This is a genomic window from Micrococcus sp. GPGPB33 (assembly GCF_037853785.1).
Classification (GTDB): Bacteria; Actinomycetota; Actinomycetes; order Actinomycetales; family Micrococcaceae; genus Micrococcus; species Micrococcus luteus.
Genome location: NZ_JAQMWO010000002.1, coordinates 961,409 through 1,017,298 on the forward strand (window position 1 = coordinate 961,409; position 55,890 = coordinate 1,017,298).

Sequence of the window (55,890 nt, forward strand, 5' to 3'; positions counted from 1 at the left end):
CGGTTCTCCTCGCCCGCGCCGTTGGCGTTGCCGAGGATGACGTCGTCCACGACCGACGGGTCGATGCCGGCGTCCTCGATCACGGCCTTGATGGTCAGGGCGGCGAGGTCGTCGGGGCGGACGGAGGAGAGGGCGCCGCCGTACTTGCCGACGGGCGTGCGGCGACCGCCGACGAGCAGGGCCTGGGACTGTGCGGACATGGAGACTCCTTGAGTGACCGACAACGGGGCGGGCGCGGCGAATTACCGACCGTGCGTTCAGGTTCAGTATCCCGGGCCGGTGTGACGGGGGTCAACTGCGGGGCGGGTGTGACGGGACAGGGACGAGCCCGCGCGGAGGCCCGCAGACGCGCCGTTACGTCCCCGAGATAGCGGCGTGTCTGCGGGCCTCGGCGCCGGTCCGGTCGCCCACGACGACGGCGCGCCCTTCCGGAGGAGGACGCGACGTCGTCGTGGGGTGGGGACGGGCGAAGCCCGTCAGGCGGGCCGGATCAGGCCGGGACCACCGGGTGGGAGCGGGTGGCGACGACCTGCTCGTCGTGCAGCTCGCGGTCCTGGATGCCCTTGGGGACGAACAGGACGGCGATGAGCGAGATCGCGGAGATCACGATGATGTACCAGGCCACGTTCTCCCAGCCGGTCTTCACGAGCTGGTCGGCGAGCAGCGGGGCGAAGGCGCCGCCGATGATGGTGCCGAGCGCGTAGCCGATGGAGACGCCGGAGAAGCGGACGCGGGCCGGGAACATCTCGGCGTACATCGCCGACTGCGGACCGTAGGACGGACCCAGGCCGAGGGTCAGGACGAACAGGCCCAGTGAGAACATCGGCAGAGACGCGGTGTTGAGCAGCCCGAACAGCGGGAAGGCCCAGACGATCAGGAAGCCGTAGCCGAGGACGAAGGTCAGCTTGCGGCCGATCTTGTCCGAGATCCAGCCGCCGAGCAGGGTGAAGATGAACCAGCCGACGCCGCCGATGAGGCTCGCGATGAGCACCTCGGAGGAGGTCATGCCCAGACCCTTCGGACCGCCGTACTTCGAGAACCACGCGATGAGCAGGTAGCCGACGCCATTGTTCGCGGCGAAGATCACGGCGGCGAGGATGACCTCCTTGGTGTGGTGCCGGAAGAGCTCGCCCAGCGGGGCAGACTCGTCCACCTTGAGCTGCTGCATCTCCTTGAAGACCGGGGACTCCTCCACGGCCTTGCGGATCAGGTAGCCGACGACGATCAGCACCACGGAGATCAGGAACGGGATGCGCCAGCCCCAGGTGAGGAACTGCTCCTCGGACATGGTGGAACGCACGATGAACAGCACGCCGGTGGCCAGGATCATGCCCAGCGGCACGCCGATCTGCGGGGCGGAGCCGAACAGGCCGCGCTTGCCGTGGGGGGCGTGCTCCACGGACAGCAGCGCCGCGCCGCCCCACTCGCCGCCGGCGGACAGGCCCTGCAGCAGGCGCAGCGCGACGAGCAGGATCGGGGCCCACACGCCGATCTGGGCGTAGGTGGGCAGCAGGCCGATGAGGGTGGTGGCCAGGCCCATGCCGATCAGCGTGAGGGACAGGACGAACTTGCGGCCGAAGCGGTCACCGAGATGGCCGGCGACGATCGCGCCAAGCGGGCGGATGAGGAAGGAGATGCCGAGGGTGGCCCACGCGGCGATCTGGGAGCCGCTCTCACCCATCGGCTGGAAGAAGAGGGCGGCGAAGACGAGCGCGGTGGCCTGGGCGAAGATGAAGAAGTCGTACCACTCGATGGTGGTGCCGACGACGGTGCCGGCGATGACCTTGCGCTCCTCGCGGCGATCGCGCGCGGGGGCGGGCGCCGCGGGGGATGCGACGGTGTGGCTCATGGATGCTCCTGGGATGCGGGGCGGCGGCCGCCCGTGAGGCGGCGGCAGGACGGTGTGGTTCCCGACCGATCGGTCGGGAAGTGACACCCGTCACCGTATACGATCCCCTGTGACTCACGCCACGATCCGGGCTGATGACGGGAATGTGACGCGCCCACGACGCGGACGACGACGGCGCCGCGCCCCTCGCGCGAAGGGTGCGGCGCCGTCGCCGGTGGCGGGGTGCGGCGGCTCAGCCGCGGCCGGTGAACTCCGGCTTCCGCTTCTCCTGGAAGGCCTGGAAGCCCTCGGCGTAGTCGGCGGTGCCGCAGAGCTCGCCCTGGGCGATGTTCTCCGCGTCGAGGGACTCCCACAGGCCCACGCGCCGGTCGCGGACCTGGGCCACGAGCTCCTTCGACGCGCGGAACGCGAGGGTCGCGCCGGAGGCCACCTGGGCGACCTTCGCGCGGGTGAACTCGAGCAGCTCGTCCGCGGGCAGGGCCCGGGAGAACAGCCCGGCCTGGACGGCCTCGGCGCCCGAGAGGAGCTCGGCCGTGTAGATCAGGTCCAGGGTGCGGTGCGCGCCCAGGCGCTCGGTGAACAGCCAGTGGCCGCCCGAGTCCAGGGTGGCCCCGAGGTTCGCGAACGGCGAGCCGATCTTCGCGTCCTCGGCCACGTACACCACGTCCGTGGCGATCGCGAGGCCCAGGCCCACGCCCAGGCAGGCGCCCTGCACCGCGGCGAAGGTGGGGACCGGGATCTTGGACATGGCCCGCAGCACCGGGGTGACCCTGTCCCGCAGGTAGGCGGTGGCGTCGTCCTCGGCCGGGACCACGGCGGAGATGTCGCGGCCCGCGCAGAAGCCGCGGCCCTCGCCGCGCAGCAGCACGGCCCGGACCTCGCCGGACTCGACGCCGGCGGCGGCCCGCTCGTAGGCGGCCTGGAGTTCGGCCAGCGCGGCCTCGTCCAGGGCGTTCATCCTCTGGGGGGCGTCCAGCACGATCTCGGCGACGCCGTTCTCGACGGTGATCTCGATCATCGGGGGCTCCTTCGGTCTCGTGGGCGGGCGCTCAGGCGTCGAAGTCCAGCGTGATCGAGTCGGAGGTCGGGCGGGTCTGGCACGTGAGCACGTAGCCCTTCTCCACCTCGTCCTTCTCGAGCGCGTAGTTCTCGTCCATCTCGTAGGCGCCGTCGACGACCTTGGCGCGGCAGGTGCCGCACACGCCGCCGGCGCACGCGAAGGGCACGTCCGAGCGGACGCGCAGCGCCGCGTTGAGGACCGTCTCGTGGGCGGACTTGGGGGACTCGACCTTGGCGGTGAGGCCGTCGAGGTTGAACTCGATGGTCACGTTGTCGCCCTTCGGGTCCACCTCCACCACACGGCCGGAGTGGCCCTGCGGGTTCTCCGGGCGGCCGGTGGTGAACAGCTCGAAGCGCACGTCGTCCTCGGACACACCGCGGGCGGCGAGCGTCTCACGGGTGAGCTGCACGAGCTCGAACGGGCCGCAGAGGAACCATTCGTCGGTGCCCTGCACGTCGATCACGCGGTCCAGGAGGGTGGTGAGCTTGTCCTCGTCGATGCGGCCGGAGAGCAGCGGGGACACGCGCTGCTCGCGGGAGAGCACGTGGTGCACCGTGAACCGGGCCGGGTACTTGTCCTTGAGGTCGCCGATCTCCTCGGCGAACATCACGTCCATGGCGGAGCGGTTCGCGTAGACCAGGTCGAAGCGCGAGGTCTCGGAGGCCGCGAGCACGGCCTTGGCGATCGCCATGATCGGGGTGATGCCCGAGCCGGCCGCGAACGCCACCAGGTGCGTGTCCTTCTTCTCCGCGACCTTCTCCGCCGCCACCTTCTGGGCGTCGTTGAGGGAGGTGACGTGCGTGCGGGACGTGAACGCGCCCTGCGGGTTCATCACGTCGATCTTCTCGCCGACCTCGAGGCTCTCGTTGGCCCACGTGGAGAACTTGCCGCCGATGTCCTTCTTCACGGCCACGCGGATCTCACCGCGCTTCGGGACGGCGCAGATCGAGTAGGACCGGCGCACCTCGGCGCCGTCGAGCTCCTTGCGCAGGGCCACGTACTGGCCCGGCACGTAGTCGTAGTCGTCGGCGAGCTCCTCGGGCACTGCGAAGGTGACCTCCACGGAGTCGTCGGTCAGGCGGCGCAGCTCGGACACCTCGAGGGTGTTGAACGTGGCGCGGCGCTTGCCGGTGGTGGGGGCGTCGGTGGTCTCGGTCATCAGTGCACCTTGAAGTAGTCGAAGGGCTCGAGGCACTCCCGGCAGGTGTAGAGGGCCTTGCAGGAGGTGGAGCCGAAGCGGGTGATCTCGCGGGTGTTCAGGGAGTGGCAGCGCGGGCACTTCACGGCCATGCCGATCCTGATCGGGCCGTCCGTGGTGCGCGCGACGGGCGCGGCGATGCCGTACTCGTTGAGCTTGGCCTTGCCCTCGTCCGTCATCCAGTCCGTGGTCCACGCCGGCTGGAGCACCAGGCGCACCTCGGCGTCGGGGAACCCGGCGCGCTCGAGCGCGCGGCTGACGTCCGTGGTGATGGTGTCCATGGCGGGGCAGCCGGAGTAGGTGGGCGTGATGACGACGACGGCCCTCTCGCCCTCGACCCGTGCCTCCCGGAGGATCCCCAGGTCCGCGATGGACAGCACGGGGATCTCCGGGTCGTGCACGGTGGAGGCCGCATCCCAGACCCGCGCATCGGCGGGATCGGCGGGGCGCAGCTCGCTGGCGGTGGTCACCAGGTCGCTCCCGGGTGACGGCGCGCCAGGGACTGCATCTCCGCGAGGATGTACCCGCGGTACTCGCTCATGGCGCCGGAGCGGTCGCCGCCGCGGGCGGTGCCCGTCGTCGGCACGGTCAGGCCGGCCTCCTCGATGGCCGCGCGGATGCGGGTCATCGTCGGCTCCTCGAGCGAGGACGGCAGCACGGCCACGCCCTGCTCGGCGAGGGCGCGGACGACGTCGTCGTCGTGGAAGAGCTCGGCCACGTAGGGCCACAGCTCGTCCAGGCCGCGCTGCATGCGGCGCTTCGACTCCTCGGTGCCCAGGCCCAGGCGCTGCAGCCACAGGGCGGCGTGGTCCTGGTGGTACAGGACCTCCTTGAGGGCCTTGTCCGCGATGGCAGCGAGCGTGGGGTCCGTGGACTCACGCAGGCGGGTGTACAGCCCGTACGAGTAGAACGAGTAGTACAGCTGGCGGGCGATCGTCTTGGCGAAGTCGCCGTTCTCGGCCTCCACGAGGCGGACGGAGCGGAACTCCTCCTCGTCGCGGAAGTACGCGAGCTCGTCCTCGGTCCTGCCCCACGCCGTGCCGGCGTAGGAGAGGAGGAAGCGGGCGTGGCCCACGAGGTCCAGGGCGATGTTGCCCAGGGCGATGTCCTCCTCGAGCTCCGGGGCGCGCGAGATCCACCAGGACAGGCGCTGGCCGAGCATCAGGGCGTCGTCACCGAGGGCGAGGGCGTAGCGGGCGACGTCGTCGCTCGCCTTCTGCTCGCCCGCCGCGATCTCCTCGGCGGTGATGGCCACGCCCGCGGAGTGCTTCGTGGCCGAGTCGTTGGTCGCGAAGCTCACAGGTGCGGCACCCCCTCGGACTGCTGGTAGTAGGTGGCGTGACGGTAGGACTTGCCCTGCGCGGACTCGAAGAAGCCGCCCTTGGAGTCCGGGTCGGAGGCCGCGATGGCCTCGGCCGGGACGACCCACACGGAGGTGCCCTCGTTGCGGCGGGTGTACAGGTCACGCGCGTTGCGCAGCGCCAGGGTGGCGTCCGGGGCGTGCAGCGAGCCGGCGTGCACGTGGGAGAGGCCGCGGTTGGCGCGGACGAAGACCTCCCACAGGGGCCAGGCGTTGGAGGCGGCGGTGGTCTCGCTCATGGGTCAGGCTCCGATCAGGTGGGTCTCGGCCGGCGCGTTCTGCTCGGCCTGGCGGCGGGCGTAGGCGGCGGCGGCCTCGCGGACCCAGGCGCCCTCCTCGTGGGCCTGGATGCGACGGGCCATGCGCTGGGTGTTCATGGGGCCGTCGCCCTTGATCACGGACATGAACTCGTCCCAGTCCAGCTCGCCGAAGTCGTAGTGGCCGCGCTCCTCGTTCCACTTCAGGTCCGGGTCCGGCAGGGTGAGGCCGAGGGCCTCGGCCTGCGGGACGATCATGTCCACGAAGCGCTGGCGCAGGTCGTCGTTGGAGAAGCGCTTGACCTTCCAGGCCATGGACTGGCGGGAGTTGGGGGAGTCCTCGTCCGGCGGGCCGAACATCTGCAGGGCCGGGCCGTAGAAGCGGTTCACGGCGTCCTGGGCCATCTGCTTCTGCTCCGGGGTGCCGTGCGAGAGCTCGTAGAGGATCTCCCAGCCCTGGCGCTGGTGGAACGACTCCTCCTTGCAGATGCGCACCATCGCGCGACCGTACGGGCCGTAGGAGGCGCGGCACAGCGGCACCTGGTTGCAGATCGCCGCGCCGTCGACGAGCCAGCCGATCGCGCCCATGTCCGCCCAGGTGCGGGCCGGGTAGTTGAAGATCGAGGAGTACTTCGCGCGGCCGGAGAGCAGCTGCGCGTTCAGCTCGTCCCGCGGGGTGCCGAGGGTCTCGGCGGCGGAGTACAGGTACAGGCCGTGGCCGGCCTCGTCCTGGACCTTGGCCATGAGGATCGCCTTGCGCTTCAGGGAGGGGGCGCGGGTGATCCAGTTGGCCTCCGGCTGCATGCCGATGATCTCGGAGTGCGCGTGCTGGGAGACCTGGCGGGTCAGGGACTTGCGGTACGCCTCGGGCATCCAGTCGCGGGGCTCGATGCGCGAGTCCTCCGCGATCAGGCGATCGAAGTTCTCCTGGCCGGCCGCATCCTCGGGGGACGGGACGGAGGCCAGGTGCTGGGGGGAGCTGGTCTGCGTCATGGGGATCACCTCACGCTGAGTGCGGGCTGGTTCCGTGGTCAGGGCACGCCGGGGCGCATCGAATTACTGACCGCTCGTTCAGGATAGGCCAGGGTGTGACCTCGGTCAACACGCCGGAGCCGGCACGACCCGGGTGCGACGCGGCCGCCGGGACGGTGCGGGACGGTTCGCTCCTGCACAGGCGTCCCGACGGCGTCCCCCATCCCCGGATCGTCCCTCGCCGCGGTCGCCGGACCCGGGCCCTCCCTACGGTGGCCGCATGTCACCCCTCATCGGACCTCAGCAGATCGCCACGGCCCTGCGGGCCGTCGGACTCGACGACGACGCCGCCCGCCTGGCCGCGTGGGCCGACCCCGCCCGGCGCGAGCGGGAGGCCGCCGAGCAGGCCCTCGCCGACCTCGCCGTGGCCCAGACGCAGCTGCGCACGGCGCTGGGCGGGCTGGTCAGCGCCGCCACGGACGTGCGCTCGGCGATGCACACGGCATGGCGCGGGGAGGCCGCCGGCGCCTATGGGGAGGCCGTGCGCCGCGCGGTGACCCTGGCGGCGGAGCTCGAACGGGAGGCCGGGGAGTGGCTCGCCCTGCGGGCCACCGCCGAGCGGGACGCCGAGGACGCGCGCCGGGACGCGGAGGCCCGGCAGCGGGCGGCCGAGGAGACGGCGCTGGCCGTCCTGCGCTCGCTGGCGGTGGCGGCGTGACCGGCGGGCGGGGTGCCGGTCCGGGGGCGGTGGCCTTCAGCACGCACGGCGGACCGGGCTCGATCTACGCGGAGGCCGAGGAGATGCGCGTCGTGGCCGGGCGGCACGAACACGCCGCCGACGAGGCGGCCGGAGCCTCGTGGCAGGTCGACGCGGCCGCCTTCGGGCTGGGCCGGACGGCCACGTGGCTCGCCTCCGCCGCCCTGCTGCAGGACCGGCTGGCGGAGGCGGTCGGCCGGGTGCGGAGCCTGTCGGAGCAGTGTGCCGAGCTGCACCGTGACCTGCTCTCGGCGGCGGCCCGCTACGAGGAGGCCGAGCGCGCGGCGGCCGGCATCATGGCCGCCGAGGACGCCTCCCTGGAGGAGCTGCCGGCGCTGCTCTGGCGGGACGGCCATGACGGCCTCACCACCCGCGAGGCGGAACGGCTCGTGCAGGACCTCGTCCAGGCGGTGCCCGAGGCCATCGTGGCCGCCCTGCTCGCGGCCGCCGGCTTCCCCCTGCTCGCGGCCCTGGCGCGGATCGACGTGAAGATGCTGACGAGGGCGCAGAGGCGCGTGCTGAAGCGGCCCGTCTCCTCCGCGGCGAAGAAGGGGACGGATGCCGCGTCGGACCTCACCGAGGCGCTGCGGGTCTCCCCGGACGAGGCGTGGACCGTGGCGGCGGACGCCCTGACCCTCGCCGGCGCGGCGCCCCGGGGCGCGGTGACCCTGCACGGGGCGCCGCAGGACCGGCCGACGGCGCCCGCCCTGCTGGACGGCTCGGCCACGGGGCTGGCCTCTCTCATCCCGCGCGAGAAGGGGGACGGCGACCTCACGGTCACGGAGGTGGTGCGAGAGAACGGGAGCCGCGCCTGGGTGGTGGGCCTGCCGGGCACCCGCGGCGGCCTGATCCCGGATCCCGAGTCGACCGACCCGTGGGACGCCGGCGGACTGCTGGACGCCCTCGGCTCCGGGTCCGAGGTCACGGCCCCGGCGGTGCGGGCGGCGCTCGAGGCGGCCGGCGTCCCGCACGGCGCCCCGCTCGTCCTGGCCGGCTACTCCCAGGGCGGGGTGCACGCCGTCAACCTGGCCGGGCGCGAGGACTTCACGTCCGTGTATCCCGTGGCCGGCGTCATGACGGTCGCGGCACCGTCCGGCAACGCGGTGGAGACCGGGCGGACCGCGGTGCTGGAGTTCTCCTCGGACGGGGACCTGGCCGTCGCCGCGGACGGGGCGCCCACCCCCGTCTCGTCGCGCCGGGCCGAGGTGGTCTTCCACCCGGCCGGCCACGGATGGGATGCGCCCGGGGGCGGCTTCCGGACCACCTCTCCGCTGGCGGCCGAGGACGCCCTGGGCGCCGCCCACGACTTCGACGCCCAGGTGGACCTGATCCGGCAGTTCGAGGCCGCCGAGCCCGCGTCCCGGGCGGAGGTCGCCGGGCTCTCCGCCGCGTTGGCCGGGCTGACCGCCGGCACCGTGGCCTCGAGCCGGGCGGTGCGCCTGCGCCGCACGCCGCCCGAGCGGGGCCACCTGCCCCCGGGATCCCGGTGAGCGCGCCGGCGGCGGGGCGCCCGCCGCTGCCCGCTCAGTTCGCGTCGAGCAGCACACCCGCGAAGAACGCGTTCAGGCGGTCGACCTCGTCCAGGCCGAAGACGCCGGAGACGTACTGGTCCGGGCGGACCACGACGACGGCGCCGTCACGGCTGATGCCGCGGGCCTCGAAGATGTCCTCACCGTGCGTGGGCCGGCACGTGGCGAAGATGTTGTTCAGGTCGTGCAGGCCGAGGGAGCCGGTGGTCGGCCGGAAGACCGACGGCACGTCCGGGTGGGCGAATTCGGTCTGCTTCTGCTGGTACACGACCTTGATGTCGAAGCGGGCGTCCTCCGGCCCGTCCGACGGGGTGTGGCGGTTGCGGAAGGACCGCGGGTCCTCCTCGATCGCCTTCGCCCACGCCGCCACCTTCGAATCCTCGGCGCGCGGGGAGGCGGCGTCGGCGAACACGTACACGCGCCAACGGCCGTCCGCGCGGTGCAGGTGGCCCAGGTGCTTGACGTTGGTGTCGCACGAGCGCTCCACCAGCGCCGACTTGAAGCGCTTGCCGATGGGGTAGCCCCGCGCCAGGGCCTGGCCGGTGGTGTCCGTGGTGAGGAGGGAGGGCTGGTACTCCGTCATGAAGCCGGCCGGGAACTCGGCGGTCTTCGTGTAGAACTCGGCCACCTCGTTCGGGTCGCCCAGCTCGGAGGTGGGCTTGGCCATGAGCGTCGACCACTCCTTGTCGAAGTCGATCAGGTTCTTGGCGATCTCCTTGCGCTCCTCCGAGTAGGTCGGCACGAGCTCGACCGGGGCCATCCCGGAGAGCACCTGGCCCAGCTTCCAGCCGAGGTTCCAGCCGTCCTGCATGGACACGTTCATGCCCTGGCCGGCCTTCGCGGAGTGGGTGTGGCAGGCGTCGCCGAGCAGGAACACGTTGGGGTGGGCCACGCGCTCGCGGTTGTCGAAGCCCGAGGTGAGGCGGTGGCCCACCTCGTACACCGAATGCCAGGCGACCTCCTTCACATCCAGCGTGTAGGGGCGCAGGATCTGCTGGGCCCGGCGGATGATCGCCTCGAGCGGGGTCTGGCGCACCTGGTGGTTGTCGTCCGCCGGGACCTCGCCGAGGTCCACATACATGCGGAACAGGTGGCCGCCCTCGCGGGGGATCAGGAGGATCGAGCCGCTGGACGAGTGGATCGCGCACTTGGTGCGGATGTCCGGGAAGTCCGTGTCGGCCAGCGCGTCCATGACGCCCCACGCGTGGTTCGCGGCGTCGCCGGTCAGGGTGTGGCCGATCGCCTTGCGGACGCGGGAGCCCGCGCCGTCCGCGCCCACCACGTACTTGGCGCGCACCTGGCGGGTCGGTCCCGAGGCGGGGTCCTCGAGGGCGTTGCCCTGGGCGTCCACGGTGCGGCGCAGGGTCACGAGCACGGGGTGCTCGCCGTCGTTCGTGTCCTCGAGGGTCTCGAACGCCCAGCCGTAGTCCGGCCGCGCACGGGTGGGGGAGTTCTTCATGTACTCGGCGAACCAGTCCAGGATGCGGGCCTGGTTCACGATCAGGTGCGGGAACTCGGAGACGCCCTCCGGGTCGTCCTCGGCCAGCGAGGTGCGCACGATCGTGTCCGCGTCGTCCTCGGCCGGGTTCCAGAACGCCATGGAGGTCAGGTCGAAGGCCTCGTCGATGATCTCGCTTGCGAAGCCGAAGGCCTGGAAGGTCTCCACGGAGCGGGCCTGGATGCCGTCAGCCTGGCCGATCTCGAGGCGGTGGGGGCGGCGCTCGATGATGCGGGTGTGGACGTCCGGGAACATCGCGAGCTGGGCGGCGGCGATCATGCCGGCCGGGCCCGAGCCGACGATCAGCACGTCCATCTCGTCCGGCAGCTCGGCGGGGCGGTCCAGGCCGATGCCGGCCGCCACCTGGACGCGCGGGTTCGTGGAGACGTAGCCGTGGTGGTGGAAGAGCATGGGGGTCCTTTCGCTGCGGGGGATGTCGCTGCGCGGTGCGCGTGCCACCCGACGGCGTGTTCTCTCAGAGAACACGGTGTTCTCCCTGGGAACACATGTGTGCCAGACTGTACGCGGACGTGACCGGGTTCACAACCAGCGCGCGGGCCGACCACGCCCCGGGCGCGTCACGTCCGGCACCCGAGGCGAGGAGCACAGATGGCGGAGCACGACGGCGGCCCGGTCCGGGAGGGCGCACCCTCCCAGACGCTCTCCCGCGCGCTCACCCTGCTCGAGACCGTCGTGGAGGCGCCCGAGCCGCCCACCATCGCCGACCTCGCCGACGGCCTGGGCGTCCATCGCTCGGTCGCCTACCGCATGCTGCGCACCTTCGAGGCCCACGGCCTGCTGCGCCGCGACGGCCTCGGCCGCGTCCACGCCGCCCCCGGCCTGGCCGTCCTCGCCCGCCGGGTGGAGCAGGATCTGCGCGCGGCGGCCATGCCGCACCTGACCGCCGTCTCCACCGACCTGGGCATGACCGCGTTCCTGGTGGTGTGGGACGGGGCCCACTGCCTCACCCTGGCCACGGCCGAGCCGCCCAGCGGCAACCTCGTCACGCAGCGGCCGGGGACCCGGCACCCCCTCGGGGTCGGTGCGCCGGGGATGGCGATCGCCGTCGCCCTGACCGGACAGGAGTGGGCGCGGCTGCCCGGCGAGGCCCCGCCCGAGCGACCCGAGCTCGACGACGTGCGGGAGCGCGGCTGGGCCGTCAGCTCCGACGAGGTCATCACCGGCGTCTCCTCGGTGGCCGTGCCGCTGCGGGTCCCGGGCCAGCTGCCCGCCGCCCTCGCCGTGGTCTACGCGACGCGGCCGGAGGACCCGGCGCGCCTCGGGGACCGGCTCGGTGAGGCGGCCCGGGCCGTCGCCGTCGCCTTCGGCGCAGCCTGAGCCCGGGTCCCGTGGTGCCGCTCACGGCGTCCGCAGCCCGCATTACCCTGGTGGCCATGACTGATGACGCACAGCAGACGCCCGCCGTGGTCGCGCCCCACAAGAAGGTCGGCATGCTGCCGCCGTACGCCGCCGGCAAGCCGCCGGTCGCCGTCCCGGGCCTGCACCCCTACAAGCTCTCCTCGAACGAGAACCCCTACGCGCCCGTGCCCGGCGTGATCGACCGGGTGCGTCAGGTCGTGACCGGCCCGGAGGGCGCGCCCAGCACCCTCTGCCGCTACCCGGACACCCTCTCCACCGGCCTGCGCCAGGCCCTGGCCGCGCACCTGGACGTCCCGGCGGACGACGTCGTGACCGGCGCCGGCTCCCTCGGCGCCCTGGCCCAGGTCATCACCGCCTTCGCCGGCCACGGCGAGGCCGGGGAGGGCGACGAGGTGATCTTCGCGTGGCGCTCCTTCGAGGCCTACCCGATCGTGGTCCGCACCGCCGGTGCCGTGGACGTGCAGGTGCCGCTCACCGCGGACCACCGCCACGACCTGCCGGCCATGCTGGAGGCGATCACGGAGCGCACCCGCGTGATCCTGCTCTGCACCCCCAACAACCCGACCGGCCCCGTGCTCACCACCGCCGAGGTCGAGGACTTCCTGGCGCGCGTGCCCGCCCACATCCTCGTGGTCATCGACGAGGCCTACGTGGAGTTCGTCCGCGACGAGGACGCGGTCAAGGGCCTGGAGATGTACCGCAAGCACGCGAACGTCGTCGTGCTGCGCACCTTCTCGAAGGCGCACGGCCTGGCCAACCTGCGCGTGGGCTACTCGGTCTCGCAGCCGGAGATCACCAAGGCCCTGCGCACCGTGGCCACCCCGTTCGCGGTGTCCACGGTGGCCGAGGAGGCCGCGATCGCCTCGCTCGAGCACCTGGACGAGGTCCTCGAGCGCGTGCAGATCGTCGTCGACGAGCGCGAGCGCGTCGCCGCTGCCCTGGCCGAGGCCGGCTGGGACCTGCCCTCATCGCAGGCCAACTTCGTGTGGCTGCCGCTCGGCGAGCGCACGCAGGCGTTCGCCGAGGCCGCCCAGGACCGGGCCCTGTCCGTCCGGGCGTTCGCGGGCGAGGGTGTGCGCGTGAGCATCGGCGAGAAGGAGGCCAACGACCGCTTCCTCGAGGTCGCGCGCGACTTCCTGACGTGAGCGGGTCGGCGCGAGCGGCACGTTGGACCGGCTGATCCGGGTCCTCTTCGCGTTCGACGCGGAGCGTCCGGTGTTGACCGTGGCGGCCCTGGCCCGGCGCACCGAGCTGCCCCTGGCCACCGCCTATCGGTGGGTGGACCGGCTGGTGCGCGCCGAGCTGCTGCAGAAGGACGAGGACGGCGTGGTCCGGCCCGGCCTGCGGCTGTGGGAGATGGCCTCCCGGAGCGCGCCGAGCATGTCCCTGGCCCGGACGGCCATGCCGTTCCTCGTGGACGTGCAGTCGGTCCTGCGGCAGCACACGCAGCTCGCGGTCCTCGACGACGACGGCGTCCTCGTGCTCGCCCGGCTCTCCTCCCAGGGGGCCGTGGTGAACCAGGCGGACGTCGCGGGTCGGCTGCCGCCGTTCACCACCGCCCTGGGACTCGTGCTGCTCGCCCACGCCCCGGTCGAGACGGCGGAGCGGTTCATCGCCCGGCACCGGGACCGGCTCGGCGCCGTCGTGGATCACCATCCCCTCGAGTCGGGGCGTGCGGTGCCCGCGGGCGTGCGGGCGCGGGTGGCCACGCCCAGCGAGCCGCGGCTGCGAGCGCTTCTGGCGGATGTGCGGCGGGAGGGGTACGCGGCCGTGGACGGCGCGTTGGACGAGGAGTCCCGGGGGTCGCCGTGCCGGTCCGCGGGGCCGACGGCGTGGCGGCGGCCGCGCTCGGGGTCGTCGTCCCCCGCGAGGCGCCGTACACCCCGGGGGTGCCGCCCCTGCTGATGACGGCCGCCCGGGGGATCGCCCGCGGACTCGGCGGCCATTCTCACTGAGTGAGAACGGCCGGGCGCGGGCCGTGTCCTGCGCCACAGGATGGTCGGGACCTCCGCCGCCGGCCCCGGCCGCGCGGCCCGACCCGCCCGGCCCGACCGGTGACGTCCCCCGGAAAGGACGCCATGACCCAGCCCCCCGTGACCCGCACCCGCGTCGGCATCGTCGGCGGCGGGCCCGCCGGCCTGATGCTCTCCCACCTGCTCGCGCGGCAGGGGATCGACAACGTCGTCCTCGAGTCCCGTGACCCCGAGACCATTGCGCACACCCACCGCGCGGGCATCCTCGAGCAGCCCAGCGTGGAGATGCTGACGGACATGGGCGTCGACGGCCGGGTGAGGACGGTGGGCGACGAGCACCGCGGCATCATCCTGCGCTTCGACGGCGAGTCGCATGCCCTGGACTTCCCGGAGCTCGTGGGTGCCACGGTCACCCTGTACGCGCAGAACGAGGTCTTCGTCGACCTCGCCGCGGCGCGGCGGCGCGACGGCGGCGACGTCCGCTTCGAGACCGAGGTGCTCGAGGTGCTCGACGTCGACTCGGACACCCCCGGCGTCCGGTTCCGCTCCGTGGCCGCTGGCGAGGAGGGGCCGGTCGAGGAACTGCGCTGCGACATCCTCGTGGGCGCGGACGGCTCGCGTTCCACCGTCCGCAAGGCCCTCCAGCGCGACACCGAGGGCGAGGACCACTTCCACGCGTACCCCTTCGCCTGGTTCGGCATCCTCGCCGAGGCGCCCAAGTCCTCGCCTGAGCTGATCTACGCCCGCTCCGAGCATGGCTTCGGCCTGATCTCGCAGCGCTCGGAGACCGTGCAGCGCATGTACTTCCAGTGCGACCCCTCGACCCGCGTGGAGGACTGGTCCGACGACCGGATCTGGGACCGGCTGCAGCGCATCGTGGCCGGCCCGGACGGCTTCACCCTCAAGACCGGCCCCATCATCGACAAGACGGTGCTCGGCTTCCGCTCCTATGTGCGCACACCGCTGAGTCACCGCAACGTCTTCCTCGCCGGCGACGCCGGACACACCGTCCCGCCCACCGGGGCGAAGGGCCTGAACCTCGCCTTCGCGGACGTGCGCGTCCTGGCCGAGGCGCTCGAGTCGTGGGCCGCCACGGGCTCGCGCGACCTGCTCGACGCCTACTCGGAGACGGCGCTGACCCGCGTGTGGAAGGACCAGAACTTCTCCTACTGGATGACCACCATGCTCCACGCCCGCCCGGACGCCTCGGAGTTCGAGGACATGCGCGTGCGCGGTGAGCTCCGCAACGTGGTCCAGTCCCGTTACGGACGGCAGTTCCTCGCCGAGCAGTACACCGGCTGGCCCTCCGCCTGAGCCCGACCGATCCCCGACCCCGCAGAGAAAGGAGCCGACGTGAGCATCGCCGCCCAGGCCAAGGACGACGACACGTTCGACAGCGCCCACGTGCTCGATCCAGCCGCCACCCGCGACTCGCAGGGGCAGATCAGTGAAGAGATCGCGGCCGTCCATGCCCAGGCCCAGGGCGAGACCCAGCCGCGGCTCGACTTCCCGCCCTATCGCTCGTCGGTGTTCCGCCACCCCACCAAGTCGCTCGTGCACGCCGACCCCGAGACCGTGGAGCTGTGGTCCCCGGCCTTCGGCCACCGCGACGTGCACCCGCTCGAGGCGGACCTGGCCGTCGGCCAGAACGGCGAGCCGATCGGCGAGCGCATCAAGGTGCGCGGCCGCGTGCTCGACGACGACGGCCGCCCCGTGCGCCACCAGCTGGTGGAGATCTGGCAGGCCAACGCGGCCGGCCGCTACGTGCACAAGCGGGACCAGCACCCCGCGCCGCTGGACCCGAACTTCACGGGCATCGGCCGCACACTGACCGGCGCGGACGGGACCTACGAGTTCACCACCATCAAGCCCGCCCCGTACCCGTGGAAGAACCACCGCAACGCGTGGCGCCCGGCGCACATCCACTTCTCCCTGTTCGGCACGGACTTCACGCAGCGCATGATCACCCAGATGTACTTCCCGGGCGATCCGCTGTTCCCGCTGGACCCGATCTACCAGGGCATCACGGACCAGGCCGCCCGCGACCGGCTCGTGGCCACCTACGACCACTCGGTGACCAGCCACGAGTGGAACACCGGCTACTGGTGGGACATCGTGCTCACGGGCAGCCACCGCACCTGGATGGAAGACGAGGAGGGCGATCACTGATGCGGATCGACGAGACCACCGAGCGCACCGCCGACGGGAGGCTGGTCCCCACCCCGGGCCAGACCATCGGCCCGTTCTTCGGCTACGCGAACGGCTACGAGCAGGTCCACCTGCCGTGGCGCGACGGCCACCAGCTGGTCCCCGCGGGCCGCGCGGACGCGATGCGCCTGTTCGGCACCGTCTACGACGGCAACGGCGATCCGATCCCGGACGCCATGATCGAGATCTGGCAGGCCGACGCCGAGGGCGTCATCTCGCAGGAGGACGGCTCCCTCGTCCAGGACGGCTTCACCTTCACCGGCTGGGGCCGCTGCGCCGTGGACAACGCGGGCCGCTACACCTTCTCCACCGTGGAGCCCGGCGTGGTGAACGAGGACCGCGCCCGGTTCATCCACGTCGTCGTGTTCGCCCGCGGCCTGCTGAACAAGCTGCACACCCGCGTGTACCTGCCCGAGGACGCCGAGGCGATCGTGCAGGACGCGTTCCTGACCTCCCTCGACGAGGACCGCCGTCGCACCCTGATCGGCACCCGGAACGACGACGGCTCGCTCGAGTTCGACATCTGGATCCAGGGCCCCGGGGAGCACGCACCGAAGGAGACCGTGTTCCTGCAGTTCCCCGGCATCGAGTACCCCGAGCTCGACTGACGCCGGCCTCGGCCGCAGGCCCGGCCCCTCCCACACGCGGGACGGGTCGGGCCTGACGCCGCCTCCGGAGCCCGATCCCACCCCTCCGACCCCAGGAGCCCGCCATGACCTCAGCCGCCGCCGACCTCGCCGCCGTCGCCGACGTCGGCCTCCTGGATCCGGCCTGGGCCGGCAGTCGGGCGGAGGCCGCCACCGCGGACCGCACCTTCCTGGGGCACCTGCTCGACGTCGAGGCGGCCTGGGTGCGCGTGCTCGCCCGGCACGGGCTCGCCACGGAGGCGGAGGCGGCGGCCGCCGCGGCGGCGGGCGACCCGGACGCCTACGACCTCGCCGCGCTCGCCCGCGCGGCCCAGGGCGGCGGCACCCCCTGATCCCGGCGCTGAAGGCGCTGCGCGCGCAGCTGCCGGCCGGCTCCCGCGCCGTGCACCTGGGCGCCACGAGCCAGGACGTCGTGGACTCCGCGCTGATGGTCATGGTGGGCCGGGTGGGCGCGATCCTGGCCGAGGACCTCGCCGCCGCGCAGGACGCGCTTGCGGAGCTGGCCCGCGCCCACCGCTCGACGCCGATGGTCGCCCGATCCCTCGCCCAGCACTCCCTGCCCTCCACCTTCGGGCTGCGCGCCGCGAACTGGCTCGACGGCCTCGGCCAGGCCGCGGATCGGCTCGCCGCCGCCGTCGCGGACCTGCCCGTCCAGTGGGGCGGCGCCGCCGGCACCCTGGCCTCCCTGTCCGGGCACGTCGACCGCGCGCACCGCGCGGGGACCCTCGGCCCCGAGGTCACCGCGTTCACCCTGGTCGAGGACCTCGCCGCCGAGCTGGGCCTCGCCGCCCCCGCCGGGCCCTGGGACACGAACCACATGGCCGTCACGGGCGTGGCCGCGGCCCTGGCCGACGTCGTGGCCGCGTGCGGGAAGATCGCCAACGACGTGCTGACATCGGCGCGGATCGAGAACGGCGAGCTCGGTGAGCCGCTTGCGGCCGGCCGCGGCGGCTCCTCCCCGATGCCGCACAAGCAGAACCCCGTGCTCTCCGTGCTGATCCGCTCCGCCGCGCTGTCCGCCCCCGGGCTCGCGGCGCGGGTGTACACGGCGGCCGGCGCCGCGGACGACGAGCGCCCGGACGGGGCCTGGCACGCCGAGTGGCCCGCGCTGCGCCGCCTGCTGCGGGTGGCCGGCGGGACCGCGGCCCTGACCCGCGAGCTCGTCTCCGGCCTGCGCGTCCACGAGGACCGCATGCGGCGCAACCTGGAGCTCACCGGCCCGCTGCTCGTCTCCGAGCGGATCATGGCCGAGCTGGCTCCGGAGCTGGACGAGGCCTCCGGCGAGCCGGGCTCCGGGAAGCGGCTGATCCAGGACGTCGTGGACCGCTCCCTGGCGTGCGAGGGGAACTTCCGCGCCCTGCTGCGCGCGGCGGTCCCGGAGTCCGTTCCGGACGCCCGCCTCGACGACCTCCTCGACCCCGCCGCCTACACGGGGGAGGCCGAGGCCCTCGTGGACCGCCTCCTCGCCGCCCGCCGGGGCACGACGACGCCGCCCCGCACCTGAGACCATCTCCGTCAGAACCGGCCGCGCCCCTCGGGGTGCGGCGCCGCCGCAGAGGAAGGACCGCCCATGAGCACCCCCCGTGTCACCACCACCCTCCTGAAGCCCGCCCAGGACCCCGCCCGCGTGCTCGTGGTCGGCGCCGGCCTCGGCACCGGCGTCCAGGCCCTGTGGAGCCTCGCCGCGCAGCAGCTCCCTGAGGACACCGTGGTGGTCGGCTACGACCTGCCCGGCCACGGCGCCTCCGAGCCCCACGCCGAGCCGTTCTCGATGGCGGAGCTGGCGGACGCCGTCGTCGCCGCCGTGCAGGCGCTGCAGGAGGACGGCACCGTTCCCGCGGACCTGCCCGTGCACTTCGCGGGCGTCTCCCTCAACGGGTGCGTGGCGCTGCAGCTGGCCCTGGACCACGCGGACACCGTCTCCGGTGTGGCCGTGATCTGCTCCGCCGCGAAGATCGGCGAGGCGGGGTCCTGGCGCGAGCGCGCCGAGCTCGTGGAGCGTGCCGGCACCCCGACCCTCGTCGAGGGCTCGGCGCAGCGCTGGTTCGCCGACGGGTTCATCGCGGCCCACCCGGAGCGGACGACGGGCCTGCTGCACACCCTGCAGGAGGCGGACCGCCATTCCTACGCGCGCCTGTGCGAGGCGCTGGCCGACTTCGACGTGCGCGGGCGCCTCGGGGAGATCGCCGTCCCCGTCCTCACGATCCACGGCGTGGCGGACCAGGTCACCCCGCCCTCGGCGTGCGAGGAGATCGCCGCCGCGGTGCCGGGCACCGTGACCCACGTGTTCGACGAGACCGCCCATCAGGCCCCCCTCGAGCAGCCCGAGCGCACCGCCGCGGCCCTGGCCGCCTTCCCGGCGCGCTGAGCCGCCCGCCCCCTCCCGCCCTGCCCCGCACGACGACGCCCCCACCACGAGGAGAGACTGCGCATGAGCGCCGAGCAGCCCATCGGGCACGACATGGACCGCACCTCCCAGGAGGTGCTCGACGCGGGCATGGCCGTGCGCCGCGAGGTCCTGGGCGACGCCCACGTGGACCGCGCCGAGGCGAGGAAGGACGCCACCACCGAGGACTTCCAGAACCTGATCACCCGCTACGCATGGGGGACGATCTGGACGCGGCCCGGTCTGGACCGGCGGATGCGCTCAGCCGTGACCATCTCCGCCATGGTGGCCGGCGGCTACTGGGACGAGTGCGCCATGCACCCGCGCGCCGCCCTGCGCAACGGCCTGACCCGGGAGGAGATCCAGGAGATCCTCCTGCAGACCGCGGTCTACGCCTCCGTGCCGGCGGCGAACATCGCGTTCAAGCTCGCCCAGGAGGACGCCGACCTCGCCGAGGGCAGGCCGCTCTGAGCGCAACGTTCACAGCGCGCACGAGGCCCCATGCCCGGGAAGGACATGGGGCCTCGTCTGCGCGCTGATCAGTCGAGCTCGACGACCACCGGCTGATCGAGGGAGAGGCCGCCCCCGGAGACCTTGACCTGGGTGATCTCGGTCCCTGCCGGAACGTCGAACCACAGGTAGCCGCTGGCCACGTTGCCCGGGTTGGTCGGCTCGATGTTCATGCCGTTCTCGGTGCCGTAGATCGATGCGTCCGTGCTGTAGCTGTACTCGGCCCCGTCTGCGCTGACGAGCTTCACGCTGTCGGCGAAGAACGTCCGCTCCTCCTTGGCGTTGTTCTTCGCGCTGATCTGCACGGGCACGAACTCGCCCTGGGCCTCCGTGGAGAAGCCGGACGGGCCGACGCTCGCGACGGGCGTATCGACCGACTCAACGGTCGTGGCCCAGTCGCCCACGGTGAACTCCTGGCCGAGGCCGACCTTGGCTGCCTCGTCGCTGGAGCTGGTCTCGCCCTGGGAGGCGGCCTCTCCGCCCCCTCCGAGGTGCTGTTCGAACCGCCGCCCATCATGGAGGCGAGGACGGCGATCACGATCAGGGCGAGCAGGCCGATCAGGGCGTACTTGAGACACCCCCTTTCTTCTTCGCGGGGGGCTGCACGACATTGCCGTTGGCGTCGTAATACACAGGATTGCTCTTGCGGGCCACGATGCTCCTTCGGGAGGGCGCAGTGATGTCACATGCCGTTGTGGCCAACGGCTGCCATGCACGGCGCGTGAATTGAGTAATGAATGATGGGAGTATCGCATGCCGTAGAGGAAGCTGGGAGTACTCCCCGGAGCATCGCGTTCCAGCTGGCCCAGGAGGTCTTCGCCCGGCACGATGCCGACCTTGCCGACGCCGGGTCCGGCGTCGTGCTGGGCATGTGGGACCCGGCCGGCCTCCTCTACGGCCTCGGACTCATGGCCGTGGCGGCCGTGACCCTTGTCCGCCGCGCCCCGTTCGGCGGGTCGATCATGGTGCGGGTGGCCCGCTGCACTTGTGACCCTTCTGGCGGCCGTTCCACCCCGGAGAAGGGTCAGAACCGCAGTCGATTCGCGGGGGCCGGTGCTACGGTCGGGCCGAGCCGCCCCACCCCCACTCTCGGAAGGACACCCATGCGTGAGCGCGTCGCCCTGATCGGAGCCGGCCCGTCCGGCATGGCCCTGCTGAGGAGCCTCGCCCTGGCCGAGGACGCGGGGGCGGCGGTCCCGGAGGTCGTGGCGTTCGAGCGCCAGGACGACTGGGGCGGCCAGTGGAACCTGGACTGGCGCACCGGCGCGGACCGCCACGGCGAGCCCGTGCACTCCGCCATGTACCGGGACCTGTGGATCAACGGGCCCAAGGAGTGCATGGAGTACCCGGACTACCCGTTCGATGCGCATTTCGGCCGCGCCGTGTCCTCGTACCTCCCGCGGGAGGCCATGCGGGACTACATCGTGGGCCGGGTGGCCGAGGTGGCCGGGCGCATCCGCCCGCAGATCCGGTTCGCCACGGCCGTCCGCTGGGTGCAGCCGCTCGACGACGGCGGGTTCGGGGTGACCTCGGAGGACCTGGTCACGCGCGAGGCCGTCACCGAGCGGTTCGACCGCGTCGTGGTGGCCACCGGGCACTTCCACACCCCGCACCTGCCGTCCTGGCCCGGCGTGGAGACCTTCCCCGGGCAGGTCCAGCACGCCCACGACTACCGAAGCCCGGAGCCGTACACGGGCCGTCGCGTGCTCGTGGTGGGCTCCTCCTACTCCGGGCAGGACCTGGCCCTGCAGCTGCACCGCGCCGGCGCCGCCCACGTGACCACCGCCTACCGTGCCCGCCCGCAGGACATCGCGTGGCCGGCCGGCATGGACGAGGCCCCCGAGGTGCAGGGGTTCGACGGTGCGGAGGTCACCTTCGCGGACGGCTCCACCGCCGAGTACGACGCCGTGCTGCTGTGCACCGGCTACCGCCACCACTACCCCTTCCTGCCGGGCGAGCTGGCGCTGGCCGGCCCGAACCTGCTGGCCCCGTTCGGGCTGTGGAAGGGCGTGGTCTGGCACGCCGACCCGCGCGTGCTCTACCTGGGTGCCACCCAGCAGCTGTTCACCCTGACGCTCCTGGACGCGCAGGCCTTCTTCGCCCGCGACGTGCTGCTCGGCCGCGTCCCGGTGCCCGGCGATGAGGAGCGTCGGGCCGACATGGACGCCTGGTTCGAGCGGATGACGCGGATCGACGGGCCGCCGGCCGCGCTGGCCTACCAGGGCGCGTACATCCAGGACCTGTCCTCCCACACGGACTGCCCGGAGGTGGACGTCGAGGCGGTGGCCCGCACCTTCCTCGAGATGCGCGACGCCCGGATCGAGGACGTCCGGACGTTCCGCGACCGGCGGCACCGCTCGACCGTGACCGGCACGCTGGCCGCGGCGCACCCGGTGCCGTGGATGGACCGCCCGGACGACTCCCTCGAGGAGTACCTCCGCCGCTTCCCGGCCTGACCCCCCACCCTGCCCTTCCCGTTCCGAATCCACTGCACTTCCGACCCTTCTGGCGGCCGTTCCGGGCCTCAGAAGGGTCAGAACCGCAGTCGATTCGCGGGGGCGGGTGCTGGTGCTGGTGCGGATGCGGGTGCGGGGAGTGCTGAAGGGGGTGGGCGCTCAGCGCTGGAGCGCGGCCAGGGCGGCCTCGGCGTCGTCCGCGGCGGCGCGCAGCACCGGCAGGGCCTGCACGACGGCGGCCGCCACCTCCGGCGTGCGCGGCGCCGGGACGCGGGCCCCGGTCCGCAGGGCCGCCCGGCGCGCGCCCGGGTCGCGATGGTCCGGCCCGAGGGACAGCGCCGTGTTGATCGCCACGGCCACTCGCCCCTCGGCGTCGCGCACGGGCACGGCGACGCTGCTCAGATGGGCGTCCAGCTCCGCGGTCACCACGGCGTGGCCCTGCTCCCGCACGCGCGCCAGCTCGGCCATCAGCGCGTCCACGTCCGTGAGGGTGTGCTCCGTGGCGGGGGTGCGCGGGGCGCCTGCGAGCAGGGCACAGGCCTCGTCCTCGGGCAGGTCGGCCAGCAGCACGCGGCCCATGGACGTGGTGAACGCGGGCAGGCGCGTGCCGACGTCGAGGTTCACCCGCAGGATCCGCTCGGTGTGCACACGCGCGATGTACATCAGGTGCGCCCCGTGGAGCACGCCCGCGGAGCAGGACTGGTGCAGGCGCTGCGAGGCCTGGGTGAGGATCGGCCGGAGGATCTCGGAGACGGACCGGCCGGACCAGTAGCCGTGGCCGAGCTCCAGCACGCGCGGGGTCAGCGCGAACCGCCGCCCGTCCTGCACGGCGTAGCCGAGCTCCGTGAGCGTCAGCAGCATGCGCCGCGCCGTGGCCCGGGTGACCCCCGCGGCGGTCGCGGCCTCGCTCACCGAGAGCGTGGGGGTGTCCGGGGTGAACGCGCGCAGCACCGCCAGACCGGACGCCAGGGCGCGCACCACGTCCCCGCCCGACGCGGGACGTGCGCCGGGGGCGTCGACGTCGTCGGTCATGTCCGCCAGCGTAGTCCGCTATGCGCACAGCGCACGCCCGTGCGCGTCACGCACACACCCTTCCCCGCCCGCCGAGGCGGTCCTACGGTGAGGCCATGAGCCTCACCGATGCCTACGTGTTCGACGCCGTCCGCACCCCCTTCGGCAAGGTCGGCGGCGCGCTGTCGGGGGTGCGCCCCGACGACATGGCCGCCCACGTGGTCCGCACCCTCGTGGACCGCGCCCCGGGCCTGGAGGGCCTGCGCGCCGCGTCCGCCCAGGCCGTGGCCGACGCCGCCGCCGGCCGCCCGATCGAGGCCGGCACGGACGCCGCCGCCCCGCAGCGGATCGACGAGGTCGTCTTCGGCAACGCCAACGGCGCGGGCGAGGAGAACCGCAACGTGGCCCGCATGGCCACCCTCCTGGCCGGCCTGCCGCTGTCCATCCCCGGCACCACCGTGAACCGCCTCTGCGGCTCCTCCCTGGACGCGGCGATCATCGCCTCCCGCCAGATCAACACCGGCGAGGCGGACGTGGTCCTCGTGGGCGGCGTGGAGTCGATGTCCCGTGCCCCGTGGGTGCTGCCCAAGACCACCCGCCCGTTCCCCATGCACGACCTGGCGGCGGCGAACACCACGCTCGGCTGGCGCCTGATCAATGACGCGATGCCGCCGGAGTGGACCGTCTCGCTCGGCGAGGCCACGGAGCTGCTGCGCGAGCGCTTCGGCATCTCCCGCGAGCGCCAGGACGAGTTCGCCGCGCGCTCGCACCGCCTTACCGCGCGGGCGTGGGACGAGGGGCGGTATGACTCCCTCGTGGCCGCCGTGCCCGGCACGGACCTGGAGCGGGACGAGACCGTCCGCCCGGACTCCACCCCCGAGACCCTCGCCGGCCTGCGCACCGTGTTCCGCCGGGAGAACGGCACCGTCACGGCGGGCAACGCCTCGCCCATGAACGACGGCGCCTCGGCCGCCCTCCTGGGCTCGTCGACGGGCGCCGATGTGCTCGGCCTGGAGCCCCTGGCCCGCATCGCCGGCCGCGCCACCGCCGCCAACGAGCCCGACTTCTTCGGCTACGCGCCGGTGGAGGCGGTGAACCGGGCCCTGTCCCGCGCCGGGATCGGCTGGAAGGACGTGGCCGCCGTCGAGCTCAACGAGGCCTTCGCCGCCCAGTCCCTGGCCTGCACGGACGCCTGGGGCGTGGACCCGGAGATCGTGAACGCCTGGGGCGGCGCGATCGCGATCGGCCACCCCCTCGGGGCCTCCGGCACCCGCGTGCTCGGCACGCTGGCCCGCCGCCTCGAGGCCTCCGGTGAGCGGTGGGGCGTGGCCGCGCTGTGCATCGGCGTGGGCCAGGGCATCGCCGTCGTCCTCGAGAACGTGGCCGCGCGCTGACGCGTCCGGCCGAGCACCCACCCGACCCCCTCATCCAAGGAGTCCCCATGCTGGAGTTCGTGGACACGGCCGCGCAGGCCGTCTCCCGCATCACCGACGGCGCCACGGTGCTGATCGGCGGGTTCGGCAACGCCGGCCAGCCGATGGAGCTGATCGACGCGCTGCTCGAGTCCGGGGCCACCGGCCTCACGGTGGTCAACAACAACGCGGGCCAGGCGGACGCGGGCCTGGCGCTGCTGATCAAGGAGCGGCGGGTCGCCAAGATCATCTGCTCGTTCCCGCGCCAGTCCGACTCGTGGCATTTCGACGAGGCCTACCGTGCCGGGGAGATCGAGCTGGAGCTCGTCCCGCAGGGCAACCTGGCCGAGCGCCTGCGCGCCGGCGGCGCCGGCATCGGCGGCTTCTTCACGCCCACCGGCTACGGCACGCAGCTGGCCGAGGGCAAGGAGGTCCGCGAGATCGACGGCACGCACTACGTGCTGGAGGCCCCGATCCGCGGCGATGTCGCGCTCATCAAGGCGTACGCGGCGGACCGCCACGGCAACCTCGTGTACCGCAAGACCGCCCGCAACTTCGGACCCGTCATGGCCGCGGCCGCCGCCACCACGATCGTCCAGGTGGACGAGGTCCGCGAGGAGCCGATCGACCCGGAGCACGTGGTGACCCCCGGCATCTACACGGACACCGTGGTGCGGATCGACACCGAGTCCGGGGAGAAGGAGCGCGCCGAGCGGGCTGCCCTGGCGGAGGGCCGGCCGAAGCCGTGCGCGGCCACGACGACCGCGGCCGAGCCGGCCGCCGAGGGGAAGTGAGGAGAGCGATGAGCATCACCCAGACCGACACCCCGCTGACCCAGGACGAACTGGCCCGTACGATCGCGGCGGACATCGCCCCCGGCTCCTTCGTGAACCTGGGCATCGGCCAGCCCACCACGGTGTCCAACTACCTGGAGGCGGAGAAGAACGTCACCCTGCACACCGAGAACGGCATGCTGGGCTTCGGCCCGCAGGCCGAGGGCGAGCAGATCGATGAAGACCTCATCAACGCCGGCAAGATCCCCGTCACCGAGCTGCCCGGGGCCGCGTACTTCCACCACGCCGACTCGTTCGCCATGATGCGCGGCGGCCACCTGGACGTGTGCGTCCTCGGCGCCTACCAGGTCTCCGCGACCGGCGACCTCGCCAACTGGTCCACGGGCAAGCCCGGGGCGATCCCCGCCGTCGGGGGTGCGATGGACCTGGCGATCGGCGCCAAGGACACCTACGTGATGATGGATCTCTTCACCAAGAAGGGCGATCCGAAGCTGCTGGCCGAGTGCACGTTCCCCCTCACCGGCGTCGGCTGCGTCTCCCGCATCTACGCGGATCGGGGCGTCTTCCTGCTGGACGCCTCCGGGGTCGTGCGGGTCCGCGAGCTGCACGGCATCACGTGGGAGGAGCTGGAGGCGGCGCACCCCGGCGTGCGGTTCGAGAAGCTCGAGGACTGAGCCGCGGCGCCGCAGCCACCGGCCCCACGGGCTCTCGGAGGCCTGCGCCCTCGTCGACTTCTCGTGGGGAGCAACGTCGGTTGACTTATCCCGGGTGCAGCGGCCTGCGACCGGTGATAACTCAACCGACGACGGCGGCCCGCACCTTCACGCGCAGGTGCGGGCCGACGTCGTCCCGGCGGGGCGCTCAGGCGGTGCGCAGCACCATGCCCGGGTGGAGCATGGTCGAGACCGTCATGCCGTTGAGGCGTTGCAGGCGCTCCATGGCGACGCCCGTGCGCTGGGCGATGAGCCACCAGCCGTCGTTCGCCTGGACCACGTACGTGGCGGGCGAGGGCGCCGGGGCGGAGGCGGTCTGGCCGGTCCGCAGCACCATCCCCGGGTGCAGCACGGTGGTCGCGGTCATGCCGTTGAGGCGCTGGAGGGTCTCCATCGTCACGCCGGTGCGGTGGGCGATGATCCACCAGCCGTCGCCCTCGCGGACCGTGTACGTGCCCGGGGCGGGGGCCGGGGCGGGCGTGGGCGTGGCGGCCGGCGCCGTGGCGGCCGTGATGAGCACCATCCCCGGGTGCAGGACGGTCGACGCCGTTATGCCGTTGAGCCGCTGGAGCTCCGCGGCGGACACGCCGGTCCGTCGGGCGATGACCCACCAGCCGTCGTTCGGCTGCACCGTGTACGTGCCGGTGGTGATGGGGGTGGGCTCCGGGGCGGTCGGGTCGGCGACGGTGCGCAGCACCATGCCCGGGTGGAGCACGGTCGACTCGGTCATGCCGTTGAGCTCCTGGAGGGTGGCCGCGGGCACGCCGGTGCGGCGGGCGATGGTCCACCAGCCGTCGTTCGGCTGCACCGTGTACGTGCCGGCGGTCGACGGCTCGGTCGACGGGGCCGGCATCGGCGCCGGGGTGGCCGGTGCCGGCGGCTGGCCGGCCGCCGTCGCGATGGCCTCGGCGCGGTCCCGCAGGTCGTCGAAGCGGGCCATCAGGTGCTGCCCCGGGCACGCGGTCGCGGACGTGGCCCGGTGCGGGAAGATCGTGTCCACGGTGACGGGCGTGCCCGCGGCGTACTTCGTGCTGCCGCCCGAGGTCAGGGTGACTCGGCCCCGCGCGTCGATGCCGTCGCGGTACAGGTAGTAGGCGGTGGCGCGGGCCATCGCGTCCACCACCTCCTCGGACGGGGCGAGCACGTCGTAGTTGCCCATCGTGGAGACGCCCATCGTGCCCCGGTTGAACCCGCCCGCGTGCGTGCCCAGCGGGTTCGAGTCCAGGGCGCCGCGACGGCCCTCGTAGATGTTGCCGAAGCGGTCCGTGATCAGGTGGTACGGGAAGTCGCCCCAGCCGAGGGTCTTCGTGTAGTACGCGTAGATGCCGCGCATCTGCTCCACGGCCTGGGCGCGCGAGTAGTCGTTGGTGCCGGCCGTGTGGTGGATGGTCAGCGCGCGCACCTGGTCGAACTGCGGGGAGTCCTCCGCCCAGGACTCGTCCGCGCCCCACTGTGCGCGGGTGATCACGTCCGGGAGGATCTTCGCGCGCGCATCCGAGGCCGTGGCCACGGTGTGGCCCTCGGCGGGCTCCGCGCCCCCGACGACGGCGCTCGACTTCACGCCCCGGGGCAGGCCGGCCGTCTCCGCGGCCTGCTCGGCGGTCACCGCCGGGTGCGCGCTCGCAACGGTCTCGTCCGTGGCGGCCGTGCCCGGGTCGATGAGGGACAGCTCGAGGCCGGCCGGGGCCGCGCCGTCGACGGTGGTCACGCGCAGCTGGGCGCCGTCCGCGCCGAACGCGACGAACGGGTCCGTGCCGGTGCGCGCGGGGGCGGCGTCCTCGGGCAGGACGGGCCGATCCAGGACCTGCCACGGGCCCCAGGCCCCGTCCTGACGCACGCGGATCTCCACGCGCTCGACGGCGTCGTCCGCCGCGGTGTCCCATACGGCGGCTGCCACCGTGAACGGGCGGTCCACCACGGGCTCGCCGAGCACGACGCCGGCCGGGGCCTCCTCGGCCGGGACGAGGTTCTCGCCCTCCTGCGGGACGGTCGCGACGCCGGCGCCCTCGACGGGAGCGGCCGACGCGGGGGTCGCGGCCGCGCCGACGGTCGTGGCGCGGGCGGCGTCGTCGAGCGGGCGCACGTCGGGGGCGCCCTCCGTGGTCGCGGACGGCGGCTGCGGGAGCAGGCCGCCGACGAGGACGGAGAGCGCGGCGACCGCGACGGCGGGCGCGAGCGGGCGGGGGACGCGGCGGAACGCGGCGGGAGAATCTTCATGCGGATGCCTTCGGAAGGTGGAGTGCCCGAGGAACGACAGGCGCGGGCCGTGTCGCTTTCCCGGGTCGGTGGCGTGGTGAGGGCGGGATGAGGGCCAGAGGCCGTCGTGATCGTAGCGTGATCGACCATTCCCGGGAACATCTTTCGAAGGCTTGTCGGGTGATTTCACGCCCCCGTGATGTCCGGTTCATCCATTCACAGGTGGGCGCGGTGTGGCACCGGGGCGGAGCACAGCGGAGGGGTGTCGGGTCCGCGCCGGGGGATACGGTGACGGGAGACCACCACGGGCCGCCCGGCCCGGGAACCAGAGGAGGCAGACCATGGCGGAGCCGATCCACATCGGCGCGGCGGCGGACGTCCCGGAGGGCGAGGCGATCGTCGTCCCGGCGGCGACGGCGGGGACGAGGGACGACGTCGCGGTGTTCCACACGGACGCAGGCGAGTTCCACGCGATCGACGACACGTGCACCCACGAGGACGCCTCGCTGGCCGAGGGCTGGCTCGAGGACGACCGGGTGGAGTGCCCGCTGCACGCCGCGCAGTTCTGCCTGCGCACCGGCGAGGCGCTCTGCCTGCCCGCCACCAAGGGCGTCGGCGTGCACCGCGTCGAGGAGCGCGAGGGCCAGCTCTACCTCGTCCCCGGCGCATGAGCCACGACGTCGAGGCCCCGGCAGGCGTGCCCGGCTCGGTCGCGGTGGTGGGCGGCGGCGTCGCGGGCTTCGCCGTGGTCCGCGAGCTGCGGCGTCGCGGTTTCGCGGGCGAGATCGCACTCGTGGACCCGCAGGGCGTGCCCTATGACCGGCCACCCCTGAGCAAGGAGTTCCTGACCGGCGACGCGGACGCGCACCGCCTGCTGCTCGCCCCGCCGGCATGGTTCGCCGAGCACGGGGTGGAGCTGGTGGAGGACGAGGCGGTCCGGGTGGTGCCGGGCGGCGTCCACCCCGACGGCGGCCCCGCGCCCCACCGGGTGGAGACGGCCTCCGGGCGGGTCCTGGACGCGGACGCGGTCGTGCTCGCCACGGGCGGGCGACCCCGGGCCCTCGACGTCGCCGGCGCCGACCACCCGGACCTGATCACCCTGCGCACCCGCGCCGACGCCGAGACCCTGCGCGACCGCCTGACGTTCGGGACCGAGGTGGCGGTCGTGGGCGGCGGTTTCACGGGGGCGGAGGTCGCGGCCGCGGCGCGCCGCTCGCTCGCCGCGGTGACGCTCGTGACCGGGACGGACGCCCCGGCTCGCGCGGCGGTCGGGCCAGCGCTGGCCGCCCGCCTGCACCGGATGCACGCCGAGCACGGGGTCGCGGTCGAGGTCGGGCGGGCGGCCTGGATCGAGCACCGGGACGCCGACGGCGGCGCCGCACTGCCGGCCGCCCACCGGCTCCACCTCCACGACGGGCGGACCGTGGACGCCGACGTCGTGGTGTTGGCCGGCGGCACCGTGCCGGACACCGCCCTCGCCGCGGACGCCGGTCTGGAGGTGGCCGACGGCGTGCTCACGGACGCGATGGGCCGCACGACCGTGCCCGGGATCCTGGCCGTGGGCGACGCCGCGCGCGCCCGGGAGTCCGCGTGGGCGCCGTCGCGGCACTGGGAGCCGGCCCTGCGGTCCGGTGCGGCCGCCGCGGCGGCGTTCCTGGGGGGACAGGCGGACGCCCCGGGCGCCCCGTGGTTCTGGTCCGACCGGTACGACGCACACGTGGAGGCCGTGGGGGACATGACGGTGCCGGCCGGTGGGCGGATCGTGGATCGCGAAGTGCGCGGCGTCGTGGTGGCGAGCTTCGCGCTGGCCGCGGACGGGACCCTGCGCGGGGCCGCGTCGATTGACGACCCCATGACCGTCAAGGCCGCCCGGCGCATCATCGACCGGGGGATCGTGGTGGACGCCGCCGCGCTCGCGGACCCGGCCGTGCCGGTCAAGTCGCTGGCGCGGGGGTGAGGGCGCCCGTTTCGTCGACGAAAGCGGTCAGGTGCCGCAGTAGGTGACGAACGGGGCCCCGTCCGCCGGACCCGGCTCCGCGTGCCGCTCGAACCCGGGGCGCGGGGTGAGGGGATCCGTGACGGCCTCGAGCAGCCGGTGGACGGCGGTGAGGTCCCCGTCCTCCGCGGCCGTCAGGGCCTCGTCGAGCAGGTGGTTCCGTGGGATGTAGACGGGGTTCACCGCGCGCATGCGGGCCGGATCGGGACCCATCGCCCGCCAGTCCGAGAGCCAGGCGGCGAGCCCCGCGGGGTCCGGGGCGCCGGGGACGAGCCGTGCCGCCTCGGTGCGCGCCGCGTCGTCGTCCACGGGCGCCGCCGTGTGCTCGGCCAGCCGCACCCAGAACGAGGTCCAGTCGGTCCGCGCCGCGGCCAGCCACGGGAACAGGCGGTCGGTGAGCGCGGCGACGTCGTCCTCCGCCACCGACGCCGGGAGACCGAGCTTGTCCCGCAGTCCGCCCCGCCACGCCGCGAGATGGGCGCCGTGGAACCTGCCCAGCGCCTCCTGGGCGAGCGCGACGGCGCGGTCGGGGTCGTCGTCGAGCACGGGCACGAGGGCCTCGCCGAGCCGGGCGAGGTTCCACGCCGCGATGGGCCCCTGATTGCCGTACGCGTACCGGCCCTGGGTGTCGATCGAGGAGAAGCTCGCGGCCGGATCGAAGGCGTCGATGAACGCGCAGGGGCCGTAGTCGATAGTCTCGCCGGACAGGGTCATGTTGTCCGTGTTCATCACACCGTGCACGAAGCCGACGAGCATCCAGCGGGAGACGAGCTCGGCCTGCGCGGCGATCACCGCCTCGTAGAGCGCGAGCGCGGGGTGCTCGGCGTCGGTGGCGTGCGGGTGGTGGCGGGCGATGGCCTCGTCGACGATCCGGCGCAGCACCTCCGTGGGGTGCGCCTGCTCGGGGAGGGCCGCGGCGTACTGGGCCGTGCCGACGCGCAGGTGCGACGCGGCCGTCCGGGCCAGCACCGCGCCCGGCAGCACGGTCTCGCGGCGGACCGGGTGGCCCGTGGCGACGACGGCGAGCGCCCGCGTGGTCGGCACGCCGAGGGCGTGCATCGCCTCGGAGACCACGTACTCGCGGAGCATGGGGCCGAGCACGGCCTGCCCGTCGGCGTTGCCGCGCGCGAAGGGCGTGCGACCGGAGCCCTTGAGATGCAGGTCGTGGAGCCGACCGTCCGGGGCCGTGAGCTCGCCGAGGAGGAGGGCGCGCCCGTCACCCAGGCGGGGGGAGTAGTGGCCGAACTGGTGGCCCGCGTACGCCTGCGCGACCGGCCGCGCGTGCGGGCCGGGCTGCTCGCCGGTGAGGAAGCGGACGCCGTCGTCGCTGGCGAGCCACTCGGCGTCGAGGCCGAGCTCCGCCGCGAGGCCGGCGTTGAGCAGGACGAGTTGCGGGCCGTCCGTGACCTGGGCCTGCCAGGGCAGGGCGAGCTCGGGGAAGGTGTCGGCGAAATGCGAGCTCAGGGTGGGGGCGGACGTGGTCATGGGGCCACGCTACGTGGGGGAGCACGGGTGTTCACGGGCCGACTCCCACCGGGCCCGTCCTTTCGAGGCGGGAAATCGACCCCATGGGCGTGGACCAGAGTGCTATGAGCTGGATTTCCCGCCTCGAAACGAGGGGCCGTGGCGGGCCGCGGGGGCCGTGGATCTCACCGGGTCACCCACCGAACTCGGCCGCCCGGCGCCGCACCCGCGCGACGACGTCCGCGTAGTCGTCCCGGGCGTCGGCCCACATGACCTTGATCGAGAGCCAGTCGTGGTCGGCGCACCAGCGGTCGCGCAGCACGTCTCGGGCCTGCTGCTCGGCGGTGCGGTGGTGCTCGCCGTCGTATTGCAACGCGAGGCGCCACTGCCGATACCCGAGGTCGACCGTCGGAGCGCGGCGGTCTGACGGGTCCAGCCGGCACTGCACCTCGGGCTCCGGCAGCCCGGCGTCGACGAGCGCCAGCCGCAGACGCGTCTCGCGCGGCGAATCCGCCCCCACGCGCATCCTCGCCAGCGCTGCCCGGGCCAGTCCGCGCCCCCGGAAACGTCCCCGTTCGGCCAGCGATCGGACGAGCTCCTCCGGGGTGTAGGCGGGAGCCCCGCGTCCGCCGCCGGGCAGCCACGGCGGGCAGAGCAGCGCGTCACCGGCGGCGACGACGTCCCGCTCGGTGAGCGCCGACCGTGCCGCGCACAGGTCCCACAGCGTGCGGGCCGGCGTCGTCACGAGCACGCCGCCCCGCGTCATCCGCTGTCCCTCCGGCACCTCGATGCGGTGCGGCACCAGACCCGCCTGGACCGGCCGGCCGCCCGAGGTGCCGACGCTGACGTGCACCGCACCGGGGGCCAGCAGCCGTGCGGGCACGGTCAGGCCGTGCAGGCGGGCGGCGGTCTCATGGCTGACGACGACGCCGGGGTGGCGCCGCTGGTACGCGCGGACCTCGTCCATCGTCCACTCACGGACGGAGGCCGCCGCAGGGCCGGCCGGCCCGTAGATGCCGTGGCGCAGCCGCCGCAGGTCTGAGGACTGCAGTCGGGACCACGTCACACCCGCCCGGCGCGCGTCGTCGACCGTGAAGGCGGCGGGGTCGATCGACGGCGGCAGCGGGGCGGGACGACGGGGCATGCGGCGAGCGTGCTCCGTCGGTCGGCATCCCGAGACAGACGAGCGGGGGCCTGGGGACGCGCGAGGGGGCCCGGCGCGGTTGTGCAGGAGGCGGTGACGTCCCCCGGGGCGCCGGCCCCGAGCCATTCGAGGCGGGAAATCCACGTCATGGGCCAGGATCGGGCGTCCATGGGGTGGATTTCGCGCCCCGAAGTGAGGGGATGACCGGATCAGTACGACGCGCGGGGCGCGCTCTGCCCGTCGGCCGCGGCGTTGCTCGGGGCCGGGCACCAGCGGTCGGCGAGGGCCTCGGCGGCGCGGGCCAGCAGGGCGACGTCGGCGCCCACGTTGACGTAGTCCGCACCGGCGGCGGCGTAGGCGTCGGCCTGCGCGGGCACGAACGCGTTGACGCCCACGATCTTCCCGGCGGCCTTGACCTTCGTGATGACCTCCTCGACCGCGGCCACCACGTCCGGGTGCGACTGCTGGCCGAGCAGGCCCAGGGACGCGGAGAGGTCCGAGGGGCCGATGAAGACGCCGTCGATCCCGTCCACCGCCGCGATCTCGTCCGCGTTCCGCACGCCGGCGGCCGTCTCGATCTGCACGATCACGGAGACGTGGTCCGCCGCGCCGGGCAGGTAGCCGGGGATCCGGTTCCAGCGGCCCGAGCGTGCCAGGGCGGAGCCCACGCCGCGCACCCCGCCCTCGGCGGAGCCGTCCGGGTAGCGGGCGGCGGCCACGGCGCGGCGGGCCATCGCGGCGTCGTCGACCATGGGCACCAGCAGCGACTGGGCGCCCAGGTCCAGGAACTGCTTGATGGCCACGGTGTCCAGCGCCGGCACGCGCACCAGGGTGGGCACACGGTAGCCGGCGATCGTGCGCAGCTGGGCGAGGACGTCCTGCAGGGTCAGCGGTGCGTGCTCGGCGTCGATGAGCAGGTAGTCGAGGCCCGCGCCGGCGCAGATCTCCGCCGTCGTCGGGTCCCCGGAGGAGAGGAACATGCCGGCGGCGGGGCGGCCCCCACGGGCGGCGACGGCCTCGGGCGTGAAGAGGTCGCGGAACAGCGGCTGCGGGTTGTGGCGGACGGGCATGGGACGTTCCTCCGGGGTTCTCCGCGCCCTCCACCCGACGCGGGTTGAGTTGTCGCGGGTGGAGCGGGGTCGTACTGGTGATAGGTCAACCCGCGTTGCGGGCGGGCGGGGCGGGGCGACGACGGCGGGCGGGTCAGGCGAAGCGGCAGGTGATGGTGCCGAGCGGGCCGTAGTCGGCGTAGACGGTGTCGCCCTCGTGCACCCACATCGGGCGGGTGAAGGAGCCGGCGAGCACGATCTCACCGGCTTCGAGCGCGTCTCCGTGCCCGGCGATGCGGTTGGCCAGCCAGTGCACGCCGTTGGCCGGGTGGTTCAGCACGCCCGCGGCCACGCCGGTCTCGATGATCTCCTCGTTGCGGGAGAGGATGCCGGAGACCCAGCGCAGGTCCACGTCGTGCACGCCCACGGGGCGGCCGCCGATCACCAGGGAGCCCAGTGCGGCGTTGTCCGAGATGGTGTCCGTGATGGTGCGGCCGGCCATCTCGATGCGCGAGTCCAGCACCTCGAGCGCGGGCACCACGTACTCGGTGGCGCGCAGCACGTCCATCAGGTTCAGGCCGGGCCCACGCAGCTCGTCCTTGAGCACGAACGCCAGCTCCATCTCGATGCGCGGATGGGTGTACTTCTTCCACTCGTACACGTGGCCGGACTCGAACACCTGGTCGTCGAAGATCACGCCGTAGTCCGGCTCGTCGATCCCGGTCGCGTCCTGCATGGCCTTGGAGGTCAGGCCGATCTTGTGGCCCACCTTGCGGCGGCCCGCCTCGACCTGGCGCTCGGCCCAGATGCGCTGGACGGCGTACGAGTCCTCGATTTCCATCTCCGGGTAGCGCGCGGTCAGCCGCGGCACGGGCACGCGGTCGATGCCCGCGCGGTGCAGCTCGTCGGCGATCTTGAGGTGGGTTTCGTGGTCCAGCACAGCGGTCTCCTTCACGACGACGGGCAGGGGCCTGGCCTTGATCGTATACGATTACGCGGCTCGGCCCGTGGACTCGTCGCCATCCTGTCACCGCCCCGGATCAGTCCGGGGTGCGCGTCCCGATGCTCAGCCCGGGCTTGCGGCGGTGCACCGTGAGCCAGGCCAGCCCCCCGACGCCCGTCTGCGAGGCGGGACACCTCTGCTCCCCACGCTTCGAGGCGGGAAATCGAGCTCAAACTGGCCCTCCCGGCTCGAATGAGGTGGATTTTCCGCCTCGAACGGCGTGGGGTGGGGGGACGCGGAGGGTGGCAGGGGGTGCGGCCGACGACGGCGGGCACCTGCGTGGGGTGCCCGCCGTCGGCGTGGTGTCCCGGAGCGGCGCCCGGCAGTGCCGTCAGAGCTGGTTGCCGAGCTTGTACTCGCCCTGCTTCCACTCCGGCATGGACTCCTCGCCCTGCTCCTCGCGGGTGTAGGAGAAGCCGTCGGCGCCGATGGTCACGTCCATCTCGGAGTCGTCGGTGCGGGAGACCAGCGGCTGCAGGTTGCCGTCGAGGTCCAGCACGCGGGAGGCGTCGGTGTACCAGGACGGCACGACCGGGGTGCCCCACCAGTCGCGGCGCTGGTTGTCGTGCACATCCCAGGTGACCACGGGGTTGTCCGGGTCGCCGGTGTAGTAGTCCTGGGTGTAGACCTCCACGCGGTGGCCGTCCGGGTCGCGCAGGTAGAGGTAGAACGCGTTGGAGACGCCGTGGCGACCCGGGCCGCGCTCGATGTGGTCGGACATGCGCAGGGCGCCGAGCTTGTCGCAGATCGCCAGGATGTTGTGCTTCTCGTGCGTGGCGAAGCACACGTGGTGCATCCGCGGGCCGTCGCCGCCGGTCATGGCGGTGTCGTGCACGGTGGGCTTGCGGCGCATCCACGCGGCGTAGACGGTGCCGTTCTCGTCCTGGATGTCCTCGGTGACGCGGAAGCCCAGGTCCTGCATGTAGCGGGCGGCACGCGGCACGTCCGGGGTCACCTGGTTGAAGTGGTCCAGGCGGACCAGTGCGCCCGGGGTGTAGAGGTCGTAGCGCCAAGCCAGGCGCTCCACGTGCTCGACGTCGTGGAAGAACTCGTAGGGGAAGCCCAGCGGGTCCTCGACGCGCACAGAGTCGCCGACGCCCTTGACGAAGCCGTCCTTCCGGCGCTCCACGCGGCAGCCCAGCTCCTCGTAGAAGGCGACCGCCTTGTCCAGGTCCTCGGGGGTGCGCACGCGGTAGGAGAACGCGGCCACGGCGGCGGTCTCGCCCTGGCGCAGCACCAGGTTGTGGTGGATGAACTCCTCCATGGAGCGCAGGTAGACGGTCTCCTCGTCCTCCTCGGTGACCACGAGGCCGAGCACGTCCACGTAGAACTCGCGGGACTGGGCGAGGTCCGTGACCACGAGCTCCATCGAGGCGGAGCGCAGGATGTCCGGCGCCTCGGACGTCGGGGTGGGGAGGGGGTTCTCCGGGTCGATGGGGACTTCCTTGGTGACGAAGAAGCCGGAGGAGGTCTTCTGGCGGCTCTCGAGGTTGGTCATCGGTGCTCCTTGGTGAGGGGGCGGTGCGCTGTGGCCTGGGACACGGTCAGTGGCTCGATCGTATACGATCCGGGCGACCGACGGAAAGGCTCTCGAGGAACGCGGGTTGAGTTGTCGCGGGTCCGGGGCGCCCGCACCCGCGACAACTCAACCCGCGTCGGGTGGGCCGGGGGAGGAGCCCGGCCCGGCCCCACCACGACGACGGCGCCCGCACCGTCGCGGGGACGGTGCGGGCGCCGTCGTGGTCACCGGTCGGCGCGGGCTCAGCCGTCGATCTTCGCCGCGGCCTGCTCCTGCTTGCCGAACACCGGGTTGTGGACCTCGCCGAGGTTGATGTGCACGGCCTGCTGGTCGGTGTAGAAGTCGATCGAGCGGTAGCCGCCCTCGTGGCCCAGGCCGGAGGCCTTCACCCCGCCGAACGGGGTGCGCAGGTCCCGCACGTTGTTGGAGTTCAGCCACACCATGCCGGCCTCCACGTTCTGCGCGACGTTGTGGGCGCGCTTGAGGTCGTTGGTCCAGATGTAGGCGGCCAGGCCGTACTTGGTGTTGTTGGCCAGCTGCAGGGCCTCCTCCTCCGTGTCGAACGGGGTGATGGCCACCACCGGGCCGAAGATCTCCTCCTGGAAGATCCGGGCGTCCGGGGCCACGTCCGCGAACACGGTGGGCTGCACGAAGTTGCCCTCGGGGAAGCCCTCCGGGCGGCCGCCGCCGGCCACCAGGCGGGCCTCGGTCTTGCCGATCTCCACGTAGGACATGACCTTCTCGAAGTGCTCCGGGTGCACGATGGCGCCGACCTCGGTGGTCTCGTCGTCCGGCAGGCCGACCTTCACGCGGGAGGCCTGGGCGGCGTAGCGCTCCACGAACTCGTCGTAGACGGAACGCTGGACCAGGATGCGGGAGCCGGCGGTGCAGCGCTCGCCGTTCAGGGAGAACACGCCGAAGATGGTCGCGTCGATCGCCGCGTCCAGGTCCGCGTCCTCGAACACCACGGCCGGGGACTTGCCGCCGAGCTCCATGGACAGGCCCTTCAGGTGCGGGGCGGCGTTGGCGAAGATGATCTGGCCGGTGCGGGACTCGCCGGTGAAGGAGATCAGCGGCACGTCCGGGTGCTTCACGAGCGGGTCGCCCGCGTAGCCCTCCTCGCCGAAGCCGTGCACCATGTTGAACACGCCCTTCGGCAGGCCGGCCTCCTCGAAGATCCCGCCCCACAGGGAGGCCGAGAGCGGGGTGAACTCGGCGGGCTTGAGCACCACCGAGTTGCCGGTGGCGATGGCCGGGGCCAGCTTCCAGGACTCCAGCATGAACGGGGTGTTCCACGGGGTGATCAGGCCGGCGACGCCGATCGGCTTGCGGTTCACGTAGTTGATCTGGCGGCCCGGCACCTTGAAGGTGTCGTCGTGCTGGGCCACGATCAGGTCCGCGAAGAAGCGGAAGTTCTCGGCGGCGCGGGCGGCCTGGCCCCTCGCCTGCTTGATCGGCAGGCCGGTGTCGAAGCACTCCATCTCGGCCAGCTGGTTGCCGCGGGTCTCCATGATGTCGGCGATCGCGTGCAGCACGCGGGAGCGCTGGCGCGGCAGGGCCTGGGACCATTCGCCGGACTCGAAGGCCCGCTTCGCGGCGGCGACGGCGCGGTCGATGTCCGCGGCCTTGCCGGAGGCGGCCGTCAGGTACGGCTCGTTGGTCACCGGGTCGAGCACCTCGAAGGTGTCGCCGTCGATCGAGTCGACGAACTCGCCGTCGATGTAGTGGCGCAGGACGTCGGGCAGGCCCGCGGGCTTGCGGGCCTCGATGCTGGTCTTCTCCGTCATGGTGTCTCTTTCACTGAGTGCTTCGGGTGGGTCTGATGATCGGGGCCTGGAGCAGCCGGCGTCGGCGCCGGTCCGGCCGGCGGTCACGCGGACGGCTCGGCGCTGTGCTCCAGGTAGGCGTGCAGGGTGTTCAGGCGGTGGGCGCGGGCGGCGGCCTCGATCTCCTCGAAGCGCGCCCCGTCCTCGATCAGGCGCAGCAGGTGTTCGTGCTCGTCCACGGAGGCCACCGCCCGGCCGGGCACGTACGCGAACGTGGAGGAGCGCAGCGCGGCCAGGCGGTTCCAGCCGCGGTGCACCAGGTCGTGCACGTGCTCGTTCTGGTGATGCTCGAACAGGATCGAGTGGAAGCGGCGGTTGAGCTCGGTGAACGCCATCGGGTCCCAGGCCGTCTCCGACTCCGTCATCGCGCGCATGGTGGCGTTCACCTCGCGGGCCGCCGCGAGGTCCTCGCCGGTCACGTGCGGGGCGCACTGGGCGGTGGAGAACCCCTCCACCAGCGCCAGCGTCTCCATGGTGTGGCGGTACTCGACCGGATCGATGCCGACCACGGTCGCGCCCACGTTGCGCTCGTAGGCCACCAGCTTCTCGGACTGCAGGCGGCGGATCGCCTCCCGCACGGGCACCACGGACATGCCCAGCTCCGCGGCGATCTGGGACAGCACCAGCCGGTCGCCCGGCTCGTGGCGCTGGTCCCGGATCCCCTCGAGGATCGCCTGGTAGGCGCGGTCCGCCTTGGAGACGGGGGCGCCTGCGAGGCCGACCGTTCCGATGTCCGTGCGGCGCATGCTCAGGCGTCGCCCTCCGGGGCCGGGGCGTCCGGCAGGGTCTTGCGGTACTCGGCGAACTTGGCCTTCCACTCGGCGTTCGGGGGGAACATCCCGTCCACCGGGTAGCCGGCCTTGACCTGCTCGTACGCCCAGGCGTCCTGGAGCTCCTGCTCGTAGGCGTCGTCCACAACCTCCTGGAGCAGGGACGGCGGGATGACCACCACACCGTCGTCGTCGCCGACGATGATGTCGCCGGGCTGCACGGTGGTGCCGCCGCAGGCGATGGTGCCGCCGACCTCCCACGGGATGTGACGGCGGCCCAGCACCGCCGGGTGCGTGGCGCCGGCGTACACCTGGAGGCCGACCTCGGCGACGGCGGCGGAGTCGCGGATGCCGCCGTCCGTGATCACGGCGTTCGCGCCGTTCACCTGGGCGCGCAGGGCCAGGACGTCCCCGAGGGTGCCGGTGCCGTGCTCGCCACGGGCCTCCATGACCACCACGTCGTCCGGCTGCACCGAGTCGATCGCCCGCTTCTGGGCGTTGAAGCCGCCGCCGAACTCCTTGGCCAGGTCCTCGCGCTTGGGGATGTAGCGCAGGGTCTTGGCGTAGCCGAGGACGCGCCGACCCCGGTGGATCGGGCGCGGGCCGTCGATGGTCGCGTTCTGGACGCCGCGCTTCTGCAGCTGGGCGGTGAGGGTGGCCACCGCGATGGCGTCGATCTTGGCGCGCAGCTCGGGGGTCAGCAGGGAGCGGTCCGGCTGCGGGGCGCTCGCGACCCAGTGGCCGTTCTCGTCCACCGCGGACGACGACGGCGCCGCGGCCTGCGGGGCCAGACCGGCGGCCTCGCGGGAGCCCCAGGCCTCCTCGCGCTGCACGTCGTCCACCTGCGGCTGCGCGCCGAACGGGGCCAGGGCGTGCTCCGAGTCGACGACCGTCGTCACCAGGCGGCCGGTGGTCGGTGCGCCGGGGGCGCTGGGGGCGTCCACCTCCACCTCGACGACGTCGCCCGGCCGGGCCACGGAGGAGCCGGCGGGGGTGCCGGTGAGGATGACGTCGCCCTCCTCGAGCGTCATGAGCTGCGAGAGGTCGGCCACGAGCTGGCCGAACGGGAAGACGAGGCCCTCGGTGGTGTCGTCCTGGACGATCTCGCCGTTGACCCAGGTGCGCACGCGCAGGGCGGCCGGGTCCAGGCCCGCGGCGGAGATCACCGCGGGGCCGAGCGGGGTGTAGCCGTCGCCGGACTTGTTCTTGACGTTGGAGCCCTTGTCCGCGTGGCGGAGGTCGTAGAGGCCCCAGTCGTTGGCGGCGGTGATGCCGGAGACGTGCGACCAGCCCTCCTCCGGGCTGACGCGCCGGGCGGTGCGGCCGATGATCAGCGCGATCTCGCCCTCGTAGGCGAGCAGCTCGGTGCCGGCGGGGCGCTCGATCGTGTCGCCGCTGCGGGCGATGGAGGTGCCGGCCTTGAGGAAGTAGCCGGGGGCCTGCGGGGACCGGCCCCGCTGGGCGATGCGGGAGAGGTAGTTCAGGTGGACGGCGAGCACCTTGCCCGGCCGGTTCTCCCGGACGGTGAAGTCGTGCTCGGTGACGGTGGGCGTGGGCTCCGGTGTGCTCTGCGTCATGGGCGAGATCGTATACGATCTCGCGGGCCCGGGGAAGAGGTCGCACGCCCGGCAGACGCGCCGGGCCGACGTCGTCGTGGGCGCCCGCCGCGGCTCAGCGGGCCCGGGCGATCGACTCGTTCACCGCCGGGGCCAGGCGCCGCACGCCCTCCACGAGCTTCTCGGCGTCCACGAACGAGTACGCGAGGCGCAGGGTGGAGTGCGTGCCCTCGACGGGGGTGAAGGCCGCCCCCGGCACGAACACCGCGCCCGCCTCGATGCCGCGGTGCATCACCTCGAGGGTGTCCACCCCGGTCGGCAGGGTGGCCCACAGGAAGAAGCCGCCCTGCGGGGTGATGAACTCGACCCCCGGGTCCCAGTGCTCACGCACCGCGTCCACGAGCGCCCCGGCCCGCTCGCGGTACAGCCCGGTCACGTGGCGGACGTGGCCCTGCCAGTCCAGCTGCGTGACGAAGGCGGTGGAGAGCATCTGCGAGTACGTGGACGCGTGGATGTAGGCCGACTCCGCGCACAGGTAGAACTCGCGCTTGAGCGCGGCCGGCACGAGCGCCCAGCCGATGCGCACGCCCGGGGAGAAGATCTTGGACATCGTGCCGAGGTGGACCACGTTGTCCCGGTGGTCGGCGGCGATCGGGGCGACGGGCTCGCCGTCGAATGCGATCTGCCCGTACGGATTGTCCTCCACGATGAGCACGCCGTGCTTCTCGCAGATCGCGCCCACCTCGGCGCGGCGGCCCGGGGGCAGGAGGGCGCCCGAGGGGTTCGCGAACGAGGGGATCGTGTAGAGGAAGGCCACGCGGCGGCCCTCGGCGGCCAGGCGGGTCAGGGTCTCGTCGAGGGCCGCGGGCACCAGGCCGTGGTCGTCGGTGCCCGTGGCCACGGCCTCGAGCTGCCAGGTGGTGAAGGTGGTCAACGCGCCCACGAACGTGGGGTCCTCCACCACGACGACGTCGCCCGGGTTCGCGAACGCCCGGCAGGCGGTGTCGATCGCGGCCTGCGAGCCGGGGGTGATGACCACGAGCTCGGGATCCGCGTCCGGGATGCCGTCGGCGGCCATCACGGCGGTCGCGGCGGCGCGCATCTCCTCGGTGCCCTGGCCCGGGCCGTACTGCAGGGACTCCGTGCCGAACCGGGTCATCAGGTCGGAGGCGATCCGGCCCAGCTCGTCGAGGGGCAGGTCGGCGAGCCACGGGTTCCCGCCCGCGAGCGAGACGAGGTTCGGGTCCATCGCGATGTCGAAGACGTCGCGGACCGCGGACTGCTTCACGCCGACGGCGCGCTGGGACAGGTGATCTCGGAGGTTCCGCACGCTCGGCACCCTATAGCACGACGCGGCCGACGGTGCAGGCCCGATGACGGGCGACGACGGCGGGTCGCGCGATCAGGGGGTGCTCGGCTCCTGGGCGGGGGACCACGTGCCCTGGGTCGGCTCGGCGGGACCCCAGGACGACTCGCCCTCCGGCGCCCACGTCTGCCCGCCGGATCCGTCGCTCGGCTCCCCACTCGGCGTGGGGTCCCCCTGCGGGACGTCCACGGACTCGCCGAGGCGGAGCGGTTCGAGCCCCAACACGTCGTCGAGGTCCCGGCCGTCCACCTCGAGTCGGACCTGGCCCGCGGACGTGAAGGCGGCGGCGGTCGCCTGCAGCTGGGCGCGGATCCGCTCGGCCGTGCAGTCGTCCTCCGGCGTCACGGTGCCGGTGAAGGTGAAGATCTCCACGTCGCCCTCGCGGCGGTGCCCGGTCGGGGTGAGGGTCTCGCGCGCGTCGAACACGGCGTTCCACAGCGACGGGTCGCCGTGCCAGCCCTGCTCGTCCGCGAACAGGAAGTCCAGCGCGGCGTCCGCCTCGTCCTCGGTGTCCGTCGGCACGGTCTGCACGGGCACCAGCAGGTCGCCGCAGCCGAAGGGCCGGCCGCTCGTCCCCGGGACCGCCTCCGTCTCCGCGACGGCGAGGTAGACCGTCAGCGGCTGGTACCCCTCCGTCGCGGGCAGGGGCACGCCGTCGTCGGACGCCGAGTCCTCGGCCAGGCCGGGGTCGACCGCGCAGCCGGCCAGCAGGCACGCGGCGGCCACGGCACCCATGAGCCGCAGGGCGCGGGGAGGGGAGGGCGGGCGCATCGGGTACTCCTGGCGGTCGGGGCTCGGCGGCGTCGGACGGGCCGACGGCCTCTCCATGCTACGGCCGTCCGCCTCGCCCGCCGCGAGCGGGTGTGAGGCCTCCCACGGGTGGGAAGGGGCCCGCGGGCGGACGGCCGCGGCGGGCTAGGCTGGAGGCCATGCCCGTGAGGAACCGTCGCGCCGCCGCCCTGCCCGCCAAGCTCAGCCGCTCCTGGCTGCTGGTCAACGCGGCCACCCCCGACGCGTTCGCCCCCGCCCTGGCCTCCGAGGCCGACTCCGTCATCTTCGACCTCGAGGCCGCCGTGCCGGAGGAGCAGAAGGACGCGGCCCGCCGGCACGTCGTGGACGCCCTCTCCGGCGGCATGACGGCGTGGGTGCGCATCTCCGCGACCTCCACGGACCACTGGCAGCGGGACCTCGAGGCGCTCGCGGGCCTCGACGGCGTGCGCGGCGTCGTGCTGGCCGAGACCGAGGAGCCGGAGCAGGTCACGTTCACCGCCATGCGGCTGCGCGCCGGCACCCCGGTGATCGCCCTGCTGGAGTCCGCCCTGGGCATCGAGAACGCCACGGCCGTGGCCAAGGCGCCGGGCACGTTCCGTCTCGCCTTCGGCGTGAACGACTTCCGCAAGGACGTCGGCGTCGGCGAGGATCCGCTGGCCATGGCCTACGCCCGCTCCCGCATGGTGATCGCCTCCCGCGTGGGCGGTCTGCCCGGGGCGATCGACGGACCGCCCGGCAACACGGACGGTGAGGACGCGGTCATCGAGTCCAGCGCCGTCACCGCCTCGATGGGCATGACCGGCCGCCTCGTCCTGAACCGGGATCAGGTGGACTGGGTCAACCGGGCGATGTCTCCGTCCGAGGACGAGCTCGCGTGGGCCCGCGACCTGCTCGAGAAGCACGCGCAGGGCGCCGCCGTCGGCGACGGCTCGTACCTGCCCCGCGTGCTGCGCGCCCAGAAGATCGCGGACCTCGCGGACTCGTACGGGCTCTGGAACGCGTGAGCACGGCCGGGCCGCGCGCATGAGTCCCCGCATCGACGGGTGGCTCCGCCCATGATGGCGTGGATCGAGGGGCTGCCGCTGCTATGGTCCATCGGGTTCTTCTGGATGCTGGCGATCCTGCGCACCCTGATCGTGTTCTCGCTCGGGCGGGGGCTGGCCTCCGGCGTCGAGCGGACCCGCTGGTTCGCCCGCGTGATGGAGGGGCCCGTCTATGTCCGCGCCCAGCGCTTCATCCAGCGCCACGGGGTGTGGGCCATCCCGTTCTGCTACCTCACGGTGGGCATCCAGACGGCGGTGATCGGCTCCGCCGGCGTCGCCCGCATGCCCTGGCGCCGGTTCCTGCCGGCGGCCGCGCTCGGCACGTTCCTGTGGGGCGTGGTGTACGGGACCGTCGGGATGGCCGTGGTGTGGGCCGTCATCGGCGCGGCGCTCGGAGAGGGCCGGGGTGTCCTCGCCCTCGTGCTGATCCTCGCGGCCGTGGCTGCGTTCGTCGTGTGGCGCCGACGCCGCACGCTGCGCCGGCACGGGGCCGGGTGACGTCGTCGTCCGTGACGCGGGCCGGGCTGCGCCGCCGGGGGACTAGAGTTGACCGCGTCTTCGCCCCGGCCAGCCGCCCCGCGGCCGGGGCCGCCACCCCTTCGGAAGGACCACCATGAGCGACGAGCGCGCCCGCAGCTTCTCCGCCTCCACCGCCTCCGCCGCCGACGACGGCGCCCGCGGCACCGGCACGACCCGCGTCAAGCGCGGCCTGGCGGACATGATGAAGGGCGGCGTGATCATGGACGTCGTCAACGCGGAGCAGGCGCGCATCGCCGAGGATGCCGGCGCCGTGGCCGTCATGGCGCTCGAGCGGGTCCCGGCCGACATCCGCGCCCAGGGCGGCGTGGCCCGCATGTCCGACCCCGACCTGATCGACGGCATCGTCGAGGCCGTGTCCATCCCCGTGATGGCCAAGGCGCGCATCGGCCACTTCGTGGAGGCCCAGGTGCTGCAGGCGCTCAAGGTGGACTTCATCGACGAGTCCGAGGTGCTCTCCCCGGCGGACTACGTGAACCACATCGACAAGTGGGACTTCGACGTGCCCTTCGTGTGCGGCGCCACCAACCTCGGCGAGGCCCTGCGCCGCATCACCGAGGGCGCGGCCATGATCCGGTCCAAGGGCGAGGCCGGCACCGGCGACGTCTCCGAGGCCGTGAAGCACATCCGCACCATCCGCAAGGAGATCGCCCAGCTCCAGGGCCTGGCCCAGGATGAGCTGTACGTGGCCGCGAAGGAGCTGCAGGCGCCGTACGAGCTGGTGCGCGAGGTCGCCGAGACCGGCGCCCTGCCCGTCGTGATGTTCACCGCCGGCGGCGTGGCCACCCCGGCCGACGCGGCCCTGATGATGCAGATGGGCGCCGACGGCGTGTTCGTGGGTTCCGGCATCTTCAAGTCCGGCAACCCGGCCGAGCGCGCCCGCGCCATCGTCAAGGCCACCGCCCAGTTCGACGACCCGATGGCGGTCGCCGAGGCCTCCCGTGGCCTGGGCGAGGCCATGGTGGGCATCAACGTGGGCGACCTGCCCGCCCCGCACCGCCTGGCCGAGCGCGGCTGGTGAGTCCACAGAAGACCGTCGGCGTGTTCGCCCTCCAGGGCGACGTGCGGGAGCACGTGCACGTGCTCGAGTCCCTCGGCGCGCGCACGCGCCCGGTGCGCCGCCCCGCGGACCTCGAGGGTCTGGACGGCATCGTGCTGCCCGGCGGCGAGTCCTCCGTGATGGACCGCCTCGCCCGGATCATGGGGCTCAAGGACCCGCTCATCGCCGCCCTCCGCGACGGTCTGCCCGCCTACGGCACGTGCGCGGGGCTGATCATGCTGGCCCGGGAGATCCGCAACCCGGCGCCGGATCAGGGCGGGCTCGGCGTGCTGGACGTGGCCGTGCGGCGCAACGCCTTCGGCGCGCAGGTCGACTCGTTCGAGGAGGACCTGGACGTCCCCGCGGTCGCGGCGGAGCCGGTGCACGCCGTGTTCATCCGCGCCCCCGCCGTCCTCCAGGCGGGGGAGGGCGTCGAGGTCCTGGCGAGCGTGCCGGCGTCGCGTCTGTCCGTGCCCGCGGCGGACCCGGGGCTCGACGGCGACGCGCGGCTGCCCGTGGCCGTGCGGCAGGGCCACCTGCTCGCCACGGCCTTCCACCCTGAGGTGACCGGCGACTGGTCGTTCCACCGGGCGTTCCTCGCGGGGCTCAGGCCTCCGCGAGCACCTCGGAGGTGACGCGGACGTCCTTCTGGGGGTCCAGGCCGAGCTCGTCGGCCACGGCCGTGGCGACGGAGGGCAGGGTGAGCGCGCCGTCGTGGGCGTTGAGGCCCCCGGCGAAGCCCTCGTCCGCGGCCAGCGCCGCACGCCATCCGAGGTCGGCGATGCGCTTGATGTAGGGCAGCGTCGCGTTGGTCAGGGCCGAGGTGGAGGTCTGGGGCACGGCGCCGGGCATGTTGGAGACGCAGTAGTAGATCTTGTCCCCCACGAGGTACGTCGGGTCCTGGTGGGTGGTGGCCCGCGAGTTCTCGAAGCAGCCGCCCTGGTCGATCGCGATGTCCACCAGCACCGAGCCGGGCCGCATGGACTCCACCATCTCGGCGGTCACCAGCTTCGGGGCCGCGGCGCCGGGGATCAGCACGGAGCCGATCACGAGGTCCGCGTCCGCCACGGTCTCACCGATGTTCAGGTGGGACGAGGCCAGCGTGCGGATCCGGCCCTGGTGGACGGCGTCCAGCTGCGCGAGCCGCTCAAGGGAGATGTCCAGGACGGTCACGTCCGCGCCCATGCCCGCGGCGATCACGGCGGCCGCCTCGCCGGCCACACCTCCGCCGATCACGGCCACCCGGGCGCGGCGGGTGCCGGGCACGCCGCCCATCAGCACGCCCGAGCCGCCCTGCGGCTGGAGGAGGTGGTAGGCGCCCGCGGCGGGGGCCAGGCGGCCGGCCACCTGGCTCATGGGGGCCAGCAGCGGCAGGGAGCGGCCGCGGGTGACCGTCTCGTAGGCGATCGCCGTCGTGCCGGCGTCCAGGATCGCCCGCGTGCACGCGGGGGAGGCGGCCAGGTGCAGGTAGGTGAAGAGGACCTGGCCGCGGCGCAGGCGGCCGTATTCCTCCGGCTGCGGCTCCTTGACCTTGAGGACCAGCTCGGCGCGCTCCCAGAGCTCGTCGACGTCGTCGACCAGCTCGGCGCCGGCGTCGCGGTAGTCCTGGTCCGAGGCGCCGGAGCCGACGCCGGCCCCCGACTGCACGAGGACCTGGTGGCCCGCGCGCACCAGCTCCTGGACCCCGCCCTGCGTCAGGGCGACACGGAACTCGTTGTTCTTCACTTCGGTGGGCACAGCGACCAACATGCGGCGAATCTAGCCGATCCGGCCCGTTCCGGCGAGGGCGCGGGGGCCGCTGCGCGATCGCCCATGCATACGTCACCGCGGTGCCCGTCCCGTCATACTGGTGCGGTGACTCCCGCGCTGATCTCCCTCGTGGCCGTGCTCCTGCTCCTGGTGGGGCTGGTGGGCACCGTGTACCCCGTCCTGCCCGGCTCGCTGCTCAACCTCGTGACGGCTCTCGGCTGGGCCGCGCTGCTGGGCTCCCCCGCGTCCTGGACGTTCGGCGTCATCGCGGCCGGTCTCGCCGTGGCGGGGATGAGCGCGTCCGCGGTGCTGACCGGCCGACGGCTGCGACGTGAACGCGTCACCCGCGGCCCGATCCTGTGGGGGGTGGCCGGCGCCGCCGTCGGGTTCTTCGTGATCCCGGTGGTGGGCCTGTTCCTCGGCTTCGCCGTCGGCCTGTTCGCCTCCCAGTGGGCCCGCACCCGGGACGCCCGGGCCGCCCTGAGCAGCTCGATCGGCGCGCTCACGGCCATGGGCGTGGGCATGCTCGTGGAGTTCTGCTGTGCCTTGGGCTCGCTGACCGCCGTGGGCGTGGGTGCCCTGGTGCACGGCGTCACCGCCTGAACCGCCGGACCCTCCGCCGGCTCACCCGGCGGCGGGCACCCTGCCCGTCTGGGCGAGGGCGGCGAAGCCGAGGACGTGCTCCCGCAGCTCCTGCGCGGCCGCCCGGCCGTCCCCGGCGGCGGAGGCGGCGAGGATCCGCCGATGGTCGGCCTGCAGGCCGGCGCGCACGGCGGGCCAGTCGGACAGCCCGGCCACGGTCTCGGTCACGTAGCCGATGGTCGCCTGGCGCAGGGAGTCCAGCATCATCGCCGTCACGACGTTCCCGCCCAGGGTGGCCAGCCGCACATGGAACTCGGTGTCGAGCAGGTGGAAGTCCTCTTCCGGCAGCGCGGGGTCGTCCATCCGGTCCAGCAGGGTTTCCACCTCGGCCAGGACGGCGACGCTCTCGGGGTCGCCGGAGGTGGCGGCGGCCGCCTGCGCCGCATCGGTCTCGAGGAGCACGCGCGCGGCGACGACGTCGGCCATCGGCAGGGACCGGGTGGCGATGTGCAGGCGCAGCGCCCAGCCCAGCGCCGCGGACGGCTCGGAGACGACGACGGCGCCCGAGTTCGGCCCGGAGCCGGCGCTGGCGCGGATCAGGCCCATGGCCTCGAGCATCCGGGTGGCCTCCCGCACGGACGCCCGGGAGATGCCGAAGCGTTCGGCCAGGGTGCGTTCGCCGGGCAGCTTGTCCCCCACGACCACGGCGCCGGAGCGCAGCTCGGCCTCGAGCCAGTCGAGCACGATGGTGTAGGCGGGGGCAGCGGTCATGGACGGACCTTCCGAGGGGGCGGGGCGGCGACCCGAGGGGGCGGGGCGGCGACCGTCCATCCTACCGACGGACGCCGCCCCGCTCGGGTGGTGCAGGCGGTCAACCCGCCGCCGGCAGCATCCACGCCAGCACGTTGGACTGCAGGTACACGAGCGTGCACACCGCCAGCAGGAGCACGAGCGACCACACCACCACGCGGCGCAGGATCTCGGACTCCCGGCCCTCCATGCCGACCGCCGTCGCGGCGATCGCCAGGGACTGCGGGGAGATCATCTTGCCCACGACGCCGCCGGAGGTGTTGGCGGCCACCAGCAGGGCCGGATCGGCGCCGATGTTCGTGGCGGCGGTCTGCTGCAGGGTGGAGAACAGGGCGTTCGCGGAGGTGTCCGAGCCGGTCACGGCGGTGCCGAGCCAGCCGAGCACCGGGGACAGGAACACGAAGGCCGCGCCCAGGCCGGCCACCCACGTGCCCATGGCGACCGTCTGGCCCGAGAAGTTCATGACGTAGGCCAGGGAGAGCACGATCACGATCGTCAGGGCGGACCAGCGCATGCGGGCGAAGCAGCGGCCGATCTCGGCGAGCGCGTTCCCCACCGAGAGCGGGAACCGGCCGTCGTGGTCGAACCGGGAGTAGACCACGGCCATGATCAGGCCGGCGATCAGCAGCAGCGTGCCGGGGGAGGCCAGCCACTCGAACTTGTACACGGTGCTCGCCAGGGGCGCGCCGGAGGCGTCGACGAGGTGCCCGTCGAGCCCGGGCCACGGGATCTTGGCGGTGGCGGAGTTCAGGGCCGCGGTGATCGAGGGGACCAGCTTGGCCAGGGCGAACACGGCCACGACCACGATGTAGGGCAGCACGGCCATGAAGATCCGGCCGGGGGTGAGGTCCTGCGCCGCCGCGCGGGCGGGGGCGTCGAGGCGCTGGCGGGCCTCCTCGGCGCCCCGCGGCCGCCAGAAGCGCAGCAGCAGGACGGCGGCGGCGAGGGAGACCAGGGAGGCCACGACGTCGGTGAGCTCGTAGGAGAAGTAGGTCGAGGCCAGCCAGATGGCGACGGCGAAGCTCGCGCCGATCACGATCAGTGCCGGCCACGTCTGCCGCACGCCGCGCAGCCCGTCGATGATGAACACGAGCAGGAACGGCACGAACACGGCCACGAACGGGGCCTGGTGGCCGACGATCGCGCCGATGTGCGTGGCGGGGATGCCGGTGAGCGTGCCCGCGGTGGTGATGGGGGTGCCCACGGCGCCGAAGGCCACGGGCGCGGTGTTCGCCAGCAGCACGGCGGTGGCCGCCCGCAGCGGGGGCACACCCAGGCCGAGCACCATGGTGGCCGTGATGGCCACGGGGGCGCCGAAGCCGGCGAGGGCCTCGAGCAGGCCGCCGAAGCAGAACGCGATGAGCACGGCCTGGATGCGGATGTCTCCGCCGCCGAGCGAGTCGAAGATCGCGCGCATGTCGTCGAATCGCCCGGAGAGCACGGTGACCTGGTAGAACCACAGCGCCATCACGACGATCCAGACGATCGGGAACAGGCCGAAGGTCGCTCCCTGGGCGGCGGCCAGCGCCGCCAGGTGGGCCGGCATGTGGAAGCCCAGCACGGCCACGAGCAGGGCCACCACGAGCGCGGCGAGCCCCGACTGCCAGGCCTTGAGGCGCAGACCGAGGAGGGTGGCGAAGAACGTCAGCAGGGGCAGGACGCCGAGCGCGGCGGAGAGCGCGATGCTGCCGGCGGCATCGGGGGTGGGGGTGAAGGTGTGCACGGGGGTCTCCCGGTGGGCGAGGGGACGGGGCGGGATCCGGTCGGGCCGGTGATGGTCGGACCACTGTGGTCAGACCAAGGAGCGTACTGTGAGGGAGGTCACCTTGCAAGAGGCTGGCATGATATGGTCTGACCACTACGGCACCCGTGTGCTGGCGCACCGCACGGCGCCCCAGGCGCCCCGTCCGGAACGGAGACCGGCATGAGAATCGCCCTGTTCGCCACGTGCATCGTGGACGCGATGTACCCCAAGGTGGCCCTCGCCACCGTCCGCATCCTCGAGCGGCTCGGCCATGAGGTGGTCTTCCCGCCCGGCCAGGTCTGCTGCTCGCAGATGCACGTCAACAGCGGGTACGTGAAGGACGCCCTGCCCGTGGTGCGCAACCACGTCCGCACCTTCATGAAGGCCGACTACGACCTCGCCGTCGCCCCCTCCGCCTCCTGCGTGGCCTCGCTCGGCCACCAGCAGCCGGACGTCGCCCGCTCCGGCGGGGACGAGGGTCTGGCCCGCGACGCCGAGGTCGTCGCCTCCCGCACCCTCGAGCTGTCGCAGCTGCTCACGGACGTCCTCGGGGTGACGGACGCCGGGGCCCAGCTCGGCTCCTGGTTCCCGCACACCGTGACCTACCACCCCTCCTGCCACGGCATGCGCCTGCTGCGCCTGGGCTCGCGCCAGGAGGACCTGCTGCGCACCGTCGCGGACATCGACCTGCGCCCGCTGCCGGACGCCGAGGAGTGCTGCGGCTTCGGCGGCACCTTCTCCCTGAAGAACCCGGACGTCTCCGCCGCCATCGCGGAGGAGAAGATCGAGAAGGTCACCGCGTCCGGCGCCTCCCTCTGCACGGGCGGCGACGCCTCCTGCCTGCTCCACCTGGACGGGGCCATGCACCGTCGCGAGGCGCGCGGCCAGGACGGCCGCCCGCTGCGCACCGTGCACCTCGCCGAGATCCTCGCGGCCACCCGGGAGAACCCGCTCGAGGTCGACGGCCCCGTCGAACTGTCCATCCCCGCGTCCGCCGGCGCCCGCCGCGGACCGTCCGCCCGTGTTGAGGAGGCCCGCCGATGAGCACCGCACCCACCCGCGTGTGCCTGGGAATGCCCACCGTCCGCCCCGTCCACGGCGAGGGCGAGATCCTGCTGAACACCCCGTTCCCCGAGTCTGCCCGCGAGCAGCTGGGGAACGGCCAGATGCGCGCCAACATCCGCCGGGCCACGCACACCATCCGTGCCAAGCGTGCCGGCGTCGTCGAGGAGCTGCCGGACTGGCAGGAGCTGCGCGCCGCCGGCTCCGCGCTGAAGCAGTCCGTCATGGCGGACCTGCCCGCGCTCCTGGAGCGGCTCGAGTCCGAGGTCACCGCGCGCGGCGGCGTCGTGCACTGGGCCCGGGACGCGGCCGAGGCCAACCGCATCATCACGGAGCTCGTCACCGCCAAGGGCGTGGACGAGGTGATCAAGGTCAAGTCCATGGCCACCCAGGAGATCGGCCTGGACGCCGCGCTCGAGCATGCCGGCGTGGCCGCCGTCGAGACGGACCTGGCCGAGCTCATCGTCCAGCTCGGCCACGACCGGCCCAGCCACATCCTCGTCCCGGCGATCCACCGCAACCGCGAGGAGATCCGGGACATCTTCCTCCGGGAGATGCCGGAGACGGACGAGAGCCTCACCTCCGAGCCGGCCGACCTGGCCGAGGCCGCACGCCGACACCTGCGCGAGAAGTTCCTGAGCACGAAGGTGGCGATCTCCGGGGCGAACTTCGGCGTCGCCGAGACGGGCACGCTCGCCGTCGTCGAGTCGGAGGGCAACGGCCGCATGTGCCTGACCCTGCCGGAGACGCTGATCACCGTGATGGGCATCGAGAAGCTCGTGCCCACCTTCGAGGACCTCGAGGTGTTCCTGCAGCTGCTGCCGCGCTCGTCCACGGGCGAGCGGATGAACCCGTACACCTCCATGTGGACGGGCGTCACCGAGGGCGACGGTCCCCAGGAGTTCCACCTGGTCCTGCTGGACAACGGCCGCTCCGCGGTGCTGTCCGACCCGAAGGGCCGTTCCGCGCTGCACTGCATCCGCTGCTCGGCGTGCATGAACGTGTGCCCCGTGTACGAGCAGACCGGCGGCCACGCCTACGGCTCGGTCTACCCGGGCCCGATCGGCGCGATCCTCTCCCCGCAGCTCACCGGTGTGGACGCGGGGGAGAACGGCACCCTGCCCTACGCCTCCACGCTGTGCGGCGCGTGCTACGACGTGTGCCCCGTGGCCATCGACATCCCCTCGATCCTCATCCACCTCCGGGACGAGGACGTGCAGGCCACCCACGCCGCCCGGAAGGCCCTGCGCACGGAGAAGGACGCCGCTGCCGGCCCCCTGGCCCGCGCCAAGGCGGCGGTGGAGTCCGTCACGCCCTCGCAGATGGACGTGGCGATGAAGGGCGCCTCCGTGGTGATGTCCTCGGGTCGGCGCATGTCGCTGGCCGAGCGGGGCCTGGGGCTGGGCCGGGTCGCGGCCGGGCCGGACCGGGTGCTCGGCTGGCTGCCGGGCATCGCCGGCGGCTGGACCGACGAGCGCGACGTGCCGGCGCCCCCGCGGGAGTCCTTCCGCAACTGGTGGGCCCGCCACAAGGATGAGACCGAGCACCGAGTCGCCATGGACGGCGTCACCGGGCTGGACCGGCCGGAGGACGAGCACGTCGAGGAGGACGGACGATGAGCGAGGCGAAGGCCGAGATCCTGCGGCGCATCCGCGAGGCGACGGCGGACGGGCCGGTCGCGGACCCGGTGCAGCGCACCTACCGGCGGACCTCCTCCCGGGACCGGGCCGAGGTGGTGGAGATGCTGCGCGATCGGCTGATCGACTACCGCGCCTCCGTGCGGGACGAGACCGAGGAGACGGTGGCCGCGGCCATCGCCGAGCTGCTCGGCCCGGACGCCCGGTACGTGGTGCCGGCCGGTCTGGAGCCTGACTGGCTCCCCGCGGACTCGCGCGGGGCCGGCCGGGAGCGCATCACGGAGCCCGCGGTGGGTCACACGGGGGAGCGGGCCGCGGCCCGCGGCGCCCACGACGGCGAGCGCGAGCCCCTCAACGTGGACGCGCTGAACGAGGTGGACGCGGTGGTGACGTCCTCGACGGTCTCCTGCGCGGAGACCGGGACGATCTTCCTCAGCGGCCGCCCGGACGAGGGCCGCCGGGCGATCACCCTGGTCCCGGACCACCACGTGTGCATCGTGCCGCTGGACTCCGTGGTGGAGCTCTTCCCGGAGGCGCTGGCCCGCGTGGAGGCGACGGCGCCGATCACCATGATCTCCGGGCCCTCGGCCACGAGCGACATCGAGCTCGAGCGTGTCGAAGGCGTGCACGGGCCGCGCCGCCTGGACGTGATCCTGCTCGACCGCGCTCGCTGACGCGGGCGCGGTATAGCAGGGGATCGAGCGGGTCAGGCCCCCTCGACGACGGCGCCGCCGGCGCGGCCCGTCTCGAGGTGGGCCTGACGCTCCCGCACGCCGCCGTACAGGGCGACGAACAGCAGCGCGAGACCGGCGGTCACGAGCAAGTGTTCGAGCCCGGCGATGCCCGGGATGGCGGCCGAGGTCTCGGCGGGGGTCAGGCCGAAGACCGCGTCGAGGGCGAGGACCACCAGGGTCACGGTCAGCCCCCGGCGGGTGCCTCAGATGATCGAGCGGCCCTCGCGGCGGGCCGCGGCCCAGTCGGCGACGAAGCCGCGGGCGATCGCGACGAGGACGGCCAGCACGAGGACGGGCCACATCAGGACGTACAGGGTGAGACCGACGGTCATGCGGATGCTCCTTGTGAGTCGGTGGACGGGGGATCAGGACACGGGGGCCGAGGCGCGCTCGACCTGCGGCAGGTCCTCGGTCGCGGGGTCGAAGTCGCCGGTCACGCGCGCGATCCGGTCGAAGTCGAAGTCCTGCCCGGAGCGGACGGACAGCCCCCAGCACACGAGGAAGGACACGGCGTAGGCCACGAGCGAGCCCGTGAGGGTGGCGTAGTCCCGCAGGAAGCCGTAGCCGAGGAACAGCATCACGACCGAGGCGATCGCGCCGACCACGACCGCCGGACGCAGGCCGAAGAAGCCGAAGCACATGATGCCCAGCACGACGCCCACGCCGAGGATCGCGAGGGTCTCCACCACGATCGCCCAGGCGCCCTCGATCGGGATCCACTCGAAGCGCACGGGCAGGAACACGGCCAGCGCGGCGAGCACGGACACCGTGAACGCGGCGTTGGTGATCCTGCCCCAGTAGAAGGACGCGATCACGGGGAACACGAGGCAGCCCCACAGGGCGCCCACGAAGACCAGCAGGTCGAGGATGTCGAACTTGGCGGTGGCGAAGTACAGGGCCGCCGCCGTCGCCACGATCATGGTGATGCGGCCGATCAGCAGCATGGTCTTCGGGTCGGCGTTCTTGCGGCCGACCGACTGGCCGTAGACGTCCGTCATCACGATCGACGAGAGGGCGGACAGGTCCGAGTCGGCAGTGGAGGACAGCGAGCCGATGATCATCAGGAACGCCAGGGCCACGAGCGCCAGCGGCAGGTGGTCGGCGACCATCTGCGGCAGGAGGTTGTTGACGTCGCCGTCGAGCGGCTCGGCGCCCAGGTAGAGCGCCATGACGCCGAGCATGCCGACGCCGATCACGGTGCCGCCGTAGCCGAGGGTGGCCGTGATGAAGGTGGGCTTGATGAGGTCCTCACGCACGGCGAAGAGGCGCTGGGCGATGGTCTGGTTGCCGATCGCGTAGGCCAGCACGGCGGCGATGTACGGCGCCCCCTGGTTCATGAACGCCTCGGAGGAGAAGAAGCTCTGCTGCTGGGCCGTGACGTGGCCGGCCTCGACGCCGGCCTGGAACATGCCCGGGCCGCCGGCGGCGAAGAACACGGCGGGGATGATGATGACGGTCGCGCCGAGCATGGCCATCACCTGGGCGAAGTCGGTGAGCACGGAGGCGCGGAAGCCGGACCACAGGGTGTACAGCAGCACGCCCGCGGCCACGATCAGGATGCCCGCGCCGAAGGACAGCGGGGACAGCAGGGAGATCAGGGCGCCGCCGGCGATGAAGTTGGAGGTCAGGGAGATGACGGAGCCGAGCACGTTGGAGCCGGCCAGCATGAGCTGCGACGAGCGGCCGTGCCGGGCGTACATGACCTCGGCGAGGGTGTGGGCGCGCGGCGCGACCGCGCGGATGCGGCGGCCGAACGGGTAGATGAACAGGATCATCAGGGCGCCCCAGAGGCCGTAGTGGAGGGGGCCGGAGACGCCGTACGTGTAGCCGGCGGTCACGGAGGCGTACATGGAGGCGGCCCAGATCCAGGTGGCCGTCATGGAGGCGGCGGACACGCCGAAGCCGATCTGATTGCCGGCCGTCATGTAGGCGTCGGCGTTCTCCTTCTTCTTGGAGATGGCCACGGACATGATCATGGTCCCGCCGTAGAACAGCGCGACGAGCAGGATCACCCCGATCACGCCGAGCTGGGTCAGGGATGCTGCGTCCTGGGAGGGCGGCATCGGACTTCCTTTCGCACGAGTGACTGTGGACGTCCCGGTCCCCCGGCGCGGTCCGGTCAGGGCACGGCTCCGCAGGGCGGAGGGTGGCGTACCGATCACGTCGCGGCCAGGGGGGCCGGGGAGGTGGAGGGCATCCCGCCGGGTCCCGAGTCCACGAACGGCGAGCTCTCTGCTCAAGCCATCGCGGTCCCTCGGCCCTGGGCGGCGCTGTCAACACCGGCATCCCGGCGGGACGAGCCCGCCCGGATGGGCTGATCCTC

54 protein-coding genes (1 of these 54 running past the window's edge) are annotated in these 55,890 nt (G+C 73.2%); 26 read left to right on the forward strand and 28 right to left on the reverse strand.

The annotated features are described in order from the left end of the window. The 8 genes from POD19_RS04640 to paaA all read right to left on the reverse strand — a co-directional run. A protein-coding gene (locus POD19_RS04640; RefSeq protein ID WP_144818950.1) for a thiolase family protein crosses the window boundary here: on the reverse strand, positions 1-200 show its beginning. 1,018 nt of this gene lie to the left of the window's left edge; only the first 200 of its 1,218 coding nucleotides appear in the window; the start codon lies at positions 198-200; its stop codon lies beyond the left edge, outside the window. Between the two features lie 290 nt (positions 201-490). Then, positions 491-1,849, reverse strand: a complete 1,359-nt coding sequence (locus POD19_RS04645) for an MFS transporter (protein WP_144818952.1) — start codon at positions 1,847-1,849, stop codon at positions 491-493. Positions 1,850-2,081: 232 nt separating this feature from the next. Then, on the reverse strand, positions 2,082-2,867 hold the full coding sequence (locus tag POD19_RS04650; RefSeq protein ID WP_144818954.1) for an enoyl-CoA hydratase/isomerase family protein: 786 nt from the start codon (positions 2,865-2,867) through the stop codon (positions 2,082-2,084). A gap of 31 nt (positions 2,868-2,898) precedes the next feature. After that, on the reverse strand, positions 2,899-4,068 hold the full coding sequence (paaE, locus tag POD19_RS04655; RefSeq protein WP_144818956.1) for a 1,2-phenylacetyl-CoA epoxidase subunit PaaE: 1,170 nt from the start codon (positions 4,066-4,068) through the stop codon (positions 2,899-2,901). Continuing rightward, positions 4,068-4,577 (reverse strand): 1,2-phenylacetyl-CoA epoxidase subunit PaaD, encoded by a 510-nt coding sequence (paaD, locus tag POD19_RS04660; protein ID WP_144818958.1) that lies wholly within the window; start codon positions 4,575-4,577, stop codon positions 4,068-4,070. Before paaD ends, paaE begins: the two co-directional genes overlap by 1 nt. Beyond that, the gene (gene paaC, locus POD19_RS04665) at positions 4,574-5,407 is read right to left on the reverse strand and encodes a 1,2-phenylacetyl-CoA epoxidase subunit PaaC (protein WP_144818960.1); all 834 of its coding nucleotides are present in this window, start codon (positions 5,405-5,407) and stop codon (positions 4,574-4,576) included. The genes paaD and paaC overlap by 4 nt, the downstream gene beginning before the upstream one ends. Next, on the reverse strand, positions 5,404-5,706 hold the full coding sequence (gene paaB, locus POD19_RS04670) for a 1,2-phenylacetyl-CoA epoxidase subunit PaaB (RefSeq protein WP_036383415.1): 303 nt from the start codon (positions 5,704-5,706) through the stop codon (positions 5,404-5,406). The genes paaC and paaB overlap by 4 nt, the downstream gene beginning before the upstream one ends. 3 nt (positions 5,707-5,709) lie before the next feature. Beyond that, positions 5,710-6,717, reverse strand: a complete 1,008-nt coding sequence (paaA, locus tag POD19_RS04675) for a 1,2-phenylacetyl-CoA epoxidase subunit PaaA (RefSeq protein WP_073116999.1) — start codon at positions 6,715-6,717, stop codon at positions 5,710-5,712. A 259-nt stretch (positions 6,718-6,976) separates the two neighbouring features. On the opposite strand from paaA, the gene POD19_RS04680 reads away from it, so the two are divergent. Then, a complete protein-coding gene (locus POD19_RS04680; RefSeq protein ID WP_136940122.1) occupies positions 6,977-7,414 on the forward strand; it encodes a hypothetical protein in 438 nt (145 codons plus the stop codon). Positions 7,415-7,443: 29 nt separating this feature from the next. Next, entirely contained in the window at positions 7,444-8,943 is a 1,500-nt protein-coding gene (locus tag POD19_RS04685; protein WP_230278106.1) for a hypothetical protein, read from the forward strand. Positions 8,944-8,977: 34 nt separating this feature from the next. On the opposite strand, the gene POD19_RS04690 is transcribed toward POD19_RS04685, so the two are convergent. Beyond that, entirely contained in the window at positions 8,978-10,891 is a 1,914-nt protein-coding gene (locus POD19_RS04690) for an FAD-binding monooxygenase (RefSeq protein WP_136940124.1), read from the reverse strand. A gap of 198 nt (positions 10,892-11,089) precedes the next feature. Here POD19_RS04690 and POD19_RS04695 point away from each other — a divergent pair, with 198 nt between their 5' ends. The 10 genes from POD19_RS04695 (at position 11,090) to POD19_RS04740 (ending at position 19,545) form a co-directional block, all read left to right on the forward strand. Continuing rightward, positions 11,090-11,818: an IclR family transcriptional regulator gene (locus POD19_RS04695; RefSeq protein ID WP_020624880.1), complete on the forward strand. Its 729-nt coding sequence runs from the start codon at positions 11,090-11,092 to the stop codon at positions 11,816-11,818. Positions 11,819-11,874: 56 nt separating this feature from the next. Continuing rightward, complete coding sequence (locus POD19_RS04700) at positions 11,875-13,005, forward strand: histidinol-phosphate transaminase (RefSeq protein ID WP_169577798.1); 1,131 nt, start codon at positions 11,875-11,877, stop codon at positions 13,003-13,005. A gap of 22 nt (positions 13,006-13,027) precedes the next feature. Beyond that, positions 13,028-13,765, forward strand: a complete 738-nt coding sequence (locus POD19_RS04705) for an IclR family transcriptional regulator (RefSeq protein ID WP_340309351.1) — start codon at positions 13,028-13,030, stop codon at positions 13,763-13,765. Positions 13,766-13,938: 173 nt separating this feature from the next. Beyond that, entirely contained in the window at positions 13,939-15,147 is a 1,209-nt protein-coding gene (locus POD19_RS04710) for a 4-hydroxybenzoate 3-monooxygenase (RefSeq protein WP_036316631.1), read from the forward strand. Between the two features lie 45 nt (positions 15,148-15,192). After that, positions 15,193-16,002: a protocatechuate 3,4-dioxygenase subunit beta gene (gene pcaH, locus POD19_RS04715; RefSeq protein ID WP_205800320.1), complete on the forward strand. Its 810-nt coding sequence runs from the start codon at positions 15,193-15,195 to the stop codon at positions 16,000-16,002. Continuing rightward, positions 16,002-16,649 (forward strand): protocatechuate 3,4-dioxygenase subunit alpha, encoded by a 648-nt coding sequence (gene pcaG / locus POD19_RS04720; protein ID WP_020625037.1) that lies wholly within the window; start codon positions 16,002-16,004, stop codon positions 16,647-16,649. The genes pcaH and pcaG overlap by 1 nt, the downstream gene beginning before the upstream one ends. A 104-nt stretch (positions 16,650-16,753) precedes the next feature. Continuing rightward, complete coding sequence (locus POD19_RS04725) at positions 16,754-17,020, forward strand: hypothetical protein (RefSeq protein WP_250161646.1); 267 nt, start codon at positions 16,754-16,756, stop codon at positions 17,018-17,020. A gap of 50 nt (positions 17,021-17,070) precedes the next feature. Beyond that, positions 17,071-18,192: a lyase family protein gene (locus POD19_RS04730; RefSeq protein WP_250161647.1), complete on the forward strand. Its 1,122-nt coding sequence runs from the start codon at positions 17,071-17,073 to the stop codon at positions 18,190-18,192. 66 nt (positions 18,193-18,258) lie between these two features. Beyond that, on the forward strand, positions 18,259-19,056 hold the full coding sequence (locus tag POD19_RS04735) for an alpha/beta fold hydrolase (protein WP_144818964.1): 798 nt from the start codon (positions 18,259-18,261) through the stop codon (positions 19,054-19,056). Between the two features lie 63 nt (positions 19,057-19,119). Beyond that, positions 19,120-19,545: a carboxymuconolactone decarboxylase family protein gene (locus POD19_RS04740; protein ID WP_020625039.1), complete on the forward strand. Its 426-nt coding sequence runs from the start codon at positions 19,120-19,122 to the stop codon at positions 19,543-19,545. A gap of 68 nt (positions 19,546-19,613) precedes the next feature. Here the strand turns inward: POD19_RS04740 and POD19_RS04745 are convergent, their stop codons facing one another. Next, positions 19,614-20,162 (reverse strand): DUF4352 domain-containing protein, encoded by a 549-nt coding sequence (locus tag POD19_RS04745; protein ID WP_311765022.1) that lies wholly within the window; start codon positions 20,160-20,162, stop codon positions 19,614-19,616. A 159-nt stretch (positions 20,163-20,321) separates the two neighbouring features. Between POD19_RS04745 and POD19_RS04750 the strand changes: the two genes are divergently transcribed. Beyond that, positions 20,322-22,040 (forward strand): NAD(P)-binding domain-containing protein, encoded by a 1,719-nt coding sequence (locus POD19_RS04750; RefSeq protein ID WP_197459296.1) that lies wholly within the window; start codon positions 20,322-20,324, stop codon positions 22,038-22,040. A 159-nt stretch (positions 22,041-22,199) separates the two neighbouring features. Here the strand turns inward: POD19_RS04750 and POD19_RS04755 are convergent, their stop codons facing one another. Continuing rightward, a complete protein-coding gene (locus POD19_RS04755; RefSeq protein WP_020624471.1) occupies positions 22,200-23,072 on the reverse strand; it encodes an IclR family transcriptional regulator domain-containing protein in 873 nt (290 codons plus the stop codon). A gap of 95 nt (positions 23,073-23,167) precedes the next feature. On the opposite strand from POD19_RS04755, the gene POD19_RS04760 reads away from it, so the two are divergent. The 3 genes from POD19_RS04760 to POD19_RS04770 are packed head-to-tail and all read left to right on the forward strand — an operon-like array spanning position 23,168 to position 25,931. Continuing rightward, positions 23,168-24,445: a thiolase family protein gene (locus tag POD19_RS04760; protein WP_020624470.1), complete on the forward strand. Its 1,278-nt coding sequence runs from the start codon at positions 23,168-23,170 to the stop codon at positions 24,443-24,445. Between the two features lie 47 nt (positions 24,446-24,492). Further along, positions 24,493-25,257 carry a 3-oxoacid CoA-transferase subunit A gene (locus tag POD19_RS04765; RefSeq protein ID WP_020624469.1) on the forward strand — a complete coding sequence of 255 codons (765 nt, stop codon included), beginning with the start codon at positions 24,493-24,495 and terminating at the stop codon, positions 25,255-25,257. Between the two features lie 8 nt (positions 25,258-25,265). Then, a complete protein-coding gene (locus tag POD19_RS04770; protein ID WP_020624468.1) occupies positions 25,266-25,931 on the forward strand; it encodes a 3-oxoacid CoA-transferase subunit B in 666 nt (221 codons plus the stop codon). Positions 25,932-26,118: 187 nt separating this feature from the next. Here the strand turns inward: POD19_RS04770 and POD19_RS04775 are convergent, their stop codons facing one another. After that, on the reverse strand, positions 26,119-28,053 hold the full coding sequence (locus POD19_RS04775; protein WP_340309352.1) for a LysM peptidoglycan-binding domain-containing protein: 1,935 nt from the start codon (positions 28,051-28,053) through the stop codon (positions 26,119-26,121). Between the two features lie 454 nt (positions 28,054-28,507). On the opposite strand from POD19_RS04775, the gene POD19_RS04780 reads away from it, so the two are divergent. Together POD19_RS04780 and POD19_RS04785 are read left to right on the forward strand one after the other, a co-directional pair. After that, positions 28,508-28,837 (forward strand): bifunctional 3-phenylpropionate/cinnamic acid dioxygenase ferredoxin subunit, encoded by a 330-nt coding sequence (locus POD19_RS04780; RefSeq protein WP_002857882.1) that lies wholly within the window; start codon positions 28,508-28,510, stop codon positions 28,835-28,837. Beyond that, entirely contained in the window at positions 28,834-30,123 is a 1,290-nt protein-coding gene (locus POD19_RS04785; RefSeq protein WP_144818968.1) for an NAD(P)/FAD-dependent oxidoreductase, read from the forward strand. Before POD19_RS04780 ends, POD19_RS04785 begins: the two co-directional genes overlap by 4 nt. A 27-nt stretch (positions 30,124-30,150) precedes the next feature. Here the strand turns inward: POD19_RS04785 and POD19_RS04790 are convergent, their stop codons facing one another. The 10 genes from POD19_RS04790 to POD19_RS04835 form a co-directional block, all read right to left on the reverse strand. After that, entirely contained in the window at positions 30,151-31,647 is a 1,497-nt protein-coding gene (locus POD19_RS04790; RefSeq protein WP_144818970.1) for a protein adenylyltransferase SelO, read from the reverse strand. Positions 31,648-31,819: 172 nt separating this feature from the next. Continuing rightward, a complete protein-coding gene (locus tag POD19_RS04795) occupies positions 31,820-32,770 on the reverse strand; it encodes a hypothetical protein (protein WP_070709504.1) in 951 nt (316 codons plus the stop codon). Between the two features lie 209 nt (positions 32,771-32,979). Beyond that, entirely contained in the window at positions 32,980-33,840 is an 861-nt protein-coding gene (locus POD19_RS04800; RefSeq protein ID WP_069941119.1) for an HpcH/HpaI aldolase family protein, read from the reverse strand. A gap of 133 nt (positions 33,841-33,973) precedes the next feature. Continuing rightward, a complete protein-coding gene (locus tag POD19_RS04805) occupies positions 33,974-34,759 on the reverse strand; it encodes a 2-keto-4-pentenoate hydratase (protein ID WP_144818972.1) in 786 nt (261 codons plus the stop codon). 394 nt (positions 34,760-35,153) lie between these two features. Then, the gene (gene hpaD, locus POD19_RS04810) at positions 35,154-36,320 is read right to left on the reverse strand and encodes a 3,4-dihydroxyphenylacetate 2,3-dioxygenase (protein ID WP_144818974.1); all 1,167 of its coding nucleotides are present in this window, start codon (positions 36,318-36,320) and stop codon (positions 35,154-35,156) included. A 263-nt stretch (positions 36,321-36,583) separates the two neighbouring features. Further along, positions 36,584-38,128, reverse strand: coding sequence for a 5-carboxymethyl-2-hydroxymuconate semialdehyde dehydrogenase (gene hpaE / locus POD19_RS04815; RefSeq protein ID WP_078026215.1), 1,545 nt, complete (start codon positions 38,126-38,128; stop codon positions 36,584-36,586). 83 nt (positions 38,129-38,211) lie between these two features. Beyond that, a complete protein-coding gene (locus POD19_RS04820) occupies positions 38,212-38,913 on the reverse strand; it encodes a GntR family transcriptional regulator (RefSeq protein ID WP_078026216.1) in 702 nt (233 codons plus the stop codon). A gap of 2 nt (positions 38,914-38,915) precedes the next feature. Further along, positions 38,916-40,514, reverse strand: coding sequence for a fumarylacetoacetate hydrolase family protein (locus tag POD19_RS04825; RefSeq protein WP_144818976.1), 1,599 nt, complete (start codon positions 40,512-40,514; stop codon positions 38,916-38,918). Between the two features lie 94 nt (positions 40,515-40,608). Next, positions 40,609-41,823, reverse strand: a complete 1,215-nt coding sequence (locus POD19_RS04830; RefSeq protein ID WP_144818978.1) for an aminotransferase-like domain-containing protein — start codon at positions 41,821-41,823, stop codon at positions 40,609-40,611. A 72-nt stretch (positions 41,824-41,895) separates the two neighbouring features. Continuing rightward, the gene (locus POD19_RS04835; RefSeq protein ID WP_144818980.1) at positions 41,896-42,630 is read right to left on the reverse strand and encodes a GerMN domain-containing protein; all 735 of its coding nucleotides are present in this window, start codon (positions 42,628-42,630) and stop codon (positions 41,896-41,898) included. A gap of 158 nt (positions 42,631-42,788) precedes the next feature. On the opposite strand from POD19_RS04835, the gene POD19_RS04840 reads away from it, so the two are divergent. From POD19_RS04840 to pdxT, 4 genes are all read left to right on the forward strand, one after another. Then, the gene (locus POD19_RS04840; protein ID WP_063188606.1) at positions 42,789-43,634 is read left to right on the forward strand and encodes an HpcH/HpaI aldolase/citrate lyase family protein; all 846 of its coding nucleotides are present in this window, start codon (positions 42,789-42,791) and stop codon (positions 43,632-43,634) included. A gap of 51 nt (positions 43,635-43,685) precedes the next feature. Then, positions 43,686-44,171: a DedA family protein gene (locus POD19_RS04845; RefSeq protein WP_100059128.1), complete on the forward strand. Its 486-nt coding sequence runs from the start codon at positions 43,686-43,688 to the stop codon at positions 44,169-44,171. A 115-nt stretch (positions 44,172-44,286) separates the two neighbouring features. Then, complete coding sequence (gene pdxS / locus POD19_RS04850) at positions 44,287-45,231, forward strand: pyridoxal 5'-phosphate synthase lyase subunit PdxS (protein ID WP_036313496.1); 945 nt, start codon at positions 44,287-44,289, stop codon at positions 45,229-45,231. Continuing rightward, on the forward strand, positions 45,228-45,884 hold the full coding sequence (gene pdxT, locus POD19_RS04855) for a pyridoxal 5'-phosphate synthase glutaminase subunit PdxT (RefSeq protein ID WP_186299590.1): 657 nt from the start codon (positions 45,228-45,230) through the stop codon (positions 45,882-45,884). The genes pdxS and pdxT overlap by 4 nt, the downstream gene beginning before the upstream one ends. Here pdxT and ald read toward each other — a convergent pair. Next, positions 45,856-46,998 carry an alanine dehydrogenase gene (ald, locus tag POD19_RS04860; RefSeq protein ID WP_122054692.1) on the reverse strand — a complete coding sequence of 381 codons (1,143 nt, stop codon included), beginning with the start codon at positions 46,996-46,998 and terminating at the stop codon, positions 45,856-45,858. The two genes, pdxT and ald, sit on opposite strands and share 29 nt — an antisense overlap. Before the next feature lie 105 nt (positions 46,999-47,103). On the opposite strand from ald, the gene POD19_RS04865 reads away from it, so the two are divergent. Further along, on the forward strand, positions 47,104-47,601 hold the full coding sequence (locus POD19_RS04865) for a DUF456 domain-containing protein (protein ID WP_100059208.1): 498 nt from the start codon (positions 47,104-47,106) through the stop codon (positions 47,599-47,601). A 21-nt stretch (positions 47,602-47,622) separates the two neighbouring features. Here POD19_RS04865 and POD19_RS04870 read toward each other — a convergent pair whose 3' ends face one another. Together POD19_RS04870 and POD19_RS04875 are read right to left on the reverse strand one after the other, a co-directional pair. After that, positions 47,623-48,351, reverse strand: coding sequence for a FadR/GntR family transcriptional regulator (locus tag POD19_RS04870; protein WP_036339663.1), 729 nt, complete (start codon positions 48,349-48,351; stop codon positions 47,623-47,625). Between the two features lie 100 nt (positions 48,352-48,451). Beyond that, positions 48,452-50,113 (reverse strand): L-lactate permease, encoded by a 1,662-nt coding sequence (locus POD19_RS04875; protein WP_340309353.1) that lies wholly within the window; start codon positions 50,111-50,113, stop codon positions 48,452-48,454. Between the two features lie 201 nt (positions 50,114-50,314). On the opposite strand from POD19_RS04875, the gene POD19_RS04880 reads away from it, so the two are divergent. The 3 genes from POD19_RS04880 to POD19_RS04890 are packed head-to-tail and all read left to right on the forward strand — an operon-like array spanning position 50,315 to position 53,507. Beyond that, a complete protein-coding gene (locus POD19_RS04880) occupies positions 50,315-51,178 on the forward strand; it encodes a (Fe-S)-binding protein (protein ID WP_036313467.1) in 864 nt (287 codons plus the stop codon). Next, the gene (locus POD19_RS04885; protein ID WP_144818982.1) at positions 51,175-52,815 is read left to right on the forward strand and encodes a LutB/LldF family L-lactate oxidation iron-sulfur protein; all 1,641 of its coding nucleotides are present in this window, start codon (positions 51,175-51,177) and stop codon (positions 52,813-52,815) included. The genes POD19_RS04880 and POD19_RS04885 overlap by 4 nt, the downstream gene beginning before the upstream one ends. Beyond that, positions 52,812-53,507 carry a LutC/YkgG family protein gene (locus POD19_RS04890; RefSeq protein ID WP_144818983.1) on the forward strand — a complete coding sequence of 232 codons (696 nt, stop codon included), beginning with the start codon at positions 52,812-52,814 and terminating at the stop codon, positions 53,505-53,507. The genes POD19_RS04885 and POD19_RS04890 overlap by 4 nt, the downstream gene beginning before the upstream one ends. 32 nt (positions 53,508-53,539) lie before the next feature. On the opposite strand, the gene POD19_RS04895 is transcribed toward POD19_RS04890, so the two are convergent. From POD19_RS04895 to POD19_RS04905, 3 genes are read right to left on the reverse strand one after another with little or no spacing between them, the layout of a single operon-like run. After that, positions 53,540-53,749, reverse strand: coding sequence for a hypothetical protein (locus tag POD19_RS04895; RefSeq protein ID WP_095694992.1), 210 nt, complete (start codon positions 53,747-53,749; stop codon positions 53,540-53,542). A gap of 21 nt (positions 53,750-53,770) precedes the next feature. Beyond that, on the reverse strand, positions 53,771-53,899 hold the full coding sequence (locus POD19_RS04900) for a putative transporter small subunit (protein ID WP_036339645.1): 129 nt from the start codon (positions 53,897-53,899) through the stop codon (positions 53,771-53,773). Positions 53,900-53,932: 33 nt separating this feature from the next. Further along, positions 53,933-55,630: a sodium:solute symporter family protein gene (locus POD19_RS04905; RefSeq protein ID WP_144818986.1), complete on the reverse strand. Its 1,698-nt coding sequence runs from the start codon at positions 55,628-55,630 to the stop codon at positions 53,933-53,935. Positions 55,631-55,890 lie beyond the last annotated feature (260 nt).

Bases quoted from the DNA above. Each gene is read 5' to 3' on its own strand.
- POD19_RS04880 (WP_036313467.1), top strand. From the start codon at position 50,315: ATGAGAATCGCCCTGTTCGCCACGTGCATCGTGGACGCGATGTACCCC.
- paaB (WP_036383415.1), bottom strand. From the start codon at position 5,706: ATGAGCGAGACCACCGCCGCCTCCAACGCCTGGCCCCTGTGGGAGGTC.
- POD19_RS04825 (WP_144818976.1), bottom strand. From the start codon at position 40,514: ATGACGCAGAGCACACCGGAGCCCACGCCCACCGTCACCGAGCACGAC.
- POD19_RS04680 (WP_136940122.1), top strand. From the start codon at position 6,977: ATGTCACCCCTCATCGGACCTCAGCAGATCGCCACGGCCCTGCGGGCC.
- POD19_RS04820 (WP_078026216.1), bottom strand. From the start codon at position 38,913: ATGCGCCGCACGGACATCGGAACGGTCGGCCTCGCAGGCGCCCCCGTC.
- POD19_RS04885 (WP_144818982.1), top strand. From the start codon at position 51,175: ATGAGCACCGCACCCACCCGCGTGTGCCTGGGAATGCCCACCGTCCGC.
- POD19_RS04835 (WP_144818980.1), bottom strand. From the start codon at position 42,630: ATGCGCCCGCCCTCCCCTCCCCGCGCCCTGCGGCTCATGGGTGCCGTG.
- POD19_RS04790 (WP_144818970.1), bottom strand. From the start codon at position 31,647: ATGACCACGTCCGCCCCCACCCTGAGCTCGCATTTCGCCGACACCTTC.
- hpaE (WP_078026215.1), bottom strand. From the start codon at position 38,128: ATGACGGAGAAGACCAGCATCGAGGCCCGCAAGCCCGCGGGCCTGCCC.
- POD19_RS04765 (WP_020624469.1), top strand. From the start codon at position 24,493: ATGCTGGAGTTCGTGGACACGGCCGCGCAGGCCGTCTCCCGCATCACC.
- POD19_RS04780 (WP_002857882.1), top strand. From the start codon at position 28,508: ATGGCGGAGCCGATCCACATCGGCGCGGCGGCGGACGTCCCGGAGGGC.
- pdxS (WP_036313496.1), top strand. From the start codon at position 44,287: ATGAGCGACGAGCGCGCCCGCAGCTTCTCCGCCTCCACCGCCTCCGCC.
- paaA (WP_073116999.1), bottom strand. From the start codon at position 6,717: ATGACGCAGACCAGCTCCCCCCAGCACCTGGCCTCCGTCCCGTCCCCC.
- paaE (WP_144818956.1), bottom strand. From the start codon at position 4,068: ATGACCGAGACCACCGACGCCCCCACCACCGGCAAGCGCCGCGCCACG.
- POD19_RS04645 (WP_144818952.1), bottom strand. From the start codon at position 1,849: ATGAGCCACACCGTCGCATCCCCCGCGGCGCCCGCCCCCGCGCGCGAT.
- POD19_RS04650 (WP_144818954.1), bottom strand. From the start codon at position 2,867: ATGATCGAGATCACCGTCGAGAACGGCGTCGCCGAGATCGTGCTGGAC.
- POD19_RS04870 (WP_036339663.1), bottom strand. From the start codon at position 48,351: ATGACCGCTGCCCCCGCCTACACCATCGTGCTCGACTGGCTCGAGGCC.
- POD19_RS04890 (WP_144818983.1), top strand. From the start codon at position 52,812: ATGAGCGAGGCGAAGGCCGAGATCCTGCGGCGCATCCGCGAGGCGACG.
- POD19_RS04845 (WP_100059128.1), top strand. From the start codon at position 43,686: ATGATGGCGTGGATCGAGGGGCTGCCGCTGCTATGGTCCATCGGGTTC.
- POD19_RS04735 (WP_144818964.1), top strand. From the start codon at position 18,259: ATGAGCACCCCCCGTGTCACCACCACCCTCCTGAAGCCCGCCCAGGAC.
- POD19_RS04905 (WP_144818986.1), bottom strand. From the start codon at position 55,630: ATGCCGCCCTCCCAGGACGCAGCATCCCTGACCCAGCTCGGCGTGATC.
- POD19_RS04800 (WP_069941119.1), bottom strand. From the start codon at position 33,840: ATGCCCGTCCGCCACAACCCGCAGCCGCTGTTCCGCGACCTCTTCACG.
- pcaG (WP_020625037.1), top strand. From the start codon at position 16,002: ATGCGGATCGACGAGACCACCGAGCGCACCGCCGACGGGAGGCTGGTC.
- POD19_RS04710 (WP_036316631.1), top strand. From the start codon at position 13,939: ATGACCCAGCCCCCCGTGACCCGCACCCGCGTCGGCATCGTCGGCGGC.
- POD19_RS04795 (WP_070709504.1), bottom strand. From the start codon at position 32,770: ATGCCCCGTCGTCCCGCCCCGCTGCCGCCGTCGATCGACCCCGCCGCC.
- POD19_RS04760 (WP_020624470.1), top strand. From the start codon at position 23,168: ATGAGCCTCACCGATGCCTACGTGTTCGACGCCGTCCGCACCCCCTTC.
- POD19_RS04690 (WP_136940124.1), bottom strand. From the start codon at position 10,891: ATGCTCTTCCACCACCACGGCTACGTCTCCACGAACCCGCGCGTCCAG.
- POD19_RS04770 (WP_020624468.1), top strand. From the start codon at position 25,266: ATGAGCATCACCCAGACCGACACCCCGCTGACCCAGGACGAACTGGCC.
- POD19_RS04900 (WP_036339645.1), bottom strand. From the start codon at position 53,899: ATGACCGTCGGTCTCACCCTGTACGTCCTGATGTGGCCCGTCCTCGTG.
- POD19_RS04700 (WP_169577798.1), top strand. From the start codon at position 11,875: ATGACTGATGACGCACAGCAGACGCCCGCCGTGGTCGCGCCCCACAAG.
- POD19_RS04755 (WP_020624471.1), bottom strand. From the start codon at position 23,072: ATGACCGACGACGTCGACGCCCCCGGCGCACGTCCCGCGTCGGGCGGG.
- POD19_RS04750 (WP_197459296.1), top strand. From the start codon at position 20,322: ATGATGGGAGTATCGCATGCCGTAGAGGAAGCTGGGAGTACTCCCCGG.
- hpaD (WP_144818974.1), bottom strand. From the start codon at position 36,320: ATGACCAACCTCGAGAGCCGCCAGAAGACCTCCTCCGGCTTCTTCGTC.
- ald (WP_122054692.1), bottom strand. From the start codon at position 46,998: ATGTTGGTCGCTGTGCCCACCGAAGTGAAGAACAACGAGTTCCGTGTC.
- POD19_RS04725 (WP_250161646.1), top strand. From the start codon at position 16,754: ATGACCTCAGCCGCCGCCGACCTCGCCGCCGTCGCCGACGTCGGCCTC.
- POD19_RS04740 (WP_020625039.1), top strand. From the start codon at position 19,120: ATGAGCGCCGAGCAGCCCATCGGGCACGACATGGACCGCACCTCCCAG.
- POD19_RS04785 (WP_144818968.1), top strand. From the start codon at position 28,834: ATGAGCCACGACGTCGAGGCCCCGGCAGGCGTGCCCGGCTCGGTCGCG.
- POD19_RS04695 (WP_020624880.1), top strand. From the start codon at position 11,090: ATGGCGGAGCACGACGGCGGCCCGGTCCGGGAGGGCGCACCCTCCCAG.
- POD19_RS04840 (WP_063188606.1), top strand. From the start codon at position 42,789: ATGCCCGTGAGGAACCGTCGCGCCGCCGCCCTGCCCGCCAAGCTCAGC.